This is a genomic window from Streptomyces sp. CA-111067 (genome assembly GCF_050956065.1).
In the GTDB taxonomy this organism is placed as follows: domain Bacteria; phylum Actinomycetota; class Actinomycetes; order Streptomycetales; family Streptomycetaceae; genus Actinacidiphila.
The window spans coordinates 7,330,687-7,387,972 of record NZ_CP192103.1; the positions used below are offsets into that span (position 1 = coordinate 7,330,687).

Annotated in this window: 48 protein-coding genes (1 of these 48 cut by a window edge); 23 read left to right on the forward strand and 25 right to left on the reverse strand. The window is 72.0% G+C overall.

From position 1 onward, the window contains the following. Positions 1-1,040, reverse strand: the 5' portion of a protein-coding gene (locus ACQPW6_RS32490) for a hypothetical protein (protein ID WP_433893283.1). The gene continues 214 nt to the left of window position 1, outside the view; the window shows 1,040 of its 1,254 coding nt (coding positions 1-1,040); the start codon lies at positions 1,038-1,040; its stop codon lies off the left edge, out of view. Then, the gene (locus ACQPW6_RS32495; protein WP_433893284.1) at positions 1,037-2,050 is read right to left on the reverse strand and encodes a class I SAM-dependent methyltransferase; all 1,014 of its coding nucleotides are present in this window, start codon (positions 2,048-2,050) and stop codon (positions 1,037-1,039) included. The genes ACQPW6_RS32490 and ACQPW6_RS32495 overlap by 4 nt, the downstream gene beginning before the upstream one ends. A gap of 154 nt (positions 2,051-2,204) precedes the next feature. On the opposite strand from ACQPW6_RS32495, the gene ACQPW6_RS32500 reads away from it, so the two are divergent. From ACQPW6_RS32500 to ACQPW6_RS32560, 13 genes are all read left to right on the forward strand, one after another. Next, positions 2,205-3,344 carry a PP2C family protein-serine/threonine phosphatase gene (locus tag ACQPW6_RS32500; protein ID WP_433893285.1) on the forward strand — a complete coding sequence of 380 codons (1,140 nt, stop codon included), beginning with the start codon at positions 2,205-2,207 and terminating at the stop codon, positions 3,342-3,344. A 172-nt stretch (positions 3,345-3,516) separates the two neighbouring features. Then, positions 3,517-6,261 carry an aconitate hydratase AcnA gene (acnA, locus tag ACQPW6_RS32505; RefSeq protein WP_433893286.1) on the forward strand — a complete coding sequence of 915 codons (2,745 nt, stop codon included), beginning with the start codon at positions 3,517-3,519 and terminating at the stop codon, positions 6,259-6,261. Between the two features lie 499 nt (positions 6,262-6,760). Then, on the forward strand, positions 6,761-8,185 hold the full coding sequence (ngcE, locus tag ACQPW6_RS32510) for an N-acetylglucosamine/diacetylchitobiose ABC transporter substrate-binding protein (RefSeq protein ID WP_433893287.1): 1,425 nt from the start codon (positions 6,761-6,763) through the stop codon (positions 8,183-8,185). 40 nt (positions 8,186-8,225) lie between these two features. Beyond that, a complete protein-coding gene (locus tag ACQPW6_RS32515; RefSeq protein ID WP_433893288.1) occupies positions 8,226-9,152 on the forward strand; it encodes a carbohydrate ABC transporter permease in 927 nt (308 codons plus the stop codon). 10 nt (positions 9,153-9,162) lie between these two features. Continuing rightward, positions 9,163-10,098 carry a carbohydrate ABC transporter permease gene (locus ACQPW6_RS32520; RefSeq protein ID WP_433893289.1) on the forward strand — a complete coding sequence of 312 codons (936 nt, stop codon included), beginning with the start codon at positions 9,163-9,165 and terminating at the stop codon, positions 10,096-10,098. A gap of 263 nt (positions 10,099-10,361) precedes the next feature. Next, entirely contained in the window at positions 10,362-11,567 is a 1,206-nt protein-coding gene (locus ACQPW6_RS32525; protein ID WP_433893290.1) for an ROK family transcriptional regulator, read from the forward strand. Between the two features lie 139 nt (positions 11,568-11,706). Further along, positions 11,707-12,798 carry a sugar ABC transporter substrate-binding protein gene (locus ACQPW6_RS32530; RefSeq protein WP_433893291.1) on the forward strand — a complete coding sequence of 364 codons (1,092 nt, stop codon included), beginning with the start codon at positions 11,707-11,709 and terminating at the stop codon, positions 12,796-12,798. A gap of 244 nt (positions 12,799-13,042) precedes the next feature. Then, on the forward strand, positions 13,043-13,831 hold the full coding sequence (locus tag ACQPW6_RS32535) for an ATP-binding cassette domain-containing protein (RefSeq protein WP_433893292.1): 789 nt from the start codon (positions 13,043-13,045) through the stop codon (positions 13,829-13,831). Then, complete coding sequence (locus ACQPW6_RS32540; RefSeq protein ID WP_433893293.1) at positions 13,828-15,132, forward strand: sugar ABC transporter permease; 1,305 nt, start codon at positions 13,828-13,830, stop codon at positions 15,130-15,132. Before ACQPW6_RS32535 ends, ACQPW6_RS32540 begins: the two co-directional genes overlap by 4 nt. A 213-nt stretch (positions 15,133-15,345) precedes the next feature. Further along, complete coding sequence (dxs, locus tag ACQPW6_RS32545) at positions 15,346-17,277, forward strand: 1-deoxy-D-xylulose-5-phosphate synthase (RefSeq protein ID WP_433893294.1); 1,932 nt, start codon at positions 15,346-15,348, stop codon at positions 17,275-17,277. Positions 17,278-17,406: 129 nt separating this feature from the next. Continuing rightward, complete coding sequence (locus tag ACQPW6_RS32550) at positions 17,407-18,270, forward strand: DsbA family protein (RefSeq protein WP_433893295.1); 864 nt, start codon at positions 17,407-17,409, stop codon at positions 18,268-18,270. A 136-nt stretch (positions 18,271-18,406) separates the two neighbouring features. Then, the gene (locus ACQPW6_RS32555; RefSeq protein WP_433893296.1) at positions 18,407-19,756 is read left to right on the forward strand and encodes a peptidoglycan-binding protein; all 1,350 of its coding nucleotides are present in this window, start codon (positions 18,407-18,409) and stop codon (positions 19,754-19,756) included. Further along, positions 19,753-20,778, forward strand: coding sequence for an SPFH domain-containing protein (locus ACQPW6_RS32560; protein WP_433893297.1), 1,026 nt, complete (start codon positions 19,753-19,755; stop codon positions 20,776-20,778). Before ACQPW6_RS32555 ends, ACQPW6_RS32560 begins: the two co-directional genes overlap by 4 nt. A 132-nt stretch (positions 20,779-20,910) precedes the next feature. Here ACQPW6_RS32560 and ACQPW6_RS32565 read toward each other — a convergent pair whose 3' ends face one another. From ACQPW6_RS32565 to ACQPW6_RS32585, 5 genes are all read right to left on the reverse strand, one after another. Beyond that, a complete protein-coding gene (locus ACQPW6_RS32565; protein ID WP_433893298.1) occupies positions 20,911-23,040 on the reverse strand; it encodes a 3-hydroxyacyl-CoA dehydrogenase NAD-binding domain-containing protein in 2,130 nt (709 codons plus the stop codon). Beyond that, positions 23,037-24,260, reverse strand: coding sequence for a thiolase family protein (locus tag ACQPW6_RS32570; RefSeq protein ID WP_433893299.1), 1,224 nt, complete (start codon positions 24,258-24,260; stop codon positions 23,037-23,039). Before ACQPW6_RS32570 ends, ACQPW6_RS32565 begins: the two co-directional genes overlap by 4 nt. 159 nt (positions 24,261-24,419) lie before the next feature. Beyond that, on the reverse strand, positions 24,420-25,679 hold the full coding sequence (locus tag ACQPW6_RS32575; RefSeq protein WP_433893300.1) for an HRDC domain-containing protein: 1,260 nt from the start codon (positions 25,677-25,679) through the stop codon (positions 24,420-24,422). A 75-nt stretch (positions 25,680-25,754) separates the two neighbouring features. After that, complete coding sequence (locus tag ACQPW6_RS32580; RefSeq protein ID WP_433893301.1) at positions 25,755-26,420, reverse strand: LuxR C-terminal-related transcriptional regulator; 666 nt, start codon at positions 26,418-26,420, stop codon at positions 25,755-25,757. A gap of 233 nt (positions 26,421-26,653) precedes the next feature. Next, positions 26,654-27,295, reverse strand: a complete 642-nt coding sequence (locus ACQPW6_RS32585; protein ID WP_433893302.1) for a DUF3000 domain-containing protein — start codon at positions 27,293-27,295, stop codon at positions 26,654-26,656. Positions 27,296-27,485: 190 nt separating this feature from the next. Here ACQPW6_RS32585 and hemE point away from each other — a divergent pair, with 190 nt between their 5' ends. Next, entirely contained in the window at positions 27,486-28,535 is a 1,050-nt protein-coding gene (gene hemE, locus ACQPW6_RS32590; RefSeq protein WP_433894726.1) for a uroporphyrinogen decarboxylase, read from the forward strand. A gap of 46 nt (positions 28,536-28,581) precedes the next feature. Here the strand turns inward: hemE and ACQPW6_RS32595 are convergent, their stop codons facing one another. After that, positions 28,582-29,757: a DUF4349 domain-containing protein gene (locus ACQPW6_RS32595; RefSeq protein ID WP_433893303.1), complete on the reverse strand. Its 1,176-nt coding sequence runs from the start codon at positions 29,755-29,757 to the stop codon at positions 28,582-28,584. Positions 29,758-29,889: 132 nt separating this feature from the next. On the opposite strand from ACQPW6_RS32595, the gene hemG reads away from it, so the two are divergent. From hemG to ACQPW6_RS32615, 4 genes are all read left to right on the forward strand, one after another. Then, entirely contained in the window at positions 29,890-31,311 is a 1,422-nt protein-coding gene (hemG, locus tag ACQPW6_RS32600) for a protoporphyrinogen oxidase (protein WP_433893304.1), read from the forward strand. A 69-nt stretch (positions 31,312-31,380) separates the two neighbouring features. Next, entirely contained in the window at positions 31,381-32,118 is a 738-nt protein-coding gene (hemQ, locus tag ACQPW6_RS32605; RefSeq protein WP_433893305.1) for a hydrogen peroxide-dependent heme synthase, read from the forward strand. Positions 32,119-32,237: 119 nt separating this feature from the next. Then, a complete protein-coding gene (locus ACQPW6_RS32610) occupies positions 32,238-32,633 on the forward strand; it encodes a PPOX class F420-dependent oxidoreductase (protein ID WP_433893306.1) in 396 nt (131 codons plus the stop codon). A 23-nt stretch (positions 32,634-32,656) separates the two neighbouring features. Further along, positions 32,657-33,628, forward strand: a complete 972-nt coding sequence (locus ACQPW6_RS32615) for an NAD(P)H-dependent flavin oxidoreductase (protein ID WP_433893307.1) — start codon at positions 32,657-32,659, stop codon at positions 33,626-33,628. 207 nt (positions 33,629-33,835) lie between these two features. On the opposite strand, the gene ACQPW6_RS32620 is transcribed toward ACQPW6_RS32615, so the two are convergent. After that, positions 33,836-34,555, reverse strand: coding sequence for an aminoacyl-tRNA hydrolase (locus ACQPW6_RS32620; RefSeq protein WP_433893308.1), 720 nt, complete (start codon positions 34,553-34,555; stop codon positions 33,836-33,838). Positions 34,556-34,613: 58 nt separating this feature from the next. On the opposite strand from ACQPW6_RS32620, the gene ACQPW6_RS32625 reads away from it, so the two are divergent. After that, a complete protein-coding gene (locus ACQPW6_RS32625; protein ID WP_433893309.1) occupies positions 34,614-36,227 on the forward strand; it encodes an ATP-binding cassette domain-containing protein in 1,614 nt (537 codons plus the stop codon). Between the two features lie 51 nt (positions 36,228-36,278). On the opposite strand, the gene ACQPW6_RS32630 is transcribed toward ACQPW6_RS32625, so the two are convergent. Continuing rightward, positions 36,279-36,863 (reverse strand): TetR/AcrR family transcriptional regulator, encoded by a 585-nt coding sequence (locus ACQPW6_RS32630; RefSeq protein WP_433893310.1) that lies wholly within the window; start codon positions 36,861-36,863, stop codon positions 36,279-36,281. Positions 36,864-37,014: 151 nt separating this feature from the next. Here ACQPW6_RS32630 and ACQPW6_RS32635 point away from each other — a divergent pair, with 151 nt between their 5' ends. Further along, positions 37,015-37,485, forward strand: a complete 471-nt coding sequence (locus ACQPW6_RS32635) for a nuclear transport factor 2 family protein (protein WP_433893311.1) — start codon at positions 37,015-37,017, stop codon at positions 37,483-37,485. A gap of 32 nt (positions 37,486-37,517) precedes the next feature. Here the strand turns inward: ACQPW6_RS32635 and msrB are convergent, their stop codons facing one another. From msrB to ACQPW6_RS32680, 9 genes are all read right to left on the reverse strand, one after another. Continuing rightward, positions 37,518-37,922 carry a peptide-methionine (R)-S-oxide reductase MsrB gene (gene msrB, locus ACQPW6_RS32640; protein WP_433893312.1) on the reverse strand — a complete coding sequence of 135 codons (405 nt, stop codon included), beginning with the start codon at positions 37,920-37,922 and terminating at the stop codon, positions 37,518-37,520. A 10-nt stretch (positions 37,923-37,932) separates the two neighbouring features. Then, complete coding sequence (murC, locus tag ACQPW6_RS32645) at positions 37,933-39,327, reverse strand: UDP-N-acetylmuramate--L-alanine ligase (RefSeq protein WP_433893313.1); 1,395 nt, start codon at positions 39,325-39,327, stop codon at positions 37,933-37,935. A gap of 120 nt (positions 39,328-39,447) precedes the next feature. Further along, a complete protein-coding gene (locus ACQPW6_RS32650; RefSeq protein ID WP_433893314.1) occupies positions 39,448-39,921 on the reverse strand; it encodes an indole-3-glycerol phosphate synthase in 474 nt (157 codons plus the stop codon). A 163-nt stretch (positions 39,922-40,084) separates the two neighbouring features. Further along, a complete protein-coding gene (locus ACQPW6_RS32655; RefSeq protein WP_433893315.1) occupies positions 40,085-40,870 on the reverse strand; it encodes a pyrimidine reductase family protein in 786 nt (261 codons plus the stop codon). A gap of 353 nt (positions 40,871-41,223) precedes the next feature. Continuing rightward, positions 41,224-42,213 carry a zinc-dependent alcohol dehydrogenase family protein gene (locus ACQPW6_RS32660; RefSeq protein WP_433893316.1) on the reverse strand — a complete coding sequence of 330 codons (990 nt, stop codon included), beginning with the start codon at positions 42,211-42,213 and terminating at the stop codon, positions 41,224-41,226. A 16-nt stretch (positions 42,214-42,229) separates the two neighbouring features. Continuing rightward, positions 42,230-43,126 (reverse strand): carbohydrate ABC transporter permease, encoded by an 897-nt coding sequence (locus ACQPW6_RS32665; RefSeq protein ID WP_433893317.1) that lies wholly within the window; start codon positions 43,124-43,126, stop codon positions 42,230-42,232. Continuing rightward, the gene (locus tag ACQPW6_RS32670; RefSeq protein WP_433893318.1) at positions 43,126-44,094 is read right to left on the reverse strand and encodes a carbohydrate ABC transporter permease; all 969 of its coding nucleotides are present in this window, start codon (positions 44,092-44,094) and stop codon (positions 43,126-43,128) included. The genes ACQPW6_RS32665 and ACQPW6_RS32670 overlap by 1 nt, the downstream gene beginning before the upstream one ends. Position 44,095: 1 nt before the next feature. Next, positions 44,096-45,463, reverse strand: a complete 1,368-nt coding sequence (locus tag ACQPW6_RS32675; RefSeq protein ID WP_433893319.1) for an ABC transporter substrate-binding protein — start codon at positions 45,461-45,463, stop codon at positions 44,096-44,098. Positions 45,464-45,655: 192 nt separating this feature from the next. Then, positions 45,656-46,417 (reverse strand): DeoR/GlpR family DNA-binding transcription regulator, encoded by a 762-nt coding sequence (locus tag ACQPW6_RS32680; protein WP_433893320.1) that lies wholly within the window; start codon positions 46,415-46,417, stop codon positions 45,656-45,658. 478 nt (positions 46,418-46,895) lie between these two features. On the opposite strand from ACQPW6_RS32680, the gene zapE reads away from it, so the two are divergent. Continuing rightward, positions 46,896-47,972 (forward strand): cell division protein ZapE, encoded by a 1,077-nt coding sequence (gene zapE / locus ACQPW6_RS32685; protein WP_433893321.1) that lies wholly within the window; start codon positions 46,896-46,898, stop codon positions 47,970-47,972. Positions 47,973-47,991: 19 nt separating this feature from the next. Continuing rightward, a complete protein-coding gene (locus ACQPW6_RS32690; protein WP_433893322.1) occupies positions 47,992-48,912 on the forward strand; it encodes a polyphosphate kinase 2 family protein in 921 nt (306 codons plus the stop codon). Between the two features lie 11 nt (positions 48,913-48,923). Here the strand turns inward: ACQPW6_RS32690 and ACQPW6_RS32695 are convergent, their stop codons facing one another. From ACQPW6_RS32695 to lpdA, 4 genes are all read right to left on the reverse strand, one after another. Beyond that, complete coding sequence (locus ACQPW6_RS32695) at positions 48,924-49,103, reverse strand: hypothetical protein (RefSeq protein ID WP_433894727.1); 180 nt, start codon at positions 49,101-49,103, stop codon at positions 48,924-48,926. 26 nt (positions 49,104-49,129) lie between these two features. Beyond that, entirely contained in the window at positions 49,130-50,899 is a 1,770-nt protein-coding gene (gene treZ / locus ACQPW6_RS32700) for a malto-oligosyltrehalose trehalohydrolase (RefSeq protein ID WP_433893323.1), read from the reverse strand. Positions 50,900-51,034: 135 nt separating this feature from the next. Further along, entirely contained in the window at positions 51,035-51,943 is a 909-nt protein-coding gene (locus tag ACQPW6_RS32705) for a GNAT family N-acetyltransferase (protein ID WP_433893324.1), read from the reverse strand. A 395-nt stretch (positions 51,944-52,338) separates the two neighbouring features. Further along, entirely contained in the window at positions 52,339-53,796 is a 1,458-nt protein-coding gene (gene lpdA, locus ACQPW6_RS32710) for a dihydrolipoyl dehydrogenase (RefSeq protein ID WP_433893325.1), read from the reverse strand. A gap of 159 nt (positions 53,797-53,955) precedes the next feature. Here lpdA and ACQPW6_RS32715 point away from each other — a divergent pair, with 159 nt between their 5' ends. After that, positions 53,956-54,837 carry a LysR family transcriptional regulator gene (locus ACQPW6_RS32715; protein ID WP_433893326.1) on the forward strand — a complete coding sequence of 294 codons (882 nt, stop codon included), beginning with the start codon at positions 53,956-53,958 and terminating at the stop codon, positions 54,835-54,837. A gap of 42 nt (positions 54,838-54,879) precedes the next feature. On the opposite strand, the gene ACQPW6_RS32720 is transcribed toward ACQPW6_RS32715, so the two are convergent. Continuing rightward, positions 54,880-56,301, reverse strand: a complete 1,422-nt coding sequence (locus tag ACQPW6_RS32720) for an MFS transporter (RefSeq protein WP_433893327.1) — start codon at positions 56,299-56,301, stop codon at positions 54,880-54,882. Positions 56,302-56,306: 5 nt separating this feature from the next. Beyond that, positions 56,307-57,227, reverse strand: a complete 921-nt coding sequence (locus tag ACQPW6_RS32725) for a zinc-binding dehydrogenase (RefSeq protein WP_433893328.1) — start codon at positions 57,225-57,227, stop codon at positions 56,307-56,309. Positions 57,228-57,286 lie beyond the last annotated feature (59 nt).

The window sequence follows — 57,286 nt, forward strand, 5'->3', positions numbered from 1 at the left end:
AGCACGAACACCGCGATGTCCAGGCCGAACGAGGCCGCGCTCACCACGGTCAGCGCGGCGGCCACCCGGTTGAGCCGGTTGTCCAGCGCCTCGGTCCGCTGCGAGGACGCGGCCAGCAGCGAGTTGCTGACGTAGCCGAGCAGTTTGTCGGCCCGCTCCTGGGTGTCGTCGAGGCCGATCGTCTCGCGCGCGGCCAGATAGGTCGCCCGGTGGGCCTGGGTGGACTCGATGCGGTAGCCGTCGAGGTGGTGGAAGTCGGCCCACAGCCCGTCCAGGAACCGCCGGAAGGCGTGCACGTCGGCGCTCTCCGGATGGCCGCGGGCCAGGTCCGCGAGCACCCAGCGGCCGGCCACCAGCGCCCCGACGAGCAGCGACTGCTGGGAGACGGCGATGTCCGCGGGCTCGGTCATGGTCAGCAGGTCGGCCAGCGGGGTGGCCGGGTCGTGGTCCCAGGCGTAGGTGTACGGCAGCAGGATCCGGCAGTCGGGGCCCGCGGCCAGCAGCGGCACCCGGGGGTCGGCCGTCCACGGCGGGTCCTGGGTGACGAAGTGCGCGTTGTAACGGGCCGACTGCCGGTCGATCGGCGACCGGTCGCCGCCGAGCGCGAGGTCGGGACGCAGCGCGAGCCCGCTGATCAGCCCGCTGCCGACGGCCGCGGCGAGCACCGCCGACAGGATCGGCGCGTCGGCCTCCCGCAGGATCCGGTTCACCTTGGCGTCCAGCGCGTCGAGTTCCGGCAGCGGCAGCGACCGCAGATCCGTCTCGTGCCGCAGCGCGTAGACCACCAGGACGGTGCCGGCGCTGAGTATTCGCGCGTGGCAGGCGACGATCTCGGTGCCGGGCAGGTCGATCACCGGGTTGACGGCCCCGGTCAGATCGATCTCGATGGTGGCGTCCGGGTTGTACGCGAGCGAGCCGAGTTCGCCGGCCACCGGGCGCAGGTCGCCGTAGCCCGGCACCGTCACCACGTCTAAAGAGGGGTCGGGGGAGTGGTGGTGCAGCGGGTACGCCCGGCTCTGGAGGTGCAGCACGCCGGTCATGGCGCCACCCCGCGGGCGGAGGGCACCGCGCCGGCCGCGGAAACGGATCCGGCCGCGGGGGCCGAGCTTGCCGCCACCGAGCCCGCCGCCACCGAGCCCGCCGCCACCGATCCGGCCGCCCCCACCGATCCGGCCGACGTCATCGCGCCGGACGCCATCGGGCCCGCCGCCACCCGGCCGGCGGCCGCCACGTACTCCGGGATCAGCCCGGCCTCCGCCACCTCCACCCGTCCCAGGTAGTGCCGCTGCAGATCCTCCGGCCCGACGTCCCGCACCGGCTCGCCGAGCAGCCCGGCCAGCTGGTGGTGCGTCAGATAGCTGGCCTCCGCCGGGATCGCCCGGCTTCCGAACCAGTCCCGCTGCGCCGCCAGCACCTGCGAGCCCGCGGCGGCGGCCGGCCAGTAGCTCACCGCGGTCAGCGAGGTGTCGCCGAACTCGGTGCCGAGCGTGAGCACCGCCTCCGCCTGCTCGGGCGGCAGATAGAAGAGGACGCCCTCGACCACGTACGCCACCGGCCGCCCGTCGGCCAGCTCGCGCACCGCCCCGGCCACCGCGTCGCGGTCCGCCGGCTGCGACAGGTCCGCCCCGAGGTGGGCCACGTCCCGCCGCGGCAGGGTGCCGGCCGCCGTCAGCTCGGCCGCCCGGCGCCGCTTGGCCTCGGCCATGTGCGGCAGGTCCACCTCGATCGCGGCGGTGAACGGCAGCAGCCAGGGATAGGAGGAGAAGCCGGCCCCGCAGACCGCGAGCACCGTGTCCGGGTCGTCACGCAGCGCGTCCGCCAGCAGGTCCGCGACATACCGTCCGCGCAGCGCCACCACCAGATCGTCGTGCGGGTAGACCGCGGCGGCGAACCCGTCCCACAGCTCCCTGACCGCGGGCCGGTCGGCGTCCGGGATCCAGGCGGCGGCCAGCGGGTCCTGGGCGAGTTCGGGGCGGCGGGCCCGTGACTCGTTGACGAGGTATGCGGTCACCCCGACCCCCTCGCGCATGCCTTCGACCTCATCGCGCATGACCGGCAACCCCCGTTGGCTCGCGGCGCACGCCCAGATGACGTTGCGTCACTCTCTTTGGTATCACCGCACCACGGGGCGCGCGCAAGGGGATCAAGGCCGCCGCCGCAGGCACATCCTGTTCATATATTCCCAAAAGGGGTATATGGGGTAAATGGGTGAACGGCGAGTATCGGTGGACCGCCTGCTGGAGCAGCCGACGGGCCGCAGCCGGCTGGTGGTCATCCCGTTCGCACTGATCGTGGTGATCACCCTGCTGGATCTGGTGCTGCCGGAGCGGGTCCACCTGGGCGCGCTGCTGGTCATCGCGCCCGCGCTCACCGCCTCGCTGGCCGGGCCGCGGCTGACCGCGCTGGCGGGCGTGCTCGCGGTGGCGGCCGAGGCGTTCGGGGCCAGGTTCCACGGCGGGCTGACCACGGCCAACCATCTGGCGCAGACCTTCGCGCTCGCCCTGCTGTCCGTCCTGGTGTTCTTCGTGTGCATGGCACGCGACCGGCGCAACCGCGAGCTGAGCCGGGCGCGGTCGGTGGCCGAGACGGCACAGCGGGTGCTGCTCCGCCCGCCGCCCCGCCGGATCGGGCCGCTGCGGGTGGCCTGGCTGTATCTCACCGCGGAGGACGAGACCCAGATCGGCGGCGACCTCTTCGCGACCACCAGGGCCGCCCACCCCTCCACCCGGGTGATCATCGGCGACGTCCGGGGCAGCGGCCTGTCCTCGATCGGCGAGGCGTCACTGGTGCTCGGCGCCTTCCGCGAGGGCGCCCACCGGCACGCCGCCCTGCCCGACCTGGTGGCGGCGATCGAGGACAGCGTCTCCCGGCACCTGGAGGAGGTCTCGGACACCCGCAGCGACCCCGGCGAGCACTTCATCACCGCGCTGGTGCTGGACCTGCCCGACGGCGGCCCGCACGCCGAGATGGTCAACTGCGGCCACCCTCCGCCGCTGCTGCTGCGCGGCCGCCAGGTGACGACGCTGTACGCGAGCGTGCCGGCGCCGCCGCTGGGCGTCGCACTGCCGGTCGGGGGCCTGCGTACCGACCCGTTCGCGTTCGACCCCGGCGACCTGCTGGTCCTCTACACCGACGGGGTCGTCGAGGCCCGCTCGCCGGAGGGCGCCTTCTACCCGCTGGCCGAGCGGATCGCCGGCTTCCGCGGATCGGGCCCGGACGCGCTGCTGCGCCACATCCACCTCGACCTGCTCGCCCACACCGGAGGGCAGCCGGCCGACGACGCCGCCCTGCTGATCATCGAGCGCGGCCCCCAGCAGCCCACCCCGCCGCCCCGGCCCCGGTGACGGCGCCCGCTTCCCACCCCCGCCCACGCATGACCGCCCGGCGGGTATGTACTAGAGTTATCTCGACATCGAGATAAATGCCGAGCCGCACCGCGACCCCGCCGGGATCGACCCCACGCGGATCACGGGATGACGCGCGCAAGACGCAAGACGACGCATGAAGGAGACAGTCGTGTCGGCGAACAGCTTCGACGCCCGCAGCACGCTGCGAGTGGGCGACGAGTCGTACGAGATCTTCCGGCTGGACAAGGTGGAGGGCTCCGCCCGGCTGCCGTACAGCCTGAAGGTGCTGCTGGAGAACCTGCTCCGCACCGAGGACGGCGCGAACATCACCGCCGACCACATCCGCGCGGTGGGCGGCTGGGACTCCCAGGCGCAGCCGAGCCAGGAGATCCAGTTCACGCCGGCCCGCGTGATCATGCAGGACTTCACCGGCGTGCCCTGCGTGGTGGACCTGGCGACCATGCGCGAGGCGGTCAAGGAGCTGGGCGGCGACCCGGCGAAGATCAACCCGCTGGCGCCGGCCGAGCTGGTCATCGACCACTCGGTGATCGCCGACCGGTTCGGCACCCCGGAGTCCTTCGCGCAGAACGTGGAGCTGGAGTACGGCCGCAACCGGGAGCGCTACCAGTTCCTGCGCTGGGGCCAGACCGCGTTCGACGAGTTCAAGGTGGTGCCGCCCGGCACCGGCATCGTGCACCAGGTGAACATCGAGCACCTGGCCCGTACCGTCATGGTGCGCGGCGGCCAGGCGTACCCCGACACCCTGGTCGGCACCGACTCGCACACCACCATGGTCAACGGCCTGGGCGTGCTCGGCTGGGGCGTCGGCGGCATCGAGGCGGAGGCCGCGATGCTCGGCCAGCCGGTGTCGATGCTCATCCCGCGGGTGGTCGGCTTCAAGCTCACCGGCGAGCTGCCGGCCGGCACCACGGCCACCGACCTGGTGCTCACCATCACCGAGATGCTGCGCAAGCACGGCGTGGTCGGCAAGTTCGTGGAGTTCTACGGCGAGGGCGTCGGCGCCACCTCGCTGGCCAACCGCGCCACCATCGGCAACATGTCGCCGGAGTTCGGCTCCACCGCGGCGATCTTCCCGATCGACGCGGAGACGCTGAAGTACCTGCGGCTGACCGGCCGCGACGAGCAGCAGGTGGCGCTGGTCGAGGCGTACGCCAAGGAGCAGGGGCTGTGGCTCGACCCGGCCGCCGAGCCGGACTTCTCCGAGAAGCTGGAGCTCGACCTGTCCACGGTGGTGCCGTCCATCGCCGGACCCAAGCGCCCGCAGGACCGGATCGAGCTGTCCCGCTCCGCCGAGCAGTTCGCCCGCGACGTGCGCAACTACGTGACCGACGACGAGGAGGCCGGCAAGGAGTCCTTCCCGGCCTCGGACGCTCCTACGCGGCCTGGGGGTACCTCCCAGGCCGGAGGCTCTGGGGGAGGGGTGCCGACCAAGCCGACCCTGGTCACCACACCGGAAGGTGACACCTACGAGCTGGACCACGGCGCCGTCACCGTCGCCGCGATCACCTCGTGCACCAACACCTCCAACCCGTACGTCATGGTCGCCGCCGCGCTGGTGGCCAAGAAGGCGGTGGAGCGGGGCCTGACCCGCAAGCCGTGGGTGAAGACCACGCTGGCCCCCGGCTCGAAGGTGGTCACCGACTACTTCGACAAGGCGAACCTCACCCCGTACCTGGACAAGCTGGGCTTCAACCTGGTCGGCTACGGCTGCACCACCTGCATCGGCAACTCGGGCCCGCTGCCCGAGGAGGTCTCCAAGGCGGTCAACGAGGCCGACCTCGCGGTCGCCGCGGTGCTGTCCGGCAACCGCAACTTCGAGGGCCGGATCAACCCGGACGTGAAGATGAACTACCTGGCCTCGCCGCCGCTGGTGGTCGCCTACGCCATCGCGGGCTCGATGAAGGTGGACATCACCCGGGACGCGATCGGCGCCGACGCCGAGGGCAAGCCGGTCTTCCTGGCCGACATCTGGCCGACCGAGGCCGAGGTCAACGACGTGGTCGCCAACGCCATCGGCGAGGACATGTTCAACAAGTCCTACCAGGACGTCTTCGCGGGCGACGCGCAGTGGCAGGCGCTGCCGATCCCCACGGGCGACATCTTCGAGTGGGACCCGGAGTCCACCTACGTGCGCAAGCCCCCGTACTTCGAGGGCATGGCGATGGAGACCACCCCGGTCAGCGACATCTCCGGCGCCCGGGTGCTGGCCAGGCTCGGCGACTCGGTCACCACCGACCACATCTCCCCGGCCGGCGCGATCAAGGCCGACACCCCGGCGGGCCAGTACCTCACCGAGCACGGCGTCAACCGCCGCGACTTCAACAGCTACGGCTCGCGGCGCGGCAACCACGAGGTCATGATCCGCGGCACCTTCGCCAACATCCGGCTGCGCAACCAGATCGCACCGGGCACCGAGGGCGGCTTCACCCGCGACTTCACCCAGCCCGACGGCCCGGTGGCGTACATCTACGACGCCTCCGCGCACTACATCGAGCAGGGCATCCCGCTGGTGGTGCTCGCGGGCAAGGAGTACGGCTCGGGCTCGTCGCGCGACTGGGCGGCCAAGGGCACGGCACTGCTCGGGGTCAAGGCGGTCGTCGCCGAGTCCTACGAGCGGATCCACCGGTCCAACCTGATCGGCATGGGCGTACTGCCGTTGCAGTACCCCGAGGGCACCACCGCGCAGAGCCTGGGCCTGACCGGTGAGGAGACCTTCTCCGTCACCGGTGTGACCGCGCTGAACGACGGGCAGACCCCGCGTACGGTCAAGGTCGCCACCGACACCGGCGTGGAGTTCGACGCGGTGGTCAGGATCGACACCCCCGGCGAGGCGGACTACTACCGCAACGGCGGCATCATGCAGTACGTGCTGCGGTCGCTGATCCGCAAGTGAGATCCCGCGTTCACTAGTTGACGGAACGTCTCAACGAGTGGGCACGGCAAGGGCTTTGACATGAGCCCGGCGGCACCCTCAGGGCCGCGCCTCCGAACGGGGGCGCGGCCCTTCTGCGTCCCGTCAGCTGCCCGCCGGCCCTCGGGGACCCCGCAGTGACCACTCATTGCTCAAAACAGCCCAAAGTGCCCGCACGGCACGTGCCACCTGCGGTTTCGCCGTCCCACGTTTCGGACAGGTCTCAACTCGGGAAAGCTTCCCGACCAAACGGGCTCCCGATCTTGCCCTGCCGGAGAGAAGTGGACTATACCTGTCGGCGTCTGGGGAACCCGCGCACAGCGGGTCCGGGGCGGGGGATTTTCGACCGGGTGGCACGGCCGGTCGCCGGTATCGTTCCCCACCTCACCGGATGCACGGCTTCACTCAAGCTTCAACTGTTCGCGGGCGTCGGCGGATTCCGCTGCACCGCATGAGTCCTGGAGAAGGCGAGGACTTGAGCATGGGATCCGAGTTCAACCGGCGTGACGCACTCAAGCGAGCGATGGCGATCGGCGTGGTGGCGATTCCGTCCAGCACGCTGCTGGCCGCGTGTGCCAGCTCTGGCGGGGACGACAAGCCCGCCAAGGCCGCTCCGACCGGAGCCACCAGCGCGAGCAACCCGCTCGGTGTCAAGAAGGGCACGCCTCTTGAGGCGTTCATCTTCAAGGGCGGCTTCGGCGACGCGTACGTGAAGGCGGCCGAGGCCGACTACAACACCACGTACGGCATCAAGGTCAAGCACACCGGCACCCAGGGCCTGGGCCCGAAGCTCCAGCCGCGCTTCGCCTCCAACACCCCGCCGGACGTCATGGACAACTCCGGTGCCGACAACCTCGACACCGCGGCGCTGGCCAAGGAGGGCAAGCTCCAGGACCTCACCGCGCTGCTGAACGCCCCCACCCTCGACGACCCGAGCAAGAAGGTCCGCGACGTCCTGATCGCCGGCACCGTCGAGCAGGGCCAGTTCGGCACCACGGCGATGTACGCGTTCAACTACGCGTTCACCGTCTACGGCGGCTGGTACTCCAACAAGCTGTTCCAGGCGAAGGGCTGGGAGTACCCGCAGACCTTCGACCAGGCGCTGGCGCTCGGCGCGAAGGCGAAGAAGGACAACATCGCCCTCTTCACCTACCCCGGCAAGTACCCGTACTACGTGCACTTCGACCTGCTCGCGCAGATCGGCAAGATCGGCGGCAAGGACGTCCTCAACGCGATCGACGACCTGGAGGACGGCGCCTGGCAGGTGGACGCCGTCAAGCAGGTGATCGGGTACTACGAGGAGGTCGCGGCCAAGAAGTACTTCATGACCGGCTCCGAGGGCATGACCCACATCCAGATGCAGACCGCCTGGACCAAGGGCAAGGCCGCCATCGTGGCCGACGGCTCCTGGGTGGAGAACGAGGCCGCCCCGACGATGCCGAAGGACTTCGACCTCGCCGTCGGCGCGCTGGTCGGCGCCGGCACCTCCGACAAGCTGCCGTTCGGCACCGTCTACGCGGCGGCCGGCGAGCCGTACATCGTCGCCGCCAACGGCAAGAACCCGGTGGGCGGCATGGAACTGCTGCGCATCATGATGAGCAAGAAGCAGACCGACAACTTCACCAACACCACCAAGTCGCTGACCTGCATCACCGGCGCCGCCGAGGGCCTCACGCTCACCCCGGGCCTGGCCTCCGCCTCCAAGGCGCTGTCGGCCGCCTCGACGAACGTGCTCAACTCCCGGCTCCAGGACTGGTACGTCAAGCTCAACCAGGAGACCCTGGGCAACCTGACGCTCCAGTTGCTGACCGGCAAGATCGACGCCAAGAAGTGGATCGAAGGCGCACAGAAGGGGGCGGACGCGACCAAGAAGGACTCGTCCGTGCCCAAGTTCAAGCACGTGTGACCACCCTCCCCTGACGGCTGAGACGAGAGCGACCGGCACTATGCGACACGGCAAGTACCGGTTCATCATCGGGTTTCTGGCAGTTCCTGTGGCGTTGTACGCGGTCCTTGTGATCTCGCCCTTCGTCCAGGACTTCCAGATCTCGCTGACGGACTGGAGCGGGCTGACCCCCGAAAAGCACTACATCGGCCTGGACAACTACCAGAAGATCATCCACAACAACCTCTTCTGGAAGGCGCTTTGGCACAACGTCCTGATGCTGCTGATCGTGCCGATCGTGACGCTCTCGCTGGGACTCTTCTTCGCCTTCATGCTCAATGTCGGCGGCCGGCGCAAGGGCAGCGCGTCGGTCGCCGGCGTTCGGGGCGCGGGCCTCTACAAGATCGTCTACTTCTTCCCGCAGGTGCTGTCGGTCACCGTGATCGCGGTGCTGTGGGAGCAGATCTACAACCCCGACCCGGACAACGGCCTGCTGAACTCGCTGCTCGGACATCTGCACCTGAGCAGCCTGCAGCAGGTCTGGCTGGGTGACCCGAACATCGCGCTGGCCTGCATCATGGCCGTGATGGTGTGGGCGAACGTCGGCTTCTACGTGGTGCTCTTCTCGGCCGGCATGGCCTCGATCCCCACAGAGATCTACGAGGCGGCGCTGCTGGACGGCGCCAGCCGGCTCGTCACCTTCTTCCGGGTCACGCTGCCGCTGCTGCGTGACACGGTGGCCACCGGCTGGGTCTACATGGGCATCATCGCCATGGACGGCTTCGCCTTCGTACAGCTGATGTCGGTCAACAACGGCGGGCCGAGCGAGACCACCGACGTGGTGCCGCTGCTGCTGTACAAGACGGCGTTCCGGGACAACAGCCAGTACGGCATGGCGGCGGCGATGGGTGTCGCGATGCTGATCGTGACGCTGTTGTTCGCCGTACTGACGCTGCGGCTGTCGCGCCGCGAGCGCATCGAGTTCTAGGGGTGGCGCGATGACCGCAGAGACTTTCGAAGACACGCCAGGTCCGGCGGACAAGAACTCCGACGAGTCGGCCCGCAAGCCGGTGCCCGACGCGGCGGCCAAGCACCGCTGGGGCGGCGAGGGCGTGGTGCTCAACGTCTTCAGTCACGGCTTCCTCTTCATCTGGGCGCTGATGGTGGCCGTGCCGCTGCTGTGGGCGCTGTGGAGCTCGTTCAAGACCTCGGGCGACATCCTGTCGCACCCCTGGTCGCTGCCGCTGCACCCGCACGTCGACAGCTGGTCCCGCGCCTGGACCAAGGCGCACATGGGCCGCTACTTCATCAACACGGTGTTCGTGGTCGGCTGCTCGACCGTCGGCACCATGCTGTTCGGCTCGATGGCCGCCTACGTGCTCGCCAGGTTCGAGTTCTTCGGCAACCGCTTCATCTACTTCCTGTTCGTCGGCGGCATGGCCTTCCCGGTGGTGATGGTGCTGGTGCCGCTGTTCTTCGTCACGAAGAACCTGGGCATCCTCAACACGCTGCCCGGCCTGATCCTGGTCTACATCGCCTACTCGCTGCCGTTCACCGTCTTCTTCATGACGTCGTTCTTCAGAACGCTGCCGACGTCGGTGGCCGAGGCGGCGCTGGTGGACGGGGCGAGCCACACCCGTACGTTCTTCCAGATCATGGTGCCGATGGCCAAGCCGGGCATCATCAGCATCGGGATCTTCAACGTGCTCGGGCAGTGGAACCAGTACCTGCTGCCGCTGGTGCTCAACCAGGGCGACACCAGCAAGTGGGTGCTGACCCAGGGTCTGGCCGACCTGTCGGTGCAGCAGGGCTACCAGGGAGACTGGTCGGGCCTGTTCGCCGGCCTGTCCATCGCGATGCTGCCGGTGCTGGCGGTCTACATCGTCTTCCAGCGCCAGGTGCAGTCCGGACTGACCGCGGGGGCGCTGAAGTAGTACGGCTCCGCAGCAGCCGAAGTCGCGGCCAGAACGCGTTCGCAGCCGGCAGCGGCTCCGCCACCGTGCGGAGCCGCTGCGTGGCGTTCCCGCCCGTTTCGGATAACGGTGTGGTTCTCCCCCTTGACGGGACATCACCGCAAACACTCAACTTAGAGTTCACATGTTGTAGACGACGGGGTCTCGCTGGTGTGACAACCGGTGCGGTCGCGTCCGTGCGGGCGGGCGGAGAACACTCCTCCCGCCGGGCAGGAGTGATTGTCGTGGTCGAGACTCCGGGATCGCAGTCGTCGCTGCACCGGGCCAACCTGGAGCGTGTCGTGCGTGCCGTCCGGCTTGCCGGATCGCTCACCCAGGCAGAGATCGCGCGGAGCACCGGACTGTCCGCCGCCACCGTCTCCAACATCGTCAGGGAGCTCAGAGACACCGGCACCGTGCAGGTCACCTCGACCTCCTCGGGCGGCCGGCGGGCCCGCAGCGTGGCGCTGTCCGGCGACGCCGGGATCGTCGTCGGTGTCGACTTCGGCCACTCCCACCTGCGGGTGGCGGTCGGCAACCTGGCCCACCAGGTGCTCGCCGAGCAGTCCGAGCCGATCGATGTGGACGTCTCCGCCGAGCAGGGCTTCGACCGGGCCGAGCAGCTGGTGGGACGGCTGGTGGAGTCCACCGGCATCGGCGCCGAGAAGGTGCTCGGCGTCGGCCTCGGCGTGCCGGGGCCGATCGACATGGAGACCGGCACCCTGGGCTCGACCGCGATCCTGCCGGGCTGGACCGGCATCAATCCGCGCCAGGAGCTGGCCGACCGGCTCGGCGTGCCGGTCCAGGTGGACAACGACGCCAACCTGGGCGCGCTCGGCGAGCTGGTCTGGGGCGGCGGCCGCGGGGTCAGGGACCTGGCCTACATCAAGGTGGCCAGCGGGGTCGGCGCCGGCCTGGTGATAGACGGCCGGATCTACCGCGGGCCGGGCGGCACGGCGGGCGAGATAGGTCACATCACGCTGGACGAGTCGGGCCCGGTCTGCCGCTGCGGCAACCGCGGCTGCCTGGAGACCTTCACCGCCGCGCGCTACGTTCTGGAGCTGCTGCGGGGCAGTCACGGGGATGGCCTAACGGTGCCGAGGATGGTTCAGCTGGGCCGTGAGGGTGACCCCGGCTGCCGCCGGGTGATCGGCGACGTGGGCCGCCACATAGGCATGGGAGTGGCGAGCCTGTGCAACCTTCTGAACCCCAGCAGGGTGGTGCTGGGCGGGGATCTGGCCGAAGCGGGGGAGCTGGTGCTCGGCCCGATACGGGAGTCCGTGTCGCGCTACGCGATCCCCAGCGCGGCCCAGCGGCTGTCCGTGGTGCCGGGAGCGCTCGGCGCGCGGGCGGAGGTTTTGGGGGCACTTGCCCTAGTGCTGTCCGAGATGGGTGATTCTACACTGTTGGATGGAAACACCCCGGTTGATACGCCCGCATTCTCGGCATAACTGAGCGTTCACACAGCTAACGAAACGCGCCGTTGCCATCTCGTTAAGTGTTTACTTCTTGACGACAGGGCGTCAGCCGGAGTTGACTCACGACCATCTCGGCCGCGGTGTTGCGGCCCTGTCAGGGAGGCAACCTCACATGAACGCAATGACGCGTCGAATCGTCGTCGGAACGGCCGCCGTTTCGATCGCGCTCACCATGGCCGCGTGTGGCAAGGCGGGCGACAAGAAGGACTCCGGCAGCGGTGCCAAGGCCGACAAGACCATCGGCCTGCTGCTTCCCGAGAACGCGACCACGCGGTATGAGAAGTTCGACCGGCCCCTGATCACGGCGAAGATCAAGTCCCTGTGTTCCGACTGCAGCGTGGACTACGCGAACGCCGCCGGCGACGCCAGCAAGCAGGCCCAGCAGGTCAGCACCATGATCACCCGCGGCGTGAAGGTCCTCATCGTGGACCCGCAGGACTCGGTCGGCATCCAGTCCTCCATCCAGTCCGCGGTCGACAAGGGCATCAAGGTCGTCGCCTACGACCGCCTCGCCCAGGGCCCCGTCTCCGCCTACGTCTCGTACGACAACGAGAAGATCGGCGAGCTCCAGGGCCAGGCCCTGCTGACCGCGATGGGCGCCAAGGCCACCCCGTCCGCCAACGTTGTCATGATCAACGGCGACTCGGCCGACCCCAACGCCGCGCAGTTCAAGGAAGGCGCCCACAAGGTGCTGAACGGCAAGGTGAAGATCGCCTACGAGCAGTCCGGTCTGTGGAAGGACAGCGTCGCCGGCCAGAAGATGTCCGCGGCCCTCACCCAGATCGGCAAGAACAACATCGCGGGCGTCTACTCCGCCAACGACGGCATGGCCGGCGGTATCGCCACGGTCCTCAAGGGCGCGGGCATCAACCCGCCGCTGACCGGTCAGGACGCGGAGCTCCCCGGCATCCAGCGGATCCTGGCGGGCACCCAGAGCGCCACGATCTACAAGGCGTACGCGCCTGAGGCCGACGCCACCGCCGAGATCGCGGTGGACCTGCTGCAGGGCAAGGACTTCAAGTCCGTCACGCCCACCACCGCCAAGAGCGGCTCCGGCCAGACCGTGCCGGCCCTGCTCATCGGCGCCACCGCCGTCACCAAGGACAACATCAAGGACACGGTGATCAAGGACAAGCTGTACACCGTGGCCCAGATCTGCACCGCCGAGTTCGCCAGTGCCTGCAAGGCCGCCGGCATCAGCTAACCTCTCGCCGGTGACAGGCCGGGGCCGAAAGGCCCCGGCCGCCCCGTGAAGCCTGTCCGGTGCCCCACCTCCACCAATCACCCCGCTGCCGGGGGTGGGGCACCGGGCGGAATCGCTTGCGGGACAAGCAGTTGGGGAAGAGGTCTTACCTCTAACCTGTTCATCTTGTAAACCTGTGCATTGAGCACGTTCTACCGCGACTGTCCAAGTGCGCGGCATCCCCGCCGGTCAGGCGGCGAAGGAGATGGTTCACGTGTCCGCTACGCCCGTGCTGGCGTTGCGCGGAATCTCCAAGCGATTCGGTGCGGTCCAGGCCCTCACCGATGTCGAACTGGAGGTCCAACCCGGCGAAGTCGCCGCCCTTGTGGGCGACAACGGCGCCGGCAAGTCCACGCTCGTCAAGACGATCGCCGGTGTCCACCCGATCGACTCCGGCGTCATCGAGTGGGAGGGCAGGTCGGTCGCCATCAACCGGCCGCAGGATGCCCAGCACCTGGGAATCGCGACGGTCTACCAGGACCTCGCCCTGTGCGACAACCTCGATGTGGTCGGCAACCTCTACCTCGGCCGTGAGGTGATCCGGTTCGGATCGCTGGACGAGGTCACGATGGAACAGCGCGCCCGCGAACTCCTCGACACCCTGTCCATCCGGATCCCGAGCGTGCGGATCCCGATCGCCAGCCTGTCGGGTGGCCAGCGCCAGGTCGTGGCGATCGCCCGCGCCCTGATCGGCGACCCCAAGGTCGTCATCCTCGACGAGCCGACCGCCGCCCTCGGCGTCGAGCAGACCGCCCAGGTCCTCGACCTGGTCGAGCGGCTGCGGGAACGCGGCCTCGGCGTGATCCTGATCAGCCACAACATGGCCGACGTGACGGCGGTCGCCGACACCGTCCACGTGCTGCGGCTGGGCCGGAACAACGGGTCCTTCCCGGTGAAGAGCACCTCGAACGAACAGATCATCGCAGCGATCACCGGTGCTACGGACAACGCCGTGACCCGCCGGATGGCGCGCAACACGGAGGCGGCCCAGTGAGCGACAAGACCACACTCTCCAAGGGGAAGCACGGGGGCCGGGCGTCGGTGGACGCACAGCCGGCCGCCGTCGCCGCCGCCGTGGACCCGCGGCTGCTGGTCCGCGAGAAGGGCTTCGCGGGCTACATCAGCGAGGTCAAGCGCAAGCTGCGCGGCGGTGAGCTGGGCTCGCTGCCCGTCATCGTCGGTCTGATCATCATCTGGACGATCTTCCAGCTCAAGAACGACATCTTCCTGAGCTCGTCCAACATGACGACGATCAGCTACTACCTGTCGGCGACCGGCATGATCGCCCTGGGTCTGGTCTTCGTCCTGCTGCTCGGCGAGATCGACCTGTCGGTGGCCTCGATCAGCGGTCTGTCGGCGGCGATCTTCGCGGTCTTCGCCACCACGCACGGGATGAACCCGTGGCTGGCGCTGCTCCTGACGGTGCTGTCGGGCGTCATCATCGGCGCCATCCAGGGCTTCTTCTTCGCCAAGATCGGCGTACCCGCGTTCGTCGTCACCCTGGCGGGCAACCTGGGCTGGAACGGCCTGATGCTGTGGATCCTCGGTGACACCGGCAGCCTCTCCATCCAGGACAAGGGCCCGATCCACATCCTGAGCCAGAACTCGTTCTTCCTGGACTCCGACGTGGCCGGCGCCTACATCCTGGCCACCCTCGGTGTGGCGGCGCTGCTGGCCGGCTCGCTGGTCGAGCAGACCCGCCGCCGCAAGGCCGGCATCCCGTTCCGGCCGACCAGCGAGATCATCGTCCGGGTCGTGGCGCTGGCCATCGTCGGCTACGTGGTGGCCTACGTGCTGAACAAGACCTCCGGCATCCCCAACGTGCTGGTGATCTTCCTGGCCGCCCTGGTGATCTGCGACTTCGTGCTGCGCCGCACCACCTTCGGCCGCAAGGTCTTCGCGGTCGGCGGCAGCATCGAGGCCGCCCGCCGTGCCGGTATCAACGTCGCCGCCATCCGGATGGCGGTGTTCTCCATCTCCGGCGGCTTCGCGGCCGTCGGCGGCCTGTTCCTGGCCGGCGAGACCCGCACCGCGACCCTCGGCGCCGGTACCGGCAACCTGCTGATGCTGGCCATCGCCGCAGCCGTCATCGGCGGCACCAGCCTGTTCGGTGGCCGCGGCAACGTCTGGTCGGCACTGCTCGGCATGCTGGTCATCCAGTCCATCACCACCGGCCTGGACCTGCTGAACATGAGCACCTCGCTGCAGTACATGATCACCGCCGCGGTGCTGCTCGCCGCCGTGGTCGTGGACTCGGTGGCGCGCCGCACCCAGAAGGCCTCCGGCCGCGCGTAACACCCCCGCGGTACACCGCGATCGCACCACGAGCCGCCGGGCGGACCTGGACCTCCAGGACCGCCCGGCGGCTTCGCGTTCTCCCGCCGCCGGCACCGGACCGATACGTGGCCGTGACAGACATCGCACCGTGCGGCGAACGACCGCGCGGCGGGAACATTAGACTCGTCGGATCGGCCAGATAGGCCGGCGCGACAGGCAGAGGAGGAACGGGTGGCAGTGCTGACCCGTATCAACGGACCCCGTGACCTCGACCGGCTCGGCCGTGAGCAGCTCGTCGAGCTCGCCGCCGAGATCCGTGCCTTCCTCGTAGACGCGGTCTCCAAGACCGGCGGCCACCTGGGGCCCAACCTCGGCGTGGTCGAGCTGACGATCGCGATGCACCGGGTCTTCCACTCACCGGCCGACCGGATCCTGTTCGACACCGGGCACCAGGCGTACGTCCACAAACTCCTCACCGGGCGGCAGGACTTCGCGAAGCTGAAGAGCACCGGCGGGCTGTCCGGCTACCCCTCGCGGGCCGAGTCGGAGCACGACGTCATCGAGAACAGCCACGCCTCCACGGTGCTCGGCTGGGCCGACGGCCTGGCCAAGGCCAACGAGCTGCGCGGCAAGGACGACCACGTGGTGGCCGTCATCGGTGACGGCGCGCTGACCGGCGGGATGGCCTGGGAGGCGCTGAACAACATCGCCGCCGCCAAGGACCGCCCGCTGGTGATCGTGGTCAACGACAACGAGTGGTCCTACTCGCCGACCATCGGCGGCTTGGCCAACCACCTGGCGACCCTGCGCACCACCGACGGCTACGAGCAGTTCCTGGCCCGCACCAAGGACGTCCTGGAGCGCACCCCGCTGATCGGCCGGCCGCTCTACGAGACCCTGCACGGCGCCAAGAAGGGCCTGAAGGACTTCATCACCCCGCAGGGCATGTTCGAGGACCTGGGCCTGAAGTACCTCGGCCCGATCGACGGCCACGACATCGAGGCCGTGGAGTCCGCCCTCCAGCGCGCCAAGCGGTTCGGCGGCCCGGTCATCGTGCACTGCATCACCGAGAAGGGCCGCGGCTACACCCCGGCCGAGCGCGACGAGACCGACCGCTTCCACGGCATCGGCCCGATCCACCCCGACACCGGCCTGCCGATCGCGGCCGGCGGCGCCGACTGGACCTCGGTCTTCGGCGACGAGATGCTCGCCCTGGGCGAGGAGCGCCCCGACCTGGTGGCGATCACCGCCGCGATGCTGCACCCGGTCGGCCTGACCAAGTTCGCCAAGGCGTTCCCCGACCGGGTCTACGACGTCGGCATCGCCGAGCAGCACGCCGCCGTCTCGGCGGCGGGCCTGGCCACCGGCGGGCTGCACCCGGTCGTCGCGGTCTACGCCACCTTCCTCAACCGGGCCTTCGACCAGGTGCTGATGGACGTGGCGCTGCACAAGTGCGGCGTGACCTTCGTCCTTGACCGGGCCGGCGTCACCGGCAGCGACGGCGCCTCGCACAACGGCATGTGGGACATGTCGATCCTCCAGGTGGTGCCAGGACTGCGGATCGCCGCGCCGCGCGACGCCGACCAGGTACGCGCCCAGCTGCGCGAGGCCGTGGCGGTGGAGGACGCGCCCACGGTGGTGCGCTACTCCAAGGGCGCGGTCGGCCCCGCGGTCGCCGCCGTCGGCCGGATCGGCGGCATGGACCTGCTGCGCGCCCCGTCCGAGGGCGAGCGCCCCGACGTGCTGCTGGTGTCGGTGGGCGCGCTGGCCCCGATGTGCCTGGAGATCGCCGTCCTGCTGGACGCGCAGGGCATCACCACCACCGTGGTGGACCCGCGCTGGGTCAAGCCCGTCGACCCCGAGCTGCCGGCGCTGGCCGCCAGGCACCGCGTGGTGGTCACCGTCGAGGACAACGGCCGGGTCGGCGGCGTCGGCTCCGCCGTCGCGCAGGCCCTGCGTGACGCCGAAGTGGACATCCCCCTGCGGGACTTCGGCATCCCGCAGCAGTTCCTGGCGCACGGCTCGCGCAAGGACGTGCTGGCCGCCATCGGCCTCACCGCTCCCGACATCGCCCGCCAGGTGACCGGTCTGGTCGCCACCATCGACGGCAGGTTCGCCGACGAGGCCGCCACCGACCGGGCCGGCGAGGTCGCCCGCGACTGACCGGGCCTGCGGGTCCGTGCCACCGCGCCCGGCGGTGGCCGGCGGCACCGCCCCCCGGGGTCGGGCGGCCCCGGGGAGCGATGGTAAAAATGCGCGAGAGCAGAGCGGGACGATCGAGGTGGCGGAGTCATGACGGAGTCCAAGGGACCCGACAAGCAGGCCGGCAAGCCGGGCCCCAAGAAGAAGCGCAGGGGCCCCGTGGAGCGGCTCCGTCCCTACGCCATCGGCATCATGGCGATGGTCGTGGTCTTCGGCGGGTCCGCGCTGATCGGGGCGCACGTGCGCAGCACCAAGGACGACAAGATCAGCGCGCCCAGCGGCGCGGTCGGCGCCGCCTGGATCCCGCCGGGCACCGCCCCCACCTCGTCCGCGAGCCCCAGCCCGAGCCCCACGCCGACACCGACCGGGCCCAACTTCGCGGTGCCGGTGCGGCCGGCCGTGCCGGTCACCATCACCATCTACGAGGACCTGCGCAGCCCTGACTCCAAGGCGTTCGCCACCGAGTACCAGGACATGCTGGCCCAGCTGCTGACGACCGGCCAGGCCCAGCTGCACTACCGGATGGTCATCTCCACCGACAAGCAGTACGGCGGCCACGGCGCCCAGGTCGCGGCGAACGCGGCGGCCTGCGCCCAGGACCAGGGCCGGTTCGACCAGTTCGTCGAGCAGGTGTTCAACAACCAGCCCGACCCGCACACCGACAGCCTCGCCAACGAGACCCTGATCAAGAAGCTGGGCCGGAAGACCGGGAAGCTCAACCTCGGCAAGTTCGACCCGTGCGTGGAGCAGAAGGACCACGAGGGCTGGGTGCTGGCCGCGCAGCGCGACTTCCTGGCCTCCGGCGTCGGCACCGCGGCCCCGGTGGTGCAGATCAACGGGGTGACCGTGCACGGCGCCCTGGACCCGCAGCGGCTGCACACCCTGGTGATGAGGGAGGCCGCACGGGTGATCAAGCTCCAGGCGACCCCCGCTCCCACCCCCGCGCTGAGCTGACACACCCTCGGTTCACACCGTTCCCCGCGGTCGGGCGCGTCACACCTTCAACTAGGCAAATGCCTGATTTCGTCAAGTTTTATGCGAAATCGGGTATTGAAGGCATGTGACACCCGATCACGGAGGAGTGGTGTGCATGTCCATACCGGTGTTCGACGAGGTCGAGCCGCCCCCTGCGTGCGGCTGCGAGGAGTGCGCGCGGCAGCGGCTCGCGGACTCGATGGCACATGACACCGGCGGACCGGCCGGCACCGGCGCCACCCGGATGGTCGTCATGGCCACCGCCGCCGGCACCGCGCTCGGCGGCACCGCCTTCTGCGCCGCGCCCGCCGCGGTCGCCGCCGCGCCGCTGCCCGCCAAGGTCACCGCCTTCACCACCGGCCGCGGTGCGCTCGACGCGGCCCCGGCGGCCGACGCCGCCGCCCCGGTCACGCCGCAGGGCGCCCCCTCCCTGGTATCGGCCGCGAGCCCGCTGCGGCTCACCCGGGACCAGATCCTGGACCGGGCCGAGACCTGGGTGTCGGCCAAGGTGCCGTACAGCATGTCCAAGTACTGGAAGGACGGCTACCGGCAGGACTGCTCCGGCTTCGTCTCGATGGCCTGGGGCCTGGGCACCAGCGCCTGGACCGGCAACCTCGCCCAGTACGGGGTGCGGATCACCCGGGACCAGATCCAGCCCGGCGACATCCTGCTCTTCCACAACGCGGCCGACCCCGAGCGCGGCTCGCACACGATCATCTTCGGCGGCTGGGTGGACGACGCGCACACCCAGTACACCGGATACGAGCAGACCACCCCCGGCACGCGGGTGCAGACCACGCCCTACGCGTACTGGACGAACTCCTCGAAGTACATCCCCTACCGCTACAAGTACCTGGCAGGGGGTGGCAGTTCCGCCCCGCCGGCCAAGAACTCCGACGCCTTCCCCGGCACCGCCGCCTTCGGGCCCGGCGCGAACAACGCCAATGTCACCCGGCTCGGCACGATGCTGGTGGGGCGCGGCGCCCGCAAGTACTACAAGGTCGGCCCCGGGCCCAAGTGGAGCTCGGCCGACAAGAACGCCACCGCGGCGTTCCAGCGCGCCCAGGGCTGGAGCGGCGGCGACGCCGACGGCCTGCCCGGGCCGACCACCTGGTCCTACCTGGTGACCGGCAAGGGTCACGACATCGCGGCCACCAAGGCCCGCGCGGCGGCCGGCACCCCCGCCAGGACCGCCGCGAAGGCCCCCGCGAAGACCGCAGCCAAGGCCCCGGCCTACCCGGGCCCGGGCAGCTTCCGGCCAGGCCAGGTCAACGACCACGTACTGGCCCTCGGCCGGCAGCTCGTCGCCAGGGGCTACGGCAGGTACTACCACTTCGGCCCCAGCCGCGTCTGGGGCGAGGCCGACCGGCGCAACGTCGAGGCGTTCCAGCGGGCCCAGGGCTGGTCGGGCGCCGACGCCAACGGCTACCCCGGCCCAGAGACCTGGAGACGACTCTTCTCGTGACCACTCCACCGACCGTCCCCGCAGCCGGAACCTCCGCGACCTCCGCGACCACCGCGACCTCCGCCACCACCGCCACAGAAACGGGCCTGCCGGGGCAGGCGGGGCCCGCGGGGCACGGGCCCGGCTCCCGTACCGACCACGACCTGACAGAGCGTCCAGGGCCCGCCCTGCCCGGCTGGACGGCCACCTGCACGCTGCTGCTGATCGCCGCCGTCACCGGCTGGCTGGTCTGGCGGGCCGGACTGCCGCCCGACCGGCTGGCCGGCCTGCGGCTGCCCGCGCCCGACCGGCCGCACCCGGACGCCGGCGGCACGCTGTGGAGCGGCCTGCTGGTGCTCGCCGCGGTCGGCGTGTTCGTGGCCGCCGGGCTGGTACGGGGACGGCCCGGCAGCGTCCTGGTGCTCACCCGCGGCGGCGGCTACCAGGGCAGCGTCCGCCGCACCGGCCTGCTGTGGATCAGCCCGCTGCTCACCCGGCGGCGGATCGACGTCTCGCTGCGGCACTGGCGCAGCCGCCCCATCGACGCGTTCGACGCCAACGGGACCCCGCTCCAGGTGAGCGTGCTGCTCGTGTGGCGGGTCAGGGAGACCGCGCGGGCGTCCTTCGCGGTGGACGACCACAGCCGCTTCGTCCGCGAACAGGTCGAGGCGGCGGTCGCCCGGGCCGCCGGGCGCTGCCCGGCCGACGACTTCAGCGGGGCGGAGCCGACGCTGCGCGACTGCGAGCGGCTCGGCGACGAGATCCTCACGATCGTCGCGGCGCAGTGCAGGCCGGTGGGCGTAGAGGTCTTCGCGGCGACCCCGGTCCGGGTGGACTACGCGCCCGAGGTGGCCGCGACGATGCGGCGGGCGCGGGTCGCGCACCTGGACGCCAAGCATCGGCGCGGCGTGCTTGACGATGTGATGGCGGTGGTCGCCGAGGTGGTCCGCGCGATCGGCGAGCGCGGCCTCGCGGACCTCGACGAGTACGAACGCAAGGCGCTGGTGCGCGACTTGACGGTGGCGTTCCTGGCCCACGCGTGAGCCCGCCGGCCCTCAAGCGCCGGGCAGGCTACCCCTCTGTGCCCTCAAGCGCCGGGCAGGCTACCCCTCTGTGCCCTCAAGCGCCGGGCAGGCTGATATACAGCCTGCCCGGCGCTTGAGGGCGGCAGGACGTCAGGCCGGGACGCTGGCCACGCCCGGCGCGAGGAAGGGCTTGCCGTTCACCCGGTCGGAGACACCCTCGCGGTCGAGGTACGGCGTCACACCGCCGAGGTGGAAGGGCCAGCCCGCGCCCGTGATCAGGCAGAGGTCCACGTCCTGCGCCTCCGCCACCACCTCCTCGGAGAGCATGAGGCCGATCTCCTCGGCCACCGCGTCCAGCACGCGCGCCCGCACCTGCTCCTCGGTCAGCACCGAGTCGCCCTGCGAGAGCAGCGCCGCCACCTCAGGATCGAGCTCGGGCTTCCCCGAGTCGTAGACGTAGAAGCCGCGCTTGCCCGCCTTCACCACCGCTGCCAGGTTCGGCGACACCGTGAACCGGTCGGGGAAGGCGCCGTGCAGCGTCTCCGAGACGTGCAGCCCGATCGCCGGCCCGACCAGCTCGAGCAGCACCAGCGGCGACATCGGCAGCCCGAGCGGCTCGATCGCCTTCTCTGCGACCGGCACCGGCGTGCCCTCGTCGATGACGTTCTGGATCTCGCCCATGAACCGGGTCAGGATCCGGTTCACCACGAACGCCGGCGCGTCCTTGACCAGCACCGCCGTCTTCTTCAGCTTCTTCGCCACCGCGAACGCCGTCGCCAGCGAGCCGTCGTCCGTGGCGTCGCCGCGGACGATCTCCAGCAGCGGCAGCACCGCGACCGGGTTGAAGAAGTGGAAGCCGACGACCCGTTCGGGGTGCTCCAGCTTCGCGGCCATCTCCGAGACCGACAGCGACGAGGTGTTGGTGGCCAGCACCGCGTCCGGCCGCACCACGGCTTCGAGTTCGGCGAAGACCTGCTGCTTGACGCCCATCTCCTCGAAGACCGCCTCGATGACGAAGTCCGCGTCGCCGAACGCCGTCGCCTTGTCGAGGTGGCCGGTGACCAGCGCCTTGAGCCGGTTGGCCTTGTCCTGGCCGACCCGGCCCTTGGCCAGCAGCTTGTCGATCTCGCCGTGCACGTAGCCGACGCCCTTGTCGATCCGCTGCTGGTCGATGTCGGTGAGCACCACCGGCACTTCGAGACGGCGGGCGAACAGCAGCGCCAACTGCGAGGCCATCAGGCCCGCGCCGACCACGCCGACCTTGGTCACCGGCCGGGCCAGCGCCTTGTCGGGGGCGCCGACCGGGCGCTTGCCGCGCTTCTGCACCAGGTTGAACGCGTAGATGCCGCTGCGCAGTTCGCCGCTCATGATGAGGTCGGCCAGTGCGGCGTCCTCAGCGTCGAAGCCGCGCTGCGCGTCGCCGTCCTTGGCCGCCGCGATGATGTCCAGCGCCCGGTAGGCGGCCGGGGCCGCGCCGTGCACCTTGCCGTCGGCGATGAACCGGCCGCGGGCGACCGCCTCGTCCCAGGCCGCGCCGCGGTCCACCTCGGCGCGCTCCACCTGGATCTCGCCCTTGAGCACGGCCGCGGTCCAGGCGAGTGACTGCTCCAGGAAGTCCGCCGCCTCGAACAGCGCGTCGGCGATGCCGAGTTCGTGCACCTGGGCGCCCTTGAGCTGCCGGTTCTGGTTGAGCGAGTTCTCGATGATGACGCTGACCGCGCGGTCGGCGCCGATCAGGTTCGGCAGCAGCACGCAGCCGCCCCAGCCCGGTACCAGGCCGAGGAAGACCTCGGGCAGCGAGAAGGCCGGGATCGAGGCGGACACCGTACGGTACGAGCAGTGCAGCCCGACCTCGACGCCGCCGCCCATCGCCGCGCCGTTGTAGTAGGCGAAGGTCGGGACCGCCAGCGAGCGCAGCCGCTTGAAGACGTCGTGGCCGCCCTTGCCGATGGCGAGCGCGTCCTCGTGCCGCCCCAGCAGCTCCACGCCCTTGAGGTCGGCGCCGACCGCGAAGATGAACGGCTTGCCGGTGATGCCGACGCCGGTGATCGTGCCCTCGGCGGCCTCGCGCTCCACCTGGTCGATGGCCGCGTCCAGGTTCGCCAGCGACTGCGGGCCGAACGTGGTCGGCTTGGTGTGGTCGAGCCCGTTGTCCAGGGTGATCAGCGCGAACCGGCCGGCGCCCGGCAGGTCCAGATGGCGCACCTGCGCCTGCGTGACGACCTCGCCGGGGAACAGCTCGGCCGCGCCCTTCAGCAACTCTGCGGTCGTGGTGTTCACTTCGCGCTCCCGTCGGTCCAGTGCGGGTTCTCCCACACGACAGTGCCGCCCATGCCGAAGCCGACGCACATGGTGGTGATGCCGTAACGCACCTGCGGCTGCTCCTCGAACTGCCGGGCCAGCTGCGTCATCAGCCGGACGCCGGAGGACGCCAGCGGGTGGCCGTACGCGATGGCGCCGCCGTACTGGTTGACCCGCGGGTCGTCGTCGGCGATGCCGTAGTGGTCCAGCAGCGACAGCACCTGGACGGCGAACGCCTCGTTGACCTCGAACAGGCCGATGTCGTCGATCGACAGCCCGGCCTTGGCCAGTGCCTTCTCGGTGGCCGGGATCGGGCCGATGCCCATCACCTCGGGCTCCACGCCGGCGAAGGAGTACGACACCAGGCGCATCTTCACCGGCAGGCCCAGCTCGCGGGCCACGTCCTCGGCGGCCAGCAGCGAGGCGGTGGCGCCGTCGTTGAGGCCGGCCGCGTTGCCCGCGGTGACCCGGCCGTGCGGGCGGAACGGGGTCTTCAGGCCGGCCAGCTGCTCCAGCGTGGTGCCCGGGCGCATCGGCTCGTCGGCGGTGGCCAGGCCCCAGCCGGTCTCGCCGGCCTCTTCGTTGGTGCGGCGGATCGCGATCGGCACCAGGTCCTGCTGGATCAGCCCGTTGGCGTACGCCTTGGCGGCCTTCTCCTGGCTGCGGACGGCGAACTCGTCGGCCCGCTGCTTGGTCAGCGCCGGGAAGCGGTCGTGCAGGTTCTCCGCCGTCATGCCCATGAACATGGCGGACTCGTCCACCAGCTTCTCCGACACGAACCGCGGGTTGGGGTCCACGCCCTCGCCCATCGGGTGCCGGCCCATGTGCTCGACGCCGCCCGCGACCACCACGTCGTACGCGCCGAAGGCGATGCCGCCGGCCGTCGTCGTCACGGCGGTCATCGCGCCCGCGCACATCCGGTCGATCGAGAAGCCGGGCACGGTGGTGGGCAGCCCGGCCAGGATGCCGGCGGTGCGGCCCAGGGTCAGGCCCTGGTCGCCGATCTGGGTGGTGGCGGCGATCGCGACCTCGTCGATCGTGGCCGGGTCGAGGTCCGGGTTGCGGCGCAGCAGCTCCCGGATGCACTTGATCACCAGATCGTCGGCGCGGGTCTCGTGGTAGATGCCCTTCGGGCCCGCCTTGCCGAACGGGGTGCGGACGCCGTCGACGAAGACGACCTCCCTCGCGGTACGCGGCACGGTAATCCCCTTTTGTCATGGCCTCCGGGCGCGCGGACCCGGCTTCTTCCGGTGGGCGCCCCACGACGGCGGAACGCGGCTCCGGACGCCATGCTACTCGCGGGTAACAGCGGGGGACAGTCCTACCCCGGTTAGCGGTGTACGTCACACCCGGCGGGGCTACTCCGCGGGCTGGGGCGGGGCCGGCGGGCGGGCCGTGAGGGCCTTGGCCAGCAGCGGGGCGGCCAGCGCGGTCTGCCACGGGCGGGCCCCCAGGGCGGACAGCTCGGCGGCCACCGACTCGGGGGAGGGGTCGGCCGGCGGGGCCCAGCACACCCGGCGGACGGTGTCCGGGGTGATCAGGTTCTCCTGTGGCAGGTTCAGCTCGTCGGCCAGCGCGGTGACGGCCGTGCGGGCCGCGGACAGCCGGGCGGCGGCCACCGGGTCCTTGTCGGCCCAGGCGCGCGGCGGCGGCGGACCGTTGTACGCGGCGGTCTGCTGCGGCAGCTCCCGCTCGGGCAGTGCGCGGGCCCGGTCGATCGCGGCCTGCCACTGCTCCAGCTGGCGGCGGCCCATCCGGTGCCCGAAACCGGGCAGCGCGGCCAGCGCCTGCGCGTTCGGCGGGCTCTCCAGCGCGGCGGTCACGATCGCCGCGTCGCTGAGCACCCGGCCGGGGGAGACGTCCCGCTCCCTGGCCGTGCGGTCCCTGGCCTCCCACAGCTCGCGCACCACGCCGATCTGCCGGCGGCGGCGCACCTTGTGCATGCCCGACGTGCGGCGCCACGGGTCGACCCGGGGCGGGGCCGGCGGGGCGGCGGCGATGGCCGCGAACTCCTGGAGCGCCCAGTCCAGCTTGCCCTGGGTGCGCAGCTCCTCCTCCAGCGCGTCGCGCAGGTCCACCAGCAGCTCGACGTCCAGCGCCGCGTACCGCAGCCACGGATCGGGCAGCGGACGGGTGGACCAGTCGACCGCGGAGTGGCCCTTCTCCAGCGCGAAGCCGAGCACGTTCTCCACCATCGCGCCGAGGCCGACCCGCGGGAAGCCGGCCAGCCGGCCGGCCAGCTCGGTGTCGAACAGCGCGGTGGGATGCATGCCGAGCTCGGCCAGGCAGGGCAGGTCCTGGGTGGCGGCGTGCAGCACCCACTCGGTGCCGCGCAGCGCGGCGTCCAGGGTGGAGAGGTCGGGGCACCCGACCGGGTCGATCAGCGCGGTCCCTGCTCCGGCGCGGCGCAGCTGGACCAGATAGGCCCGCTGCCCGTAGCGGTAGCCGGAGGCGCGCTCGGCATCGACGGCGACCGGACCGGAACCCGCGGCGAAGGCCGCGACGACAGCTGCGAGAGCCTCCGGGCTGGCGGTCACCGGCGGGATGCCCTCGCGCGGGTCCAGCAGCGGGACCGGCGCCGAGTCTGCCTGGGTTGCGGTCTCTCTGGCGTCGGTCACCTGGTAAGGGTAGCCGGGTAACGGTGACAGCGGTCGGCGGAACGTTCCGCCGACCGCTGTCAGAAATCGGATGAATCAGTGGATGATGCCGGTGCGCAGGGCCACCGCGACCATGCCGGCCCGGTCTCCGGTGCCCAGTTTGCGGGCGATCCGGGCCAGGTGGCTCTTCACGGTGAGTGCGGAAAGGCCCATCGACACGCCGATCGCCTTGTTCGACTGGCCCTCCGCGACCAGCCGCAGCACCTCGACTTCGCGCCCCGACAGCTCGCGGTAGCCGCCCGGGTGGCCGGACGCCCCCGGCGGGCGGCGCTGCATGCGGGCGGCGGTGGCGCCCAGCGGCGCCAGCCCGGGGCGCCCGGCCATCGAGCCGGGGCTGTTGCGGGTGCCGGTGACGACATAGCCCTTCACGCCGCCGGCCAGTGCGTTGCGCACCGCGCCGATGTCGTCGGCGGCCGACAGGGCCAGGCCGTTCGGCCAGCCCGCCGCCCGCGTCTCGGCGAGCAGTGTGAGCCCGGAACCGTCGGGCAGATGGACGTCGGCAACGCAGATGTCGCGGGGATTTCCGACCCGGGGCCGGGCCTCGGCGATGGACGAGGCCTCGATCACGTCGCGGACTCCGAGCGCCCACAGGTGACGGGTGACGGTGGAGCGGACGCGGGGGTCGGCTACCACGACCATGGCCGTCGGCTTGCTGGGGCGGTAGGCGACCAGGCTCGTGGGCTGCTCGAGAAGAACGGACACCGGGCCTCCTGTGGCAAAGGGGACTGAAACGGTCACAATCTCCTTCGGCAGCAATAGCTCCGGACTTTAGGGAAAGATCACGATTTATTGAGTAGCAATTCCGGCAAATCGGACGGCTACTCGAACGCCGGGCCAGCGTGGGCACAGCCGTACGGACCGGCGCCGGGATACGCGTACCGGCCGCACGCACCGCGGCCCGGGTACGGGCGCCGGGCGCCGCGTCAGACGTGGCGTCAGGTGCGGCGCTTGGGCATCGGCACCACGCCGCCGGTGCCGCGCACCAGCGTGTCGGGGCCCTCCGACGGCGGCAGCCCCGCGCACATCGCCAGCAGGTCGCACCAGGCCGCCACATGCGCGGACACGTCGATCATCCCGCCGGAGCGCTCCCGCGGCGTCCAGGACGCCCGGATCTCGATCGTCGTCTCGTCGGTCCGCTCGGCCAGACCGCCGAAGAAGTGCGAGGAGGCACGCGAGACCGTGCCGCTCGGCTCGTGGTAGGTGGCTCCGCGGGCGGCCAGCGCCCCGGTCAGCCACGACCAGCTCACCTCGGGCAGCAGCGGATCGCCGGCCATCTCCGGCTCCAGGTCCGCGCGGGCCAGCGTGACCAGCCGGAACGTGCCGTGCCACGCCTCATGGCCGGCCGGCTCGTGCAGCAGCACCAGCCGCCCGTCGGCCAGCTCCTCGCCGTCCACGGACACCGTGGCCTCCAGCGCGTACGCGTACGAGGCCAGCCGGCGCGGCGCCGGCACCTCCTCGAACCTGACCTCGGTCCGCACCCGCGCGGCACGCAGCGCGTCCACCGCGTGTGTGAAAGGGAAGGGGACACCTTCGTCGGATGCACCTTCGTCGCCGAGTCGCCCGTGAACCGCTGCCATGCCCGGAAGACTAGGGCGCCGCGGGCATTTGCGCCCGGAACAACCCGCCTTCAATGCCGCCCACTCATCTCTGGCCGGATTCCGGCCCCTGCTCAGCCGCTGCTCCCGCCCCTGCTCCGGCGCCTGTCGCGGCCCCGTCTCCCGTCCCGCGGGGGCTCGGTGGCCGCCCGGCCCGGGGCCCCGTGCGAAGATTCGGTGCGTGAGTGCGCCCCAGCAGACCGCTGCTTCCCCGTTCATCCGCGCCTGCCGGCGCGAGCCCGTGCCGCACACCCCGGTGTGGTTCATGCGCCAGGCCGGGCGCTCGCTGCCCGAGTACCTGAAGCTGCGCGAGGGCGTGGCGATGCTGGACTCCTGCACGCGGCCCGACATGGCGGCCGAGATCACCCTCCAGCCGGTGCGCAGGCACCGGGTGGACGCGGCGGTCTACTTCAGCGACATCGTGGTGCCGCTCATGGCCATCGGTATCGACCTGGACATCAAGCCGGGCGTCGGCCCGGTCATCGCCGACCCGATCCGCACCCGCGCCGACCTGGCCCGGCTGCGGCCGCTCGAACCCGACGACGTCGGCTACGTCACCGAGGCCGTGGGCCTGCTCACCGCCGAGCTCGGCAGCACCCCGCTGATCGGCTTCGCCGGCGCCCCCTTCACCCTCGCCAGCTACCTGATCGAGGGTGGCCCGTCCCGCAACCACGAGCGCACCAAGGCCCTGATGTACGGGGAGCCCGAGCTGTGGCGCGAGCTGGTCGACCGGCTCGCCGACATCACCACGGCCTTCCTGAAGGTGCAGATCGAGGCGGGCGCCGGCGCCGTGCAGCTCTTCGACTCCTGGGCCGGCGCGCTCGCCCCCGCCGACTACCGGCGCTATGTGATGCCGGCCTCGGTCAAGGTCTTCGACGCGGTCAAGGACTACGGCGTGCCGCGGATCCACTTCGGTGTCGGCACCGGTGAACTCCTCGGCCTGATGGGCGAGGCGGGCGCCGACGTGGTCGGCGTCGACTGGCGGGTGCCGCTCGACGAGGCCGGCCGCCGGGTCGGCCCGGGCAAGGCGCTGCAGGGCAACCTGGACCCGGCGGTGCTGTTCGCGCCGACGGCCGCGGTGGAGGAGAAGACCCGCGAGGTGCTGGCCACGGCGCCGGAAACCGGCCACATCTTCAACCTCGGGCACGGCGTGCTGCCGACCACCGACCCGGACGCGCTGACCCGGCTGGTGGACTTCGTGCACCGGACGACCGAGGTCTGAGCGGCCACCGCCCCGACCCCGGCCCTCCGGTCGCCGGCGGGCCTGCTCAGTCCTCCTCGGCGGGGGGCTGCCGCGGGTGTTCCGGCAGCGCTCCGGTGCGGACCGCCGGCGCCTCGGAACCGCCCGGCCCGGCCGCCGTCCCCGGCTCGTCCGGTGTCCTCGGGCTCAGCAGCGAGCCGAGCAGGGTGTTCCCGTCGTCGCCCGCCACCGGTGCGGAGCGCGGCCACCAGCGGCGCACCAGCCGGAACGCGAACCAGGCCAGCAGCGCCAGCGCCAGGAACGGCAGAATGGCCGAAACCACCACCAGCACCCCGCGGACCGTCAGATAGAACGCGTGCCAGCCGCCGCCCAGCGCATTGCCGACCGACTGCCAGAAGCCGTCGTGCTTCTTGGCCGGCTTCGGCGCCGCCGGCTTGGCGGGCGGCGGGGTCAGGTGCAGCGTCACGGTGGCCAGGTCGGTCCGCGACCGCAGCGACGCCTGCTGCGCCTCCAGCGACTCCAGCGCGGACTCGCGGGTGGTCAGTTCGTTCTCCAGCGACACCACGTCGGCGATCGAACCGGCCTGGTCCATCAGCTTGCGCACCCGCGCCACGCTCGCCTGCTGCGTCTTGATCCGGCTGTCCACGTCCACCACCTGGCCGGTGACGTCCTCGACGCTGACCTTGCGGCTCAGCTGGGTGCCGAGCGCGGCGAGGTCGTCGAGCAGCTTGTCGTACCCGGCCGGCGGCACCCGCAGCTGGACGGTGGACTCCAGCGAGCCCCTGGCGTCGGTGGTGGTGTTCTCGTCGCCCGAGTAGCCGCCGGCCGCGACGGCCAGCTGCCGGGCCTTGGCCAACTGGTCCGCCACATGAGGGGTGCGGACGGCGATGTCCGCGGTGCGGACCAGGTAACTGGGGGCGGGGGCCGGCGTCTTCTGGCCGGAGCCGCTGCCGTTGCTGCCGGTGCTCCCGCCGGTCGCGCTGGTCGCGCCGGTTCCGCTGTCGGTGCCGCTCTTCGCTCCGGAGGCGCTGTCGGCGGGCCCGTCGGCCTGGGGCGCGCCGCCGGCGCGGTTCTGCGCGATGTCCGGGGCCGCTTTGCTCGCCGAGTCCTCGTGGCTCGACGCGCCGCAGCCGGCCACCGCGAGCGAGGCGGCGAGCAGCAGCGCGCCGGCGGCGGCCAGGGTGCGGCGGCGCCGGCGGCGAAGGCGCGGTCTGTGGTCCGGCGGCTCAGGTCGGTTGTCCATGAAGTCCCCCCAGGGGCAGGGCCGTTGCTGCGTTGTCGCCAATGTGACGTGGGTCGCGGCGCACCGGTTGCCTCCGGCGGTTCCGATGGCATCACGGTCAGAACTCGATCCGGAGTCTGCGACAGTGGAGGCATGAGCGAGTCGCACACCGGCACGGGTGTTCACGGTCAAGTGGTCGTCATCGGCGGCGGGATCTCGGGACTCGCCGCCGCGTACGAGCTGGCGCGGGCCGGCGCGCGGGTCACCCTGCTGGAGGCGTCCGCACGGCTCGGCGGCAAGCTGCACGCCGACGAGATCGCCGGTGTGCCGGTGGACCTCGGCGCCGAGTCGATGCTCGCCCGGCGCCCCGAGGCGGTCGCGCTGGCCCGCGAGGTCGGCCTCGGCGACGACCTGGAGCCGCCCGCCGCGCAGAACGCGGCGCTGTGGACCAGGGGGCGGCTGCGGCCGATGCCCAAGGGCAGCGTGATGGGCGTCCCCGGCGACCTCGGCCCGCTCGCCGCCTCCGGCGTGCTCTCCGCGCCCGGGCTCGCCCGGCTGCCGCTCGACCACGTGCTGCCGCGCACCGAGGTCGGCGACGATGTCGCCGTCGGAGCGTACGTCGCCGCGCGGCTCGGGCGGGAGGTCGTCGACCGGCTGGTGGAGCCGCTGCTCGGCGGCGTGTACGCGGGCAACGCCTACCAGATCTCGCTGCGCGCGGCCGTACCCCAGCTCTACGCGGCCGTCGCCGACGGCCGGGCCCGCTCGCTGATCGAGGCGGCCCGCGGCATCCAGCAGCGCGCGGCGGCGAACGCGTCCACCGCGCCGGTCTTCAACGGCATCCGCGGCGGCGTCGGCCGGCTGCCGCTCGCGGTCGCGGAGGCGGCCAGGGCCGCCGGGGCCGTGATCGAGACGGGCGCGGCGGTACGGGAACTGAGCCGTACGCCCGGCGGCTGGCGGGTCGTGGTGGACGGCCGGGTCATCAAGGCCGACGGCGTCGTCCTCGCGGTGCCCGCAGCTGCCGCTGCCCGGCTGCTCGCGGCGGAGGCGCCGGCCGCGGCGGCCGAGCTCGACGGGGTCGACTACGCGAGCATGGCGCTCGTCACGATGGCGTTCCGCCGCAACGACCTGCTGCAACTACCGCACAGCAGCGGCTTCCTGGTGCCGCCGGTGGACGGCAGGACGATCAAGGCGGCGACGTTCTCCAGCCGCAAGTGGGGCTGGCTCGACGCCTCCGGCGGGGACACGGTGGTGCTGCGGACGTCGGTCGGGCGGTTCGGCGAGGAGGCGGACCTCGCCTGGGACGACACGGATCTGGTCCGGCTGTCCCGGGAGGACCTGGCCGAGGCGGTCGGCCTGCGGGCGGCCCCGATCGCCGCGCGGGTGACCCGCTGGGACGCGGGCCTTCCCCAGTACCCGGTGGGCCACGTCGCCCGGGTGACCCGGATCCGCGAGGCCGTCGCCAAACTCCCCGCCCTCTCCGCCTGCGGCGCGCTCTACGACGGCGTCGGCATCCCCGCCTGCATCGCCAGCGCCCGCCGCGCGGCGACGGAAGTCCTCACCCCGGCCCGGCCCTGAAGGCTCCCGGTGTGCCCCGGCGCCGGGGGGCCGGTGCCGGGGCCGTGAGGCGGAGGGGAGAATGGGGGGATGACCGACGCGACTTCCGACTCCGCCGTTTCCAGCTCCACGCCCGCGCCAGCGAAAAAGCGGGCCCGGGACCTCAACGAGGTCATCCGCTACACCCTCTGGTCGGTGTTCCGCCTCAAAGACGTCCTGCCGGACGACCGCTCCGGCTTCGCCGACGAGGTCGGCGAGCTCTTCACCCAGCTCGCCGCCAAGGACGTCACCATCCGCGGCACCTACGAACTCTCCGGCATCCGCGCCGACGCCGACGTGATGATCTGGTGGCACGCCGAGACCGCCGAGGCCCTGCAGGAGGCGTACGCGCTCTTCCGCCGTACCCGGCTCGGCCGCGCCCTGGAACCCGTCTGGTCGAACATGGCCCTGCACCGTCCGGCGGAGTTCAACAAGTCGCACGTCCCGGCCTTCCTCGCCGACGAGACCCCGCGCGACTGGATCAGCGTCTACCCGTTCGTCCGCTCCTACGACTGGTATTTGCTGCCGGACGAGGACCGCCGCCGGATGCTCGCCGACCACGGGAAGATGGCCCGCGGCTACCCGGACGTCCGGGCCAACACCGTCGCCTCGTTCTCGCTCGGCGACTACGAGTGGATCCTCGCCTTCGAGGCCGACGAACTGCACCGGATCGTCGACCTGATGCGCCACCTGCGCGCCTCCGAGGCGCGGCTGCACGTCCGCGAGGAGGTGCCGTTCTACACCGGGCGCCGCCGCGACCTGGCGGAACTGGTCGCCGGACTGGCCTGAGCGCACGGTCCCCGGCCGGGAACGGTGGTCCGCGGCCGGGGCGGAAGCGGCCGTCAGGACTCTGGTAGACATATCTGATCTTGATATCCACTGACGGCCGTACCGGAGGAACCCGACCCATGGACGAGAACGTGATCCCCGCGAGCCACGTCGACCTGCTCGAACGCCCGCTGTTCGCGCACCTGGCCACCATCCGCCCCGACGGGCTGCCGCAGGTGAACCCGATGTGGTTCAAGTGGGACGGCGAGCACGTGCGCTTCACGAACACCACGATCCGGCAGAAGTACCGCAACGTCACCGCGCACCCCGAGGTCGCGCTGTCGGTCAACGACCCGGAGAAGCCGTACCGCTACCTGGAGATCAGGGGCACCGTCGTGGAGATCGTCCCCGACCCGACGGCCGCGTTCTTCCTCGAACTCGCCCAGCGCTACAACCTGTCCGTGGACGGGCCGCCGTCCGACGCGGAGCACCGGGTCGTCTACAAGATCAAGCCGCGGTCGGTCAGCTTCCAGTAGCAGCAGGGCCCGATACTGGGCCCATGACGCTGTCGACGAAGCTGACGCGGATGCTGGGGCTGCGGCACCCGATCGTGCTCGCGCCCATGGGCGGTACGGCGGGCGGCAGGCTGGCCGCGGCCGTCTCCGGGGCGGGCGGCCTCGGGACGGTGGGCGCGGGGTCCGGTGAACGGGCCTGGCTGGAACGTGAGTTGGCGATCGTCGCGGACGGCACGGAGGCGCCGTGGGGCGTCGGGTTCCTGACCTGGGCGCTCGAACCGGGCGCGGTGGAGCGGGCGTTGGAGTTCGATCCCGCGGCGGTGATGCTCTCCTTCGGCGACCCCGGCCCGCACGCCGACCGGGTGCACCGGTCGAACGCGCTGCTGATCGTCCAGGTCACCGACCTGGAGGAGGCCCACCGGGCGCTGGACGTCGGCGCGGACATCATCGTCGCCCAGGGCACCGAGAGCGGCGGCCACGGCGCCCGGCACGGGCGTTCCACGCTTCCGTTCGTTCCCCTGGTGGTGGACCTCGCGGCACCGGCGGGGGTGCCGGTGCTCGCGGCCGGCGGAATCGGTGACGGCCGGGGCGTGGCCGCGGCTCTCGCGCTCGGCGCGGCGGGAGCGGTGATCGGTACGCGGTTCCAGGCCGCCGCGGAGGCGCTGGTCGAGCCGTCGGTCGGGCAGGCGATCGTCGCCGGCCGCGGCGGGGACACGGAGCGGAGCGCTGTGCTCGACGTTGCCCGGGGTTCGTCCTGGCCGACCGCGAAGTACACGGCCCGGACGCTGCCCCACCCCTACCTCGACCGCTGGCGCGGCCGCGAGCCGGAGCTTGCGGCTGACGCCGGGGCGCGGGAGGAGTACGCGCGCGATGTCGCGCGCGGCGCCATTCCTGAGCTGCCGCTCTGGGCCGGCGAGGCGGTCGACCTGATCACGGACGTGCGCCCGGCGGCAGAGCTGGTGACGTCCCTGGCGTCCCAGGCGGAGAGGGCCCTGTCCCAAGCGGGCCGCACGTGACGTCTCCGTGTCTGCGGCCCGGCGGGGGCTGGTGGCGCAGTTCCCCGCGCCCCTGATGGGGTACGCGTCCGCGTTCGTCTGCGGGTCCGCTTCGGCTGAGCGCGCAGTTCCCCGCGCCCCTGGGTGGGCGCACCCCGTCCCGCACCTGCCGGTCCGTCGTGGCTTGTCGCGCAGTTCCCCGCGCCCCTGAAGGGGCGCGGGGGCCGGTTACTGCGTGTTGAGGGACGGGTGGGTGGCGATCACCGTTTCGGAACCCGGGGTGACCTCCGTGAAGCCCGCGTCCTGGACGACCGGGAGATCCGCCGACCTCAGGCGGAGCCACGCCGCAGGCGACGCCGTGCGGACGGCCAGCGCGAAACCCGTCTTCCGCCACGCCTGGCGGTCAGCCTCGGAAAGCGCCCACCACAGGAGCTGAGCGCCATGGCCCGCCTGGGCCATCGCCTTGCCCGCCGACATCGTCACCCCGGGATTGAGCCAAAGCACCGGCTCCGCCGGATCCGTCCCCGCCAGCGGCCCGGGATCGTCCAACTCCGTCCCCGACACCTGCAACTTCGCCAGCTCCCTCGGCCACCCGTCAAGCGGCACCGGCGGAAACACCCGCACCTGCGCCGTCCGCCCGGTCACCGTGATCCCGGGCAGCTCCTCCGCCCGACGCCACTCGCCGCGCCGGGCCCGCCGGACGACCTTCCTGATCCTGGCGTCCTGCCAGTCCCGCACCACCCGCGCCCACTCGCCGTCAGGCTCGGCCGACCGCTCGTCGGAGAGCAGCGTCAGCACCGCCCGCGCCGCGGTCTCCAGCGCGTCCGTCCTGCCCGGCGGGTCCTCCCGTTCGATCCGGACGACGAGCGGCAGCACGTACTGCGGCGCGGCGTCGCGGTCGACGGGGTGGTCGGTGAACGGGTCGTCACGGTCATCAGGCGTGGTCACGGCCCAAGTCTGCCACCGGGCTATGACCGGCCCGGCACCGTGCAGCAGGATGAACCCCGTGCGTGACATCCCAAAACCCGGCGCAGACGGCGACGACCGCGGCGAGCCCGCCCTCCTCCGGCTCGACGGCGTCGGGCGGCGCTACGGCCTGCGTGGCCCGTGGGTGCTGCGCGAGGTCACCCTCGACGTGCCGGCCGGCTCGCTGGTACGGGTCGCGGGCGCGAACGGCAGCGGCAAGTCCACGCTGCTGCGGATCGTCGCGGGCGTGGACCGTCCCACCGCCGGACGCGTCCTGGGCAGGCCGGACGCGGCCACCGCGTACGTTCCCGAGCGCTTCCCGCCCGCGCTGCCCTTCCCCGTGCTGCGCTACCTCACCCACCTCGGCGCGGTGCGCGGCCTGACCGCGCCCACCGCGCGGGAACGCGCGCTGCACTGGCTGGACCGCTTCGGCATCACCGGCTACGCCCGCACCCCGCTGGACGAGCTCTCCAAGGGCACCTGCCAGAAGGTCGCCCTCGCCCAGGCGCTGCTGGCCGACCCCCGGCTGCTCGTCCTGGACGAGGCGTGGACCGGGCTCGACGCGGAAGCCCGCGACACCCTGGACGACGCCGTCCGCGCGCGGATCGCCGCCGGGGCGACCGTCCTCTTCGTCGACCACGACCAGCACCGGCTGGCCGCCGAGACCACCCTGGTCCACCACGTGGACGCCGCCCACGTACGGCCCGGGGAGAGGGTCCGGGCGCCCGTCGTACCGCGACGCCCCGCCGGGCACGTCGTCATCGAGGCGGCCGGGGACGGGCCCGCGCCGGCCGGGGCGGAGGTCGTCGGACGCGGCAAGGTACGGGTGGTCGCTGCGGCGGGGGAGTCGGACGGGGTGCTGCGCGGGCTGCTCGACGCGGATCCGCCGTGGCACGTCACCGGAGTGCGTTCGGTCGGGACGGTCCGCCGGGACGATGCCGCGCCCGCCGCGCCGGTCCTCGCCCCGACACCGCCCCGGGCCCGGGCGACGGCCCTGGTGCGCTACCAACTCGACCTGCTGCTGCGCTCGCACCGCTGGCTGCCGCCGGTCCTCTTCTACGGCGCCGTCATGGCGATCGGCGTCAGCGCGGGGCAGCCGCTGCTCGGGTCGCTCGGCTACGCGGCGGCGCTGCTGCTTCCGGTGTCGGCGTGGCTGGTGCGGGTCTGCACGACGAACGAGCCCTCCGCTGCGCGGGCTTGTGTGGCGTCGGCGGTCGGCGCCGGTCGCGCCCAGGCGGGGGCGCTGGCCGCGGCGGTGATCGGGTCGGCGGTGCTCGGCGTCGCCGGGACGGCGGTGGTGGCGGCGGTCAGCGGGCCGCACTCGGACGACATGAGGTCGGCGGTGCCTGTCTGGCCGGCCGTGGTGGCCGGCCTCCTGGCCGCGGCGGTGTCCGTGCTGCTGGGGACGGGGGTGGGCGCGCTCGCGAACCCGCCGGTGGTCGCCGCCGGCGGCTGGTCCGTCCTGGTCACCGCGCTCGGCGCGGGCGTGGTCCTCCTGATCACCGGTTCCCCCGCGCAGGCGGCCGTGACCGGCCTGGTCAAAGGCTCCCGCACCGGCGCGGTCCACTACCCCCTGCTCCCGGCCGCGCTCTCCCTGTTTTTCGCCCTGGCGGCTTTCTACGTCTCCACGAGAGCCACCCTTCGCCGTTCCTAACGGGGCGCGGGGAACTGCGCGACCAGCCACCCACCGGGCCGCGCGTGGTGTTCAGGCCGGGGCGGGGGGCGTGAGGCCCGCGTAGAAGATGGCGATCACGTGGTCGCGGACCTCCTGGTCGCGTACTTGCTCAAGCGCGCGGCACACCCCCACCAGCCACGCCCGAAGCTCTTCCGGGCCCATATCCGCCCGCACCGCCCCCGCGGCCTGAGCGCGCCGCATCAAATCGTCCAGCGTGTCCGCGAGCAGCGACCTCCCGTCCGCCCCCGCAGCGGGCTGCGGAATCTCCACCCCCGCCTCCGTCAGGGCGTCCGCAAAAGCATTCTTGGCCTGCGCCCGCCCGATGATCAGCAGAATCACCTCGTAGAACGCCGCCCCCGCGTCCTCCCGGTCGGCCATCTCCCGAGCGCTCTCGCCGAGCCGCTGAAGCAGCCGGGAGTAGACCTCCGCGATCAGCGCCTCCTTGGTCGGGAAGTGCCGGAACACCGTTCCGACGCCGACCCCGGCCTCGCGGGCGATCTCCTCGGTGGAGGCCGCCGTGCCCTTCGCCGTGAAGACCGCTTCGGCGACCTCGAGCAGCCGTTCCCGGTTGCGCCGCGCGTCAGCCCGCAGCGGCCGGTCCGCCGTGCCGCTCATCGGCGACCACCGCCCGGCCGGGCACACCGGCTCTGCCGGCCGGACCCGTAGACAACCGGAGCCATCAGTCCGTATCGTTCTGGAACTAGCGGAGTCATGACTCCGATTCTACGCCGTCCCAGCCGTCGCGTACCCACCCAGGAGGCAACCCATGCCCACCGCGCCCACGCCCCGCGCGGTCTTCGAGCGTCTCGCGAGCCTGCTCTCGTCCGGCTCCTGGACCGAGATCGCCGCCCTGTACGCCGAGGACGCCGTCGTGGACATCCCGTTCGCCCTGCCCGCGCCCGACCGCGTCGAGGGCCGGGCCGCGCTGCACGAACGCTTCAGCACGGTCGGCGCTCGCGCCCTGGACATCACCGTGGACAACATCACCGTCCACGAGACCGCCGACCCCGAGGTGATCGTCGCCGCCTTCGACTACCGCGGCAGGGCGCTGACCACCGGCCGCGCCTTCCACGTCACGAACCTCCAGGTGCTGCGGGTCCGCGACGGCCTGATCGCGGCCAGCACCGACTACCACGACCACGTCGCCCTCGCCGTCGCGACCGGGCACCAGCCGGCGCTGGAAGAAGCGCTCGGCGCAGGCGGCACCCCCTTCTCGCTCGACCGCGCCAGCGGCTGAACGGCCACCGGGACCCGGTGGCCGCCGCGGCGCTACTCCTTCGGCGCGAGCTTCAGCGAGATCGAGTTGATGCAGTAGCGCTGGTCAGTCGGAGTCGGGTAGCCCTCGCCCTCGAAGACGTGCCCGAGGTGCGAGCCGCAGCGCGCGCAGCGCACCTCGACCCGCTTCATGCCCATCGAGCGGTCCTCGATCAGCTCGACCGCGTCGCTGTCGGACGGGTCGTAGAAGGACGGCCAGCCGCAGTGCGACTCGAACTTCGTGTCGGAGCGGAACAGCTCCGCCCCGCAGGCCCGGCAGGAGTAGACGCCGGACGTGGTGGTGTCGGTGTACTCGCCGACGAAGGGACGCTCGGTGCCGGCCTTCCGCAGGACCGCGTACTCCTGCGGAGACAGCTCTTCGCGCCACTGCTCGTCGGTCTTGCTGACTTCGTACGACATGGAGGTCTCCTCAGACGCCGAGGCGGGCCAGAATCAGCGGACCCAGGTCGGTCACATCACCCGCGCCCATAGTGAGAACGAGATCCCCCGGCTTCGTCATTCCGGCGAGCAGCTCGGGGATCGCCGACGCGTCGTGCGCGGCGGACGTGTCGGCGCCCGCCGCCCGGGCCGCGTCGATGACGATCTCGCTGGTCACACCCGGGATCGGGTCCTCACGGGCCGGGTAGATGTCCAGCACGACCGAGGCGTCGGCGAGCGCCAGTGCCGCGCCCATCTCCACCCCGAGCTCGCGCGTCCGGCTGAACAGGTGCGGCTGGAAGACCACCAGCACCCGGGCCTCGCCGGCCGCGCCCCTGATCGCCTCCAGGTCGGCGGCCATCTCGGTGGGGTGGTGCGCGTAGGAGTCGATCACCTGCACCCCGGCGGCCTCGCCCTTGAGCTGGAGCCGGCGCTTGACACCGGTGTACTTGGCCAGCGCCGACGCCAGGTTGCGGGCCGGCGCGCCGATCGCGATGCCGGCGGCCAGCGCGGCGACCGCGTTGTGCGCGTAGTGCCGGCCGGGCACCGACACGCTGAAGGTCAGCATCCGGCCGTCGATCACGACGGTGACCTCGCTGGTCAGGCCGCGCGGGCTGATCTTCGCGATCCGGTAGTCCGCGTCCTGCGACTCGCCGACGGTCACGATGCTCAGCCCGCCGATGTCCCGTACCCGCCGGGTCAGCTCCACCGCGCCCGGCTGGTCGGCGTCGATCACCAGCGTGCCGCCGGGGCGGATCTTGCCGACGAACGTCTCGAAGGAGTCGTAGATCTCCTCCAGCGAGGCGTAGTTGGCGTGGTGGTCGAGTTCCACGTTGAGGATGATCGCGACCTCGGGGGAGTACGTGTGGAAGCTGCGGTCGCTCTCGTCGGCCTCCGCGACGAAGATCTCGCCGCCGCCGTGCAGCGCGTTGGAGCCGGGCGCGTCCAGGTCGCCGCCGATCGCGTACGACGGGTCGAGGCCGAGCGCGGTCAGCGCCACCGCGAGCATCGAGGTCGTGGTCGTCTTGCCGTGCGTGCCGGCCACCGCGATCGGCCGGGTGCCGTCCATCAGCGCGGCCAGCGCGTCGCTGCGGTGCACCACCGGCACGCCCCGCTCGCGCGCCGCGACCAGCTCCGGGTTCTCCGCCCTGATCGCGCTCGACACCACGACGGCGGTCGCGTCGGGCGCCAGGTGCGCCGCGTCATGGCCGATGTGCACGGTGACGCCCAGCGCGCGCAGCGCCCCGGCGGTCTCCGACTCCTTGGAGTCGCTGCCCGCCACCTGGGCGCCGCGCTGCGCCAGGATCTTCGCGATGCCCGACATTCCGGCGCCGCCGATGCCGATGAAGTGCGGTCGGTCCATGGCGGGCGGAACGGACGGGCTCATGCGCGGGTCTCCCGAAGTGAGGTGTGCCGGAGGCGTACGGCCCGATTCTCGCACCTCTCCGGCGGTCGCCCGCGGTGCCCGGCGCGCCCGCGCCGCCCGTCCCGTCCGCTCAGCTCGCCGCTACTCGTCGTCGTGCTGCGCGAACAGCTTCAGCACCGGCACGCCCACCTTGTGGCGTGCCCTGGACGTCCAGTCGCGGTGGAAGAACTCCTCCACGAAGTGCGGGGCGGTCAGCACGATCACCTCGTCGGCGCCGGTCCGCTCGACCACCGTGCGCAGCGCGTCCAGCGGGTGGTCCTCCACGACCTCGCCCTCCGCCCGGGCGCCGGCCTGCCGCAGCGCTTCGAGGGAGTGCGCCAGCGCGCGTTCCGCGGGCGGGAAGGCGTCCTGGCCCTCGGGCACGTCGTTCTCGCGGGTGGCGTCCTCCAGGTAGCCGAGCGCCACATCGTCCACGGCTCGCAGCAGGCGGTCCTGGTCGCCGCGGGGCTGCATGAGTACGACGAAGGAGACCGGCTCGTCGCCGTGCAGGGTGGTGACCATCTCCACCTCGGCGGGGACGAGCGGCTTCTCGATCATGAGTACGGTCGTGAACACGGACGAGTCCTTCTTTCTCGTTGGCCACCTGGCCGCCTTGCCGCCACAGAAACCATCCTGCCCCGATCTTGAAGGGGCACGCGGTTAAGTGTTCCCACCCGACACGAAACGGAACGAGGGAATCCGCTTTTTCCGAGCGGCTCGGCGGCGGTGGCGCGGCTGGTCAGGCGGGGCCGGAACGGCGGATGTAGCGGGTGAAGAGGAATCCGTCCTCCTCCAGGACGGACAGCGGGGCGAAACGGGCGGGGCCGGGTACGACGGGTCCGTTCATGATCCGCGGGGAGTCGCCGCCGGCCAGCACCGGGGCCAGGGTCAGGCACAGCTCGTCGATGGCGTCGGCGGCGGCGAACTGGGCGAGGATCCGGGGGCCGCCTTCGTGCAGCAGCCGGAGGTGGCCGCGGGCGCCGAGTTCGCGCACCACGCGGGGCGGGTCGATGCCGGTGCCCTCGCCGGCGACGATCACCTCGGCACCTGCCGCGCGGGCGGCGTCGATCCGCGGGCCGGGGCAGGCCGCGCCGGTGAGGACCAGGGTCGGGGTGAGCGGGTCGGTGAACAGCGGGGCGTCGAAGTCGAGGTCGAGCTGCCGGCTGACGACGGCGACGGCGGCGGCCGGGGTCTGGCCGTCGGCGGCGCGCCGGGCGGCGAAGGCGTCCCGGGCGCGGGCCGGTCGGTAGCCCTCCTGGCGAACCGTTTCCGCACCGACCAGGATCACGTCGGCGAGGGCGCGGAGCGTACCGAACAGGCGCATGTCTCCTTCGGAGGAGAGGGGGGCGGACCTGCCGTCGTAGTGGGCGGCGCCGTCGAGGGCGGAGACCATGTTGGCCCGCAGGTAGGGACCCGCTTCCCGCGGGGGGTACGCGTACGCGTCCGCGAGCCCCATCAGGTCGTCGAGGTCCGGCTCTGCGGACGGCTGCGCGCCGGGGCGGGGGGCGAGGAAGAGGCGCTCCATCCCGGCAGTCTGGCATGCTGCCCGCGCTCCGGGGGCGCGACCGGTCCGTCGCCGGCTGCCCGCCGGTGGGGGCTGGGCGCGCCCGCGCGGCGGAGCCGCATATCGGATGCAGCCCCGCGCCCCTGACGGGCGCACCCCGTCCCCTACCTGCGGCACCGTCGTGGCTGGTCGCGCCCGCGCGGCGGAGCCGCATATCGGATGCAGCCCCGCGCCCCTGACGGGGCGCCCCCAGGCTGGTTGCGCCCGCGCGGCGGAGCCGCAGATCGGATGCAGCCCCGCGCCCCTGACGGGGCGCCCCCAGGCTGGTCGCGCCCGCGCGGCGGAGCCGCAGATCGGATGCAGCCCCGCAGGGGCTAAGGCATTACCTGGATCTTGCGGCCCATCCCCGCCTGGAAGCGCTTGAGCGCTGACGCGTAGTCGGTGAGCGGGAGTCGGTCGCTGATGAAGACGTTGGGGTCCAGCACGCCGCCGGCGAAGAGTTCGGCTGCGCGTTCGTAGCTGTGGAGCACTGCCATCGAGCCGGTGATGGTGATCTCCTGGTTGTAGATGCGGTAGGGGTCGATGTTCACCCGGGTCGCGTAGTCGGCGACGCCGAACTGGAGGAACGTGCCGCCCTTGCCGACGCGGCCCAGGCCGTCCTGGATGGCCGCGGCGTTGCCGGTCGCGTCGATCACCACGTCCCAGCCGCGCGGCCGCTCGATCGCGTCCGCGCCGGTGGCCGCCGAGCTGACGCCCAGCGCCCGGGCGGTGACCAGGCGCTCCTCGTTGAGGTCCACCATGTCGACGGTGGCGGCCCCGGTGCGTTTGGCGAGTTCCAGCATCATCAGGCCCATCGTCCCGGACCCGTAGATGAGGACGTGGGTGGCGAGGCTGCTGCGCAGGATGTCGTAGCCGCGCACCGCGCAGGACAGCGGCTCGATGAGCGCCGCGTCCTCGGTGCGTACGTGCTCGGGCAGCTTCACGCAGTTCGCGGCCGGCGCGACCGCGTACTCGGCGGCGCCGCCGGGGACGGTCACCCCGATCGCCGCCCACCGCTCGCACAGGTTCGACCGGCCGATCCGGCAGTAGTGGCACTCGTGGCAGTACAGCGAGGGGTCGACGGCGACCCGGTCGCCGACCGCCAGGACGTCCACCGCGGAGCCGACGGCGACGACCTCGCCGGCGAACTCGTGGCCGGGCACGATCGGCAGCGTCGGGGCGAACTCGCCCTGGAGTATGTGCAGGTCGGTGCCGCACAGACCGCACGCGGCGACCCGTACGACCACCTCGGACGCGCCCGGCGCCGGGTCGTCCAGGGTCTCGATCCCGACGACACCGGGATTGCTGATGACGGCTGCTTTCACTTCGAGGCTCCAACCTTCACTTGACGGCTCCCAGCGAGAGGCCCTGGACGAGCTTGTCCTGGGCGGCGAACCCGGCGGCGAGCACCGGCAGGGAGATGCAGACGGCGGCGGCGCACACCTTGGCGAGGAACAGGCCCTGGCTGGTGACGAACGAGGTGAGGAAGACCGGCACGGTGCCGGCCACCACCCCGGTCAGCACCCGCGCGAACAGCAGCTCGTTCCAGGAGAAGATGAACGAGATCAGGGCGGTCGCGGCGATCCCCGGCATCACCACCGGGGCAACGATCCGCACCAGCACGGTCGGCAGGCCGGCCCCGTCGATCGAGGCGGCCTCCATGATCTCCACGGGCACGTCGGACAGGAACGAGCGCATCATCCACACCGCGATCGGCAGGTTCATCGAGGTGTAGAGGATGACCAGCAGCCAGATGTTGTCGAGCAGGTGCGCGTTCTTGGCGATCAGGTAGACCGGCAGCAGGCCGGCCACGGCGGGCAGCATCTTGGTGGACAGGAAGAAGAACATCGCGTCCGACCACTTGCGCACCGGCTTGATCGACAGCGCGTAGGCCGCCGGGACCGACAGCACGAGCACCAGCAGCGTCGCGGCCAGGCTCGCGGTCAGCGAGTTGACCAGCGGCGGCCAGGGGCTGACCCCGGTGCCGGAGCCGAAGAACTCCCGGTAGCCGTGCAGGGTCAGCGGCGCGTCCAGCTTCGGCGGGTTGGTCGCCGCGTCCTGCTCGCTGTGCAGCGAGGTCAGCACCATCCAGGCGAACGGCAGGAAGAACACGATCCCGCCGAGCCAGGCGAGCAGCCCCAGCAGGGTGTTGTTGCGGCGCTCCCTGGGCAGCGAGCCGCGTCCGGCGGTACGGGCCGCGGAACGTTTCGCGGTGCGGCCGAGTGTCGCGGTGGCCATCAGCGGACCTCCTCTTTCAGCAGCGACGAGACGGTCCGCAGCGCGAAGGTCGCCACGATGATCGACAGCACGACCACGATCACGCCCTGCGCGGACGCCTGCCCGTAGTCGTGTGCCTGGTAGAAGGTGGTGTAGACGGTGTACGGCAGGTTGGCGGTGCCCAGGCCGCCGGAGGTGAGGGTGAACACGGCGTCGAAGTTCTGCACCACGTACACCGTGCCCAGCAGCGCGGCCAGTTCGAGGTAGCGGCGCAGGTGCGGGAAGGTCAGATAGCGGAAGATCTGCCAGCTGCCGGCGCCGTCCACCCTGGCCGCCTCGGTGACGTCGGCCGGCTTGCTCTGCAGGCCGGCCAGCAGGATCAGCATCATGAACGGCGTCCACTGCCAGATCAGCGAGGCCTCCACCGCCAGCTTCGGTGACTGTGACAGCCAGTCCGGCTGCGGGGCGTTGTCGCTGCCGAACAGCTTCCACACCCCGGTCAGCGTCCCGTTGATCAGGCCGTACGAGGCGTTGTAGATCGCGTGCTTCCACAGCAGCGCGGAGGCCACCGGCACCACGAGGAACGGGGTGATCAGCATGGTGCGGACCACTCCGCGGCCGATGAACTTCCGGTCCAGCAGCAGCGCCAGGCCGAGCCCGAGCACCAGGCTGACCAGCACCACCGCGACGGTGAGCACCACCGTGGTGGTCATCGAGGAGCGCAGCTGCGGATCGGTGAACTCCTCCTTGTAGTTCCGCAGGCCCGCGAAGCCCTTGTTGCCGGGATCCAGCGCGTTCCAGCGCATGAACGAGATCACCAGGGTGCCCACGAACGGCAGTTGGGTCACCACGATCAGGAACAGCAGGGCGGGCAGCAGCGGCGCCCTGCGCGACCACGCCCCGCGCGGCCGGGAGCGCGGCGGGGAGGGGACCGCGCCCCCGGCCGCCGTATCGGCGGCGGACCGGTGGACGGTGACGGGGGTGGTCATCTCATTGCCCCGCGTACTTGGCCGCGACCTTCTCGGCCAGCGACTGGCTCGCCTTCAGCGCGCTGTCCACGCTGGTCCGGCCGGCGATGGCCGAGCTGAGCTGCTGCGAGACCTGGGTGCCCAGGTCGGTGAACTCCGGTATGCCGACGAACTGGATGCCGGGCGCGGGGCGCGGCTGCACACCCGGGTTCGACGGGTTGGCCGCTTCGAGCGCGGTCAGCGTCGGCTTGGCGAAGGCCGAGGAGGCGGCGACGTAACTGGCGTCGGAGTAGGTCGAGGTGCGCTTGCCGGCCGGCACCCGGGACCAGCCGAGCTGCTTGCCGACCAGGTTCTCGTAGCCCTGGCCGGAGGCCCAGGAGATGAACTTCCAGGCGTCGTCCTGGTGTTTGGACGCCTTCTGCACGCCCCAGGCCCAGGTGTACAGCCACCCCGAACTCTTCGTCTTGTCCACCGGCGCCGGCACGTAGCCGATCTTCCCGGCGACCGGCGAGTCCGAGCCCTCCAGCGAGCCGGCCGCGGAGGTCGCGTCGTACCACATGGCGGTCTTGCCCTGCTCCAGGTCGTTGAGGCACTCGGTGAACCCGGACTGCGGGGCGCCGGGCTCGCCGTGCTTGCGCACCAGGTCGACGTAGAACTTGGTCGCCGCGGTGAACTGCGGGCTGGTGAGCTGCGCGTTCCAGTCCTTGTCGAACCAGGTGCCGCCCATCGTGTTCACCACCGTGGTCAGCGGCGCGATCATCTCGCCCCAACCCGGCTGGCCGCGCAGGCAGATGCCCTTCATGCCGGACTGCGCGCCGTCGGCCTTGGCCGCCAGGTCGGCGACCTGGGTCCAGGTGGGGTTGGCCGGCATCGTGAGGTTCTTCGCGGCGAAGACGTCCTTGCGGTACATCAGGAACGACGACTCGCCGTAGAACGGCTCCGCGTAGATCTGGCCCTGGTACGTCAGCGACTGCTGGATCGCGGGCAGGATGTCGCTCTGCTTGAAGGTCTTGTCGGCGGTGGCGTGCGAGGACAGCGGGGACAGCCAGTTGTTCTTGGCGAAGATCGGCGCCTCGTAGTTGCTGATGGTCGCCACGTCGTACTGGCCGGCCTGGCTGGAGAAGTCCTGGGTGATCTTGTCGCGGACGTCGTCCTCTGGCAGCACCGTGAAGTTGACCTTGATGCCGGTGGACTTGGTGAAGTTGGCCGCGGTGAGCTTCTGCAGGTCCACCATCTGCGGGTTGTTGACCATCAGCACGTTGAGCGAGTGGCCGCCGCCTCCGCCGCTGCCGCCGGCGCCCGAGCAGGCCGCGGCGAGCAGGGCGCCGGACAGGGCCAGGGCCAGCGGGGGCAGCGTCCGGCGGAAGCTTCTCGGCGAGGAATGTGTCATGATACGTCCCTTTCATGACAGGTGGTGAGGGTGAGGGGAAGGGATGAGGGCAATGCGATGCCCGGGAAGGGGGTGCGGGGTGAAGGCGAGAACTGAAGGCGAGAACTGAAGGCGAAAACCGAAGGTGGAAGCGGGAGTTGAACGGGGGAGGCGGTCGGTGGGTGGGGGAGGAGCGGTACGGGAGCCCGCGGGTCAGACCCTGAAGACGCGCGGGCCGAGTAGGGCGTAGCGGTGCGCCTCGGCGCTGGACAGGCCGGTGTCGGTGACGATCGCCTCGAAGTCGGCGACCTCGGCGAAGCGGCAGAAGCTGCTCGCGCCGAACTTGCTGTGGTGGCCCACGAACACCCGCCGGCGGGACACCTGGAGGGCCTTGGCCTTGACGTCGGCGACGACGGGATCGGGAGTGGTCAGGCCCAGTTCGCGGGAGATGCCGTTGGAGCCGATGAACGCCAGGTCGATGACGAAGCCGGCCAGCATGTCGCAGGCCCACGAGCCGACGGTGGCCAGCGTCCGGGCCCGGACCCGGCCGCCGAGCAGCAGCACGGTGGTGTCGGCGGACTCCGCGACCGCCGCCGCGGTGGACAGCGACGCGGTGACCACGGTCAGCGGCCGGTCGCCCGGCAGCATCGAGGCGAGCAGTTGCGGGGTGTAGCCCTCGTCCACGAACACGGTCTCCGCCTCGCCCAGCAGCGTGACCGCCTCGGCGGCGATCCGGCGCTTGTCGGCGAGGTGCAGGGTGACGCGCTGCGCCAGATCGGTCTCGAAGCCGGCGCCCTCGACGGGGTAGGCGCCGCCGTAGGTGCGGCGCACCAGGCCGCGGCGCTCCAGCACCCCCAGATCACGGCGGACGGTCTCCGGCGCGACCCGCAGATCGGCGGCCATCTCGGTGACCTCCACCTGCCCCTGGTGGCGGGCGAGCGCGAGGATGCGGTGCTGCCGTTCTTCCGCCCGCATCGCCCCGCCTCCCTCTGCTGTCGCTCGGCTCTCGCGGGGTCCGCCAGGACCGGGCAGCGGCTGCCCGGTGATGCCCGCAGAAGAGTTATACCGCCGCAGCTGTGCCCGTCCAGGGCCCATAACGAACAACTTTCGGCCCGGTTGTGCCCGAACGCTTTCCGTATTTGCACAGGTCAAAGGCACTCTCCCGGCGGCCGGATGCCGCACTGCATCCATTGGCCCCGCGAGGCCGCCCGGTTCGGACGCTGCCCGATCTTGACGGGGTCCGCTCCCCGGGCTTCTCCAGCGTTCGTGTCCGGCTGTCGGCCGGTGGGGGCTGGTCGCGCAGTTCCCCGCGCCCCTTCGGGGCACGTCCACGCTTGGCCCCGGCTGGGATGCGGCCCGATAGGGGCGCGGGGAACTGCGCGACCAGCCACGACGGCGGTGTGGCGCGGGACAGGCGATAGGGTGGGACGGTGCGAGTTGGGACGGGATCAGCGTGAGCGCGGAATCAGCGATAGGCGGGGAAGCCGTCGCGCTCAGCGACCGGGTACCTGTCGTGGACGTGGCGCGCCTCGTGGGAGAGCTCGTGCCGCCGCCGCGGTTCGACGGGGTGCGGTTCGAGACCTACGTGCCCGACCCCGCCCAGCCCAGCCAGTCCGCCGCCGTCACGGCCCTGCGCGCCTTCGCGCAATCCCTCGGCACCCCCGAAGCGGGAGCGCGAAAGCGATGGTTCCGGCGCGAGCCGGACGCCCCTCCCGGCCCGGCCGGGGTCTACCTGGACGGCGGCTACGGCGTCGGCAAGACCCACCTGCTCGCCTCCCTGTGGCACGCCACCCCCGCCCCTCCCGAGCGGAAGGCGTTCGGCACGTTCGTGGAGCTGACCAACCTCGTCGGCGCCCTCGGCTTCCAGCACGCCGTCCAGGCCCTCCAGGGCCACCGCCTGGTCTGCATCGACGAGTTCGAGCTCGACGACCCCGGCGACACCGTGCTGGTCTCCACCCTGCTCGGCCGGCTCGCCGCCGCGGGCGTCCGGCTGGCCGCCACCTCGAACACCCTCCCGGGCAAGCTCGGCGAGGGCCGCTTCGCCGCCGCCGACTTCATGCGGGAGATCCAGGGCCTGTCGGCCCGTTTCCGCTCGCTGCGGATCGACGGCGACGACTACCGGCACCGCGGCCTGCCCGAGGCCCCGGCCCCGTACACCGACCAGCAGGTGACCGCCGCCGCGGAAAGCAACGGGAGCGCCGCGCTCGACGACTTCGGCGCGCTCACCGCGCACCTGGCCACCGTGCACCCCAGCCGCTACGGCGCGCTCTGCGACGGGATCGGCGCCGTCTTCCTGCGCGGCGTGCAGCCGGTCGCGGACCAGGCCACCGCGCTGCGCCTGGTGGTGCTCGCCGACCGGTTCTACGACCGGGAGATCCCCGTCATGGCCTCGGGCGTCCCGTTCGACCGGCTGTTCACCGACGAGCTGCTGGCCGGCGGCTACCGCAAGAAGTACTTCCGCGCGGTCTCCCGGCTCACCTCCCTCGCCCGGGACGCCGAACGGCTGTCCGGCGCTGGCGGCGCCCGCTGATCCGGAGCACGATCGACGCATGGCCAAGAGCAGCAAGGACGCCAAGAGCGGCAAAGACGGCAAAGACGGCAAGAAGAAGCACAAGCACAAGCACAAGAAGGACGACCTCGGCTCGCTGCTGCGCGTCACCCCCGGCGGGCCGCCGGTCAACCTGCGCGAGTACGACGCCGCGGACACCCCCGGCGGCCCGAGCGGCAAGAAGCAGGCGCAGAAGGAGACCGCCGAGATCCGGCTGCGGCTGGCCGAACTCCAGGAGCGGCTGTTCGCGCAGAGCACGGCCGGCGACCCGCGCCGCCTGCTGCTCGTCCTCCAGGGCATGGACACCTCGGGCAAGGGCGGCACCGTCAAGCACGTGGCGGCCGGCCTGAACCCGACCGGCGTCCGGGTCAGGACGTTCAAGGCGCCCACTCCGGAGGAGCTGAAGCACCCCTTCCTGTGGCGGATCCGGCGCGCCGTGCCGGCCCCCGGCGAGATCGGCGTGTTCGACCGTTCGCACTACGAGGACGTGCTGATCGCCCGGGTCCGCGAGCTGGTGCCGCGCGCCACCTGGAGCCGCCGGTACGGCATGATCAACCGGTTCGAGCAGACGCTCGCCGACGAGGGTGTCACCGTCGTGAAGGTCTTCCTGCACATCAGCTACGCCGAGCAGGGCGAACGGCTGCTGGCCCGGCTGGACAACCCGGCCAAGCACTGGAAGTTCAACCCCGAGGACATCACCGAGCGCGGCGTGTGGCCCGCCTACCAGCGGGCGTACGAGGCCGCGCTCGACCGCTGCTCGACCGAGACGGCGCCCTGGTACGTCGTCCCCGCCGACCGCAAGTGGTACCGGAACTGGGCGATCAGCAGGCTGCTGCTGGAACACCTGGAGCAGATGGACCCGGCCTACCCCAAGGCCGATTTCGACGTCGAGGAGAGCCGGGCCCTGCTGCTCAAGACCTGATCGGCGCGCGCTCAGCCCGAGCAGGCGGTGCGCTGCGCCTCCTGCCACTCGCACACCGGGCACAGCGTGGCGCCCTTGGTGCTCGCGGGGTACTCGGTCGGCTCGCCGCACAGCACGCAGTCGGCGAGCGCTGTTCCGGTGTCCGCCGCGCCGGGAGCGCCGGGGGCGCCCGGCGCGTCGGTGACGGGCATGGGATCGTCGGTCGCGGAAGTCTGCGTCACCCGTTCACCGTAGCCCCTTCGGCCCCCGGGACGGCCGCCCCTTCGGCCCGCAGCACCGCCGCGCCGCGGGCCGGCAGCTGGATCGCCGGCTCCGCCCCCGGCAGCAGTTTGCAGCCCGGCCGGGCGAGCAGCACCTCGCAGGGCACGTCGAGCGGTACCCGGGCCGGCGCGTCGGAGAAGTTCACCACCGTGCGGATCGGGCCGCGGGCCAGCCGCAGCGTCCGGCCGCCGACGGTCGCCGCCACCGTCTCCAGCTGCGGGTCGGACAGGGCGGGCTCGGCGCGCCGCAACGCGATCAGCGCCCGGTACCAGTCGAGCAGTTCGCGGTGCACCGGCTTGTCCGGCTCGGCCCAGTCCAGGCAGGAACGGTCCCGGGTCGCCGGGTCCTGCGGGTCGGGGACGTCCTCCTCGGCCCAGCCGTGCGCGGCGAACTCGCGCCGCCTGCCACGGGTGATGGCCGCGCCCAGCTCGGCGTCGTCGTGGTCGGTGAAGAACTGCCACGGGGTGCCCGCCCCCCACTCCTCGCCCATGAACAGCATCGGGGTGAACGCCGAGGTGAGCACCAGCGCGGCGGCCCCGGCGAGCTGGTCGGGGGCGAGCCGGTCGCCGGTGGCGCGGTTGCCGATCTGGTCGTGGGTCTGCGTGTAGCCGAGCAGCCGGTGCCCGGGCACCAGCGCGCGGTCCAGCGGGCGGCCGTGGTGCCGGCCGCGGAACGAGGACCAGCTGCCGTCGTGGAAGAAGCCGCCGGTGAGCGTCTTGGCGACGGCGGCGGGTCCGGCCGCGGCGAAGTCGGCGTAGTAGCCCTGCGCCTCGCCGGTGACGGCGGTGTGCAGCGCGTGGTGGAAGTCGTCGTTCCACTGCGCGTGCAGGCCGAGGCCGCCGGCCTCGCGCGGGGCGGTGGTGCGCGGGTCGTTGAGGTCGGACTCGCCGATCAGGAACAGCGGCCGGCCGAGCGCGGCGGACAGCCCGTCCACGGCCGTGGACAGCTCCTCCAGGAAGTGCAGCGCGCGGGTGTCGACCAGCGCGTGCACCGCGTCCAGCCGCAGCCCGTCGAGCCGGTAGTCGCGCAGCCAGGCCAGCGCGCTGCCGATCAGGAAGTCGCGGACCTCGTCGGAGCCGGGCGCGTCCAGGTTGACGGCGTCGCCCCACGGCGTGTGGTGCAGGTCGGTGAAGTACGGGCCGAACGGCGGCAGATGGTTGCCGGACGGTCCCAGGTGGTTGTGGACGACGTCCAGCACCACGCCGACGCAGTGCTGGTGGGCGGCATCGACAAATCGTTTCATCGCCTCGGGGCCGCCGTACGGCTCGTGCACCGCCCACAGCGACACGCCCTCGTAGCCCCACCCGTTGGTGCCGGGGAACGGGCAGACCGGCATCAGCTCGATGTGCGTGACGCCCAGCCGGGCCAGGTGCGGCAGCCGCTCGATCGCCGCGTCGAAGGTGCCCTCGGGGGTGAACGTGCCGACGTGCAGCTCGTAGAGCACCGCGCCGGGCAGCGCCCGGCCCGGCCACGGCGCCGTCCAGTCGAAGGCGTCCTGGTCCACGACGGCGCTGCTGCCGTCGGGACCGTCCGGCTGCCGTCGGGACCGCGGATCGGGCAGCGGCGGCCCGCCGTCCAGGCTGTACGCGTACCGCGTGCCGTCCGCGGCCGGCAGCTCCGCCTGCCACCAGCCGGCCCTGGCCGGGTCGTGGCCGAGCCGGTGCGTGCCGTCGTCGATCAGGATCTCCACCCGCTGGGCGTTCGGCGCCCACACCTCGAACAGCACGCACGGCTCCCGTCTCGTAGGTCTGCGCCGGTCACGTCCCCGGGCACATGCATGCCCGGGGACGCGGGCCGGTACATCATCATCGCGGGACGGGTCCGCCGTTCCGGACGAAGTTCACCTCGGACGAGGTGGGCGTCAGACGAAGTTCACCCGTTCCTGGGTGATCGGATACCCCGCTTCCGCGAAACGTGCCGCCATCGGGAAGTTCCCCCGGTCGGTGGCGGCCGCGATCCTGCTGGCGCCCCGGTCGACCAGGTCGTTGGTGCACTCCGCCAGCAGGTCGTACGCGTAGCCGTGGCCGCGCTGCTCGGGGACGACGGCGATGAAGCCGATGCAGGCGCCGCCCGGGTTGTGGCCCGGCACGTGCAGCCCGGCCACCTCGCCCCCCGGGGTGTAGGCCACCCGCCGCCAGTCGGTGGGCGAGTTCAGCCAGCCGAAGAAGCCGATCGCCTCGTCGAGCGCGGCTTCCAGCCCCTTCTCCTCGAGCACCCGGCGGTCGTGCGCGTCGAGCGTGCCGGGCATGATGCGGGCCATCACGGCGCGGAAGGCCGCGTCGTCCGGCTCGGGCCGGTACTCCAGCCGGCCGGTGCGGGCCGGCAGCGGGCAGTCGGCGGCCGTCCAGGTGTAGCGGTAGCGCTCCACCAGCTTGCGCAGCCCCGCCGCCTCGGCCACCTCGGTACGGGCCTGGGCGGCGGCCCGTGCGTCCGGCTGATCCCGCCAGTCGGGCGGCAGCAGCAGGTCGTACTCGGCCCGCAGCGGGGCGGCCCGCAGGATCTCGACGGCCGCGGCTTCCTCGCCTTCGGCGAAGTCGAGGTAGTCCAGAGCCACCGGCTCGGTGTCCTCCGGCTTCCCCCACCAGGCGGCCCGGGCCACGACCCGGCCGTCGCGCTGCGCGATCCACGCCCACTCGGGACGGTATTCGCCGTCCGCGTCGGCGGTGGCGAAGACGTGCCCGAGCAGGGCGCGGCCGACGCCGCTTTCGGGAAGGGAGTTGAAGAGTTCGGACTCGCCCGCGGCGAGCGGGCGAACGGTCAGATCAGACATGTGAATCCTTCGGGAGGTGTTGGCGCGCGCTCCCGTTCGATTCAGGGACGCCCAGCGGGAAGGGGGGAGCGCGGCAAAGTGTTTGCGTTCATCGCTCTCGCCTCCTTCCGACGTCTCCGGGCGTGAGCGCCACCTTAGCGGGCAGCTCAGCGACGGGTCCACCGGGTTTTCCCGTGAAGATGCGCCCGATAGGGGCGCGGGGAACTGCGCGACCAGGCACAGCGGACCGGCAGATGGTGACGGGGGCGCGCCATGTCAGGGGCGCGGGGAACTGCGCGACCAGCCACAGCCGACCGGCAGATGGGTGACGGGGTGCGCCCCCGTGGGGCGCGGCGTACCCCCACCGGCGGAAAGCCGGGGACGAGACCGGGGCACCCCAACGCTGTGGCCGGCCGCTAGGCCGACTGGTGGAGCGGGCGGCCCGCCAGCGTCAGGAACACCTCGCCCACCGCCTCCGACAACGTCGGATGCGGGTGAACGTGCCGCGCCACGTCCATCGCCTCCGCGTCCCACCCGACAATGAGCTGGCTCTCCGCGATCATCTCCGACACGTTCGGCCCCACCAGGTGCACCCCGAGCACCTGGCCCCCGCCCGCCTCGGCGATCACCTTCACGCTGCCCCCCTGCCCGTGCACCATCCCCTTGGCCACCGCCGTCATCGGCATGCTGTTGACCACCACGCCCGCGCCGCCCGCCGCGCGGTCCCGCGCCTGCTGCTCGGTCAGCCCGACCGACGCCGTCTGCGGACTGGAGTACGTCACCCGCGGCACGGCCGCGTAGTCGATCGGCTCCGGCGAGCCGCCCGCCAGCGTCTCCGCGACGAGCAGCCCTTCGGCGAACGAGGCGTGCGCCAGCCCCAGCGACGGCGGCGGCAGCAGATCGCCGACCACGTGGATGCCCGGCACCGCCGTCTCCAGCCGGGACCAGTCCGCGGGCGCCACGTACCCGCGCGCGTCGGGTACGAGCCCGGCCGCCGCCAGGTCGAGCCCGTCGGTCACCGGCACGCGGCCGACCGCGACCAGCAGTCGGGAGACGTCGAGTACGGACTCCGCGCCGCGCGCGTTCCGTACGGTGGCCCGCACGCCGCCGTCGTGCACCTCGCTGCCGGTCAGCATCGCCCCCGTCAGCACCTCGATGCCGCGCTTCTTCAAGCCGCGGGTCAACTGCCGTGACACGTCCGGGTCTTCGAGCGGCAGCAGCCGGTCGGCCGCCTCCACCAGCACCACCCGCGCGCCCATCGACCGGTGCAGCGAGGCGTACTCCACCCCGATCGCGCCACCGCCGAGGACGAGTACGGACTCCGGCAGCCCCGGTGCGAAGAGCGCGTCGTCGCTGGTCACGACGCGGTGCCCGTCAGGCGTGAGCCCGGGCAGCAGCCGCGGCCGGGACCCGGTGGCGAGGACGATCCCGCGCCGCGCGGTGTACGTGGCACCGCCGACCGCGACCGTACGCGGGCCGGTCAGCCGGGCGGTGCCGCGCAGCACCCGTACCCCGGCGTGCGCGAGATGGCCCTCGACGCCCCGGTGGTTGCGGGCCACGATGTCGTCGCGGGTGGCGGTCAGCGCGGACCAGTCGATGCCGTCGACCACCGCCTTGACGCCCCACCGCTCGCGCGCCTCGGTGACGCCGTCCACGAGTTCCGCCGCGTGCAGCATCGCCTTGCTGGGGATGCAGCCGCGGTGCAGGCAGGTGCCGCCGACCAGGTCCCGCTCGGCGAGTACGACGTCGAGGCCGAGGGCGGCGGCGCGCAGCGCGGTGCTGTAGCCGCCGGTGCCGCCGCCGATCACGATGACGTCCGCCGTGAGCGCGTCCGCGGTGTCCGGGGCCGGAGGGGAGCCCGCCTCCTTCGACACCGGCCGTGTCCCGTTCCCCGCCCCACCCTGTACCCCGCTCGTGACCGTCATGACCCCAGTCTCCGGCCGCCCGCTGCCATGAGTCCAAGTCCAATTCGCTCTCGGTACCATGAAGAACGTTTATGGGAGCACCGCTCGTGGAGGGAGTGCGGACGCGCGATGAGCCTGCGCCAGATGGAGTATTTCCTGACCGTGGTCGAGGCGGAGTCCTTCACCAGGGCCGCGGACAGCCTGCACGTCACGCAGCCCGCGCTCTCCCACCAGATCAAGGCGCTGGAGCGGCGGGTCGGCGGTGAGCTGCTCGAACGGCTGCCGCGCGGGATCCGGCTCACCCCGATGGGCCGCGCCTTCCTGCCGCACGCCGAACTCGCCGTGCGCAGCGCCGTACAGGCCGAGCGGGCGGCCAGGGCCGCGGCCGGCGCGGAGGGCGGCGAACTGCACCTGGCCACCGTGCACGCGGTCGCCTTCGGCGTGCTGCCGCCGGTGTTCACCCGCTGGGGGCGCGAACACCCGGGCGTACGGCTGGTGTTGCACGAGTACGCCCGCGGCGAGGACCTGGACGACGCCATGGAGCGCGGGGTCGCCGACCTCGCGATCGGCCACCGGCCGCCGCCCGGGCACAACGGCCCGCTGCGGCGGCTGTTCGAGGAGCAGGTCGTGGTGGTGCTGCCGCAGGGCGACCCGCTGGCCGACCGCGGCGCGGTGCCGCTGGCCGCGCTCGCCGACCGGGAGTGGATCCGCTGCGCGATGGAACCGGTGGTGGAGGGCCGCCCGTTCATCGAACTCGCCTGCGAGCGGGCCGGGTTCACCCCGCGTACCGCCGTGCACACCGAACACACCTCCACCGCCGTCGCGATGGCCGCCGCGGGCGCCGGCATCACCTGCGTGCCGTCCTACGCGGTACCGCCGAACTGCGCGACGGTCAGCGTCGATCCGTCCTGGCACCGTCCGCTCTACGCCTTCGCCCGCGTCCCGCTGACCGGCGCGGCGGCGGCCTTCGTCGACCTGCTGGCGGCGGCCGGGAACGCCGACGCCCCGTAGGGCCGTTGACGGCCGTACGGGGCAAGTGGCGTGCGCCGGTGTTCAGTTCGCGCGGCGCCGCAGTCCCACGGTGACCAGGGCCGCGCCCGCCAGCACCACCACCGCGTCGGCCAGCAGCGCGGTGTGCACGCCGGTGAGGACCGAACCGGTCGCCGTGGCCCGGGTGGTGGCCACCGCGCTCAGGATCGGGATTCCGAGGGTGATGCCGACCTGCTGGGTCATCGAGGTGAGCCCGGTGGCCAGGCCCTGTTCGCCGTCCGGCAGCCCCGAGGTCGCGGTGATCATGTAGCCGACGATCGCCGAGATGTGGCCGAACCCGCCGGCCGACGAGGCCGCGAGCAGCAGCACCAGCGCGCTGCTGCCGCCGCTGCCGAGCCAGAACAGCCCCAGGGTCGCGGCCCCTTGCAGCAGCAGCCCGCAGGCCAGCACCCGACGGGTGCCGAAGCGGCCGATCAGCCGCGGCGCCAGCAGCCCGCCGGCGAAGGCCGCGATGCCGATGCCGCAGAACGCCAGGCCGGTGCGCAGCGGCGAGTAGCCGAGCACCTGCTGCATGTAGAGGGTGAGCAGGAAGATCACCGAGCTCTCCATCGCGAAGGTGATCAGGCCGCCGAAGTTGCCCCAGGTCACGGTCGGCCGGGTGAGCACGCGGACCGGTGCGAGCGGTGCCTGTGCGCGCAGTTCGATCCGCCAGAACGCGGCGAGCAGCACGACCGCGGCGGCCAGCCAGCCGAGCGCCGCCGGGTCCGTCCAGCCGTTCTGGCCCGCGGTGGTGACGCCGTAGACGAGGGTGAGCAGTCCGGCGGTGACGGTCACCGCGCCCGGCAGGTCCAGCTTGGTGCGTACGCCGCGGCTCTCGGGGATGACGGCGGGCGCGGCGATCAGTACGGCGATGGCGACCGGCACGTTCACGAAGAACGCCCAGCGCCAGCTGAGCAGGTCGGTCAGCACCCCGCCGAAGATCGCGCCGATGGTGAAACCGGCCGACAGCAGCGTCCCGTTCAGACCGAGCGCCTTGTCCCGCAGCGGGCCCTCCGGCAGCGAGGTGGTCAGCAGCGACAGCGCCGCCGGCGTGGCGAGCGCCGCCGCCAGGCCCTGGGCGACCCGGGCGGCGATCATCATCGCGGGGCCGTCGGCCAGGCCGCCGGCCAGCGAGCCGGCCGCCAGCAGCGCCATGCCGGCCAGCAGCATCCGGCGCCGCCCGGCGAGGTCGGCCAGCCGGCCGAACAGCAGCGTGAAACCGGCCGAGGGCAGCATCATCGCGGTCGATATCCACTGCAGGTTCGCCAGCGAGAAGCCGAGGCCGCGGCCGATCTCGGGCAGCGCCACGTTCAGGATGGAGAAGTCCACGGCGAGCATGAACTGCGAGCCCAGCAGGAGGACGAGGACCAGCCGCTGGCGCGGGGTGAGCGAGGTCTGCGGGGCCGCCGCGGCGTCCTGCGCGGTGGTGGGGGTGAGGGTGGTCATCTCGGTCACTGTCCGATCGTGAGTACGGCGTTGCCGGCGATCCGCCGGTCATGCAGGTCGTTGAGGGTCTGTGCGGTGTGCCGCCAGTCGGCGAGCCGGCCGATCTCCGGGTGCAGCCGGTTCTCGGCCACCAGCCGCACCAGCGCGGCGAGATCGGCGTCGTACGGCTCGTCGAAGTGCTCGTAGTGGAAGTGCCGGACGGCGGCGGACTCCGGCCCGTCGAAGAACCGGAAGAAGTCCAGTCGAGCGGGCTCGCGGGAGGCCTGGCCGAACCAGATCAGCTGTCCGCGGGGACGCAGCAGGGCCAGGGCGCGGGCGGTGGACGGTCCGCCGACCGATTCCAGTACGACGTGGAACGGGCCGCGCGCGTCGTCCAGGCTGTGCACCACGCGGGCCCCGAACTCGGCCAGCCTGCGCCCCCGTTCAGGTGTCGCGGTGACCGCGGTGACCTGGGCGCCGGCGCCGATCGCCAACTCGGTGAAGTAGTGCCCCACCCCGCCGGACGCGCCGGTGATCAGCACCGGGTGCCCCGACACGCAGCCCGCGGTGCGCAGCAGCCGCAGCGCGGTCAGCCCGGCCAGCGGCAGCGCGGCGGCCCTGATCGCCGAGACGCCCTCGGGCAGCACGGCAAGCCGCCCGGTGTCCACCGCCGCGTACTCCGCCCAGCCGCCCTCCGGGGGATGGCCGACGACCCGCTGCCCGGCCTGCGGGCCGCTGCCGTCGGCGGCGGCCTGGACGACCAGGCCCGCGATGTCCTTGCCGGGGCGCCCTGTTCGTGGCGCGCCCCGCAGCCGGAAGATCTCACCGCGGTTGACGGAGAACGCCTCGACCTTGACCAGTGCCTGGCCCGGCGCGGGCCGCGGCTCGTCGGCCTCGCCGCGTACGACCGGTTCCGCCTCGTCCCCGGTGGGCAGCAGTGCCTTCATCGCCGACTCCTCGATTGCTCGCGGGGCCTGCGCGGCCCCGCTGATGAATCAAGCAAAGC

What these genes read in the sequence shown, in the direction of transcription:
- ACQPW6_RS32495 (WP_433893284.1), bottom strand. Translation starts at nt 2,050, where the DNA reads ATGCGCGATGAGGTCGAAGGCATGCGCGAGGGGGTCGGGGTGACCGCA.
- ACQPW6_RS32500 (WP_433893285.1), top strand. Translation starts at nt 2,205, where the DNA reads ATGGGTGAACGGCGAGTATCGGTGGACCGCCTGCTGGAGCAGCCGACG.
- ngcE (WP_433893287.1), top strand. Translation starts at nt 6,761, where the DNA reads ATGGGATCCGAGTTCAACCGGCGTGACGCACTCAAGCGAGCGATGGCG.
- ACQPW6_RS32515 (WP_433893288.1), top strand. Translation starts at nt 8,226, where the DNA reads ATGCGACACGGCAAGTACCGGTTCATCATCGGGTTTCTGGCAGTTCCT.
- ACQPW6_RS32520 (WP_433893289.1), top strand. Translation starts at nt 9,163, where the DNA reads ATGACCGCAGAGACTTTCGAAGACACGCCAGGTCCGGCGGACAAGAAC.
- ACQPW6_RS32530 (WP_433893291.1), top strand. Translation starts at nt 11,707, where the DNA reads ATGAACGCAATGACGCGTCGAATCGTCGTCGGAACGGCCGCCGTTTCG.
- ACQPW6_RS32535 (WP_433893292.1), top strand. Translation starts at nt 13,043, where the DNA reads ATGGTTCACGTGTCCGCTACGCCCGTGCTGGCGTTGCGCGGAATCTCC.
- ACQPW6_RS32550 (WP_433893295.1), top strand. Translation starts at nt 17,407, where the DNA reads ATGACGGAGTCCAAGGGACCCGACAAGCAGGCCGGCAAGCCGGGCCCC.
- ACQPW6_RS32555 (WP_433893296.1), top strand. Translation starts at nt 18,407, where the DNA reads ATGTCCATACCGGTGTTCGACGAGGTCGAGCCGCCCCCTGCGTGCGGC.
- ACQPW6_RS32585 (WP_433893302.1), bottom strand. Translation starts at nt 27,295, where the DNA reads ATGGCAGCGGTTCACGGGCGACTCGGCGACGAAGGTGCATCCGACGAA.
- ACQPW6_RS32595 (WP_433893303.1), bottom strand. Translation starts at nt 29,757, where the DNA reads ATGGACAACCGACCTGAGCCGCCGGACCACAGACCGCGCCTTCGCCGC.
- hemG (WP_433893304.1), top strand. Translation starts at nt 29,890, where the DNA reads ATGAGCGAGTCGCACACCGGCACGGGTGTTCACGGTCAAGTGGTCGTC.
- hemQ (WP_433893305.1), top strand. Translation starts at nt 31,381, where the DNA reads ATGACCGACGCGACTTCCGACTCCGCCGTTTCCAGCTCCACGCCCGCG.
- ACQPW6_RS32610 (WP_433893306.1), top strand. Translation starts at nt 32,238, where the DNA reads ATGGACGAGAACGTGATCCCCGCGAGCCACGTCGACCTGCTCGAACGC.
- ACQPW6_RS32615 (WP_433893307.1), top strand. Translation starts at nt 32,657, where the DNA reads ATGACGCTGTCGACGAAGCTGACGCGGATGCTGGGGCTGCGGCACCCG.
- ACQPW6_RS32630 (WP_433893310.1), bottom strand. Translation starts at nt 36,863, where the DNA reads ATGAGCGGCACGGCGGACCGGCCGCTGCGGGCTGACGCGCGGCGCAAC.
- ACQPW6_RS32635 (WP_433893311.1), top strand. Translation starts at nt 37,015, where the DNA reads ATGCCCACCGCGCCCACGCCCCGCGCGGTCTTCGAGCGTCTCGCGAGC.
- msrB (WP_433893312.1), bottom strand. Translation starts at nt 37,922, where the DNA reads ATGTCGTACGAAGTCAGCAAGACCGACGAGCAGTGGCGCGAAGAGCTG.
- murC (WP_433893313.1), bottom strand. Translation starts at nt 39,327, where the DNA reads ATGAGCCCGTCCGTTCCGCCCGCCATGGACCGACCGCACTTCATCGGC.
- ACQPW6_RS32655 (WP_433893315.1), bottom strand. Translation starts at nt 40,870, where the DNA reads ATGGAGCGCCTCTTCCTCGCCCCCCGCCCCGGCGCGCAGCCGTCCGCA.
- ACQPW6_RS32665 (WP_433893317.1), bottom strand. Translation starts at nt 43,126, where the DNA reads ATGGCCACCGCGACACTCGGCCGCACCGCGAAACGTTCCGCGGCCCGT.
- ACQPW6_RS32670 (WP_433893318.1), bottom strand. Translation starts at nt 44,094, where the DNA reads ATGACCACCCCCGTCACCGTCCACCGGTCCGCCGCCGATACGGCGGCC.
- ACQPW6_RS32675 (WP_433893319.1), bottom strand. Translation starts at nt 45,463, where the DNA reads ATGACACATTCCTCGCCGAGAAGCTTCCGCCGGACGCTGCCCCCGCTG.
- ACQPW6_RS32680 (WP_433893320.1), bottom strand. Translation starts at nt 46,417, where the DNA reads ATGCGGGCGGAAGAACGGCAGCACCGCATCCTCGCGCTCGCCCGCCAC.
- ACQPW6_RS32690 (WP_433893322.1), top strand. Translation starts at nt 47,992, where the DNA reads ATGGCCAAGAGCAGCAAGGACGCCAAGAGCGGCAAAGACGGCAAAGAC.
- ACQPW6_RS32695 (WP_433894727.1), bottom strand. Translation starts at nt 49,103, where the DNA reads ATGCCCGTCACCGACGCGCCGGGCGCCCCCGGCGCTCCCGGCGCGGCG.
- ACQPW6_RS32705 (WP_433893324.1), bottom strand. Translation starts at nt 51,943, where the DNA reads ATGTCTGATCTGACCGTTCGCCCGCTCGCCGCGGGCGAGTCCGAACTC.
- ACQPW6_RS32715 (WP_433893326.1), top strand. Translation starts at nt 53,956, where the DNA reads ATGAGCCTGCGCCAGATGGAGTATTTCCTGACCGTGGTCGAGGCGGAG.
- ACQPW6_RS32720 (WP_433893327.1), bottom strand. Translation starts at nt 56,301, where the DNA reads ATGACCACCCTCACCCCCACCACCGCGCAGGACGCCGCGGCGGCCCCG.
- ACQPW6_RS32725 (WP_433893328.1), bottom strand. Translation starts at nt 57,227, where the DNA reads ATGAAGGCACTGCTGCCCACCGGGGACGAGGCGGAACCGGTCGTACGC.